The organism is Gallaecimonas zhanjiangensis (assembly GCF_057624825.1).
Map to the genome: position 1 here is coordinate 1,530,223 of NZ_CM172603.1, position 55,830 is coordinate 1,586,052.

A 55,830-nucleotide genomic window follows, 5' to 3' on the forward strand; every position below is an offset into this window, starting at 1 on the left:
TTACCGGCCAGTTTTTCCTCATAGGAAAGGCCGGTCCACTCCAGGCCAAAGCCCGGCGGCAGCTTGGCTACCAGAGACTGCATGGTGGCCATGGCGCTACCGGAGCTAAAGCCCGGCGCTGCGGCACCTTGGATCTCCACCGCCGGCAGGCCGTTATAGCGCTGCAGCTGAGGTGAGCCATAAGCCCAGTGGCCACTGGCAAAGGCGGAGAAGGGCACCATGTCGCCGCTGCTGTTACGCACATACCAACGTTTTACGTCTTCAGGCTGCATGCGGTAAGGGGCTTCACCCTGCACATACACCTTTTTGACGCGGCCACGGTCGATAAAGTCATTGACGTAGGTACCACCCCAAGCGGTGGTGATCACCGAGTTGATATCCGCCACGCTAACGCCCAGGGCGCCGGCTTTACGGTGGTCGATATCCAGTTGGTACTCGGCTTTGTCGCCTTGGCCGTTGGGCCGTACAGCGATCAAAGTGTGGTCTTGCGAGGCCATACCCAACAGCTGGTTACGAGCAGCCATCAGCTTCTCATGGCCTTGGGCATTACGGTCTTGCAGGTACATGTCAAAGCCGTTAGCGGTACCCAGTTCCAATACCGCGGGCGGTACGAAAGCGAACACCATAGCGCCTTTGATTTGGCTAAAGGCGCCCATGGCCCGGCCGGCAATGGACTGTACGTCGCTGCCTGGCGCGGTACGCTCACTCCAGTCTTTGAGCTTGACGAAGGCGATACCCATGTTCTGCCCTTGGCCGGCAAAGCTGAAGCCGCCGATGGAGAACACCGAGTAGACGTTGTCTTTCTCTTTGGTGTGGAAGTAGTTCTCAACCTGCTTGAACACCTTGAGGGTCTGTTCCTGGGTTGAGCCTTCCGGCAACTGCACCTGGACGAACAACACGCCCTGATCTTCGTCAGGCAGGAAGGAGCTTGGGGTGCGGCTAAAGAGCCAGCCCACCACGCCTACGATCACCAGATAGATGATCATCATCCTGCCGCCACGCTTGAGGATACCGGCAACGGTGCTCTGATAGCCGTGGGTGCGCTTGTCAAACCAGCGGTTAAACCAGCCAAAGAAGCCGCGTTCGGAACCGTGATGGCCTTTTTCCACCGGCTTGAGCATGGTGGCACAAAGCGCAGGGGTCAAAATCAACGCCACCATTACCGACAGCGCCATGGCCGAGACGATGGTCACTGAGAACTGGCGGTAAATAACCCCGGTAGAACCGGTCATAAAGGCCATGGGCAGGAACACCGCCGACAGCACCAGGCCGATGGCCACCAGCGCGCCGGTGATCTGGTCCATGGATTTCTTGGTGGCTTCCTTGGGCGACAGGCCTTCTTCGCTCATCACCCGCTCGACGTTCTCCACCACCACGATGGCGTCATCTACCAACAGGCCGATGGCCAGTACCATGGCGAACATGGTCAGGGTGTTGATGGAGTAACCGAACAGCGACAGCACCCCGAAGGTCCCCAACAGCACCACAGGTACGGCAATAGTGGGAATAAGGGTGGCCCGGAAGTTCTGCAAGAACAGGTACATGATGAGGAACACCAGTACCACGGCTTCAATCAGGGTGTGCACCACGCCTTCGATAGAGAGTTTTACAAAGGGGGTAGTGTCAAAGGGCACTACCGCCTTCAGCCCTTCAGGGAAGAACTGGGACAGCTCATCAATCTTGGCTTCTACCGCTTTGGCGGTGTCCAGGGCGTTGGCGCCGGTGGCCAGGCGAATACCCACACCGGTGGCTGCTTGGCCGTTGAAGTTACTGGTGAAGTTGTAGTTTTCGGAACCCATCTCCACTTTAGCTACGTCTTTTAGGTAGACGTTGGCGCCGTCGGTGCCAGTGCGCAGCAGGATGTTGCGAAACTGCTCCGGGGTCTGCAAACGGCTTTGGGCAGTAACAGTGGCGTTCAGCTCCTGGCCGGCCACAGACGGGGTGCCGCCCAATTGGCCGGCTGCCACCTGAGCGTTTTGGGCCTGGATGGCGGCCGTTACGTCAGAGGCGGTGAGGCTGTACTTGTTCAGCAGGTAAGGGTCCAGCCAGATGCGCATGGCGTACTGAGCGCCAAACACCTGCAGCTCACCCACACCCTGGACCCGGCTCAGCGCGTCTTTAACGTTGGAGTTGATGTAGTCGGCGATGTCCGCTTTATCCATGGAGCCGTCTTCGGACACGAAGGCGTACACCATCAGGAAGTTACGTACCGACTTGGTCACCGTTACCCCTTGGCGCTGTACGCTTTCCGGCAGCAGCGGGGTAGCCAGTTGCAGTTTATTCTGCACCTGAACCTGAGCGATATCCGGGTTGGTACCCTGGGTAAAGGTCAGGGTAATGGTGGCCTGGCCGTTGGAGTTACTGGAAGACGACATGTAGTTCAGGCCATCGATGCCGTTCATTTGCTGCTCGATGACCTGGGTAACGGCATCTTCCACCGTTTTTGCCGATGCACCGGGATAGTTGGCGGTAATGGTTACCGTCGGCGGTGCAATGCTGGGGTATTGGGCGATGGGCAGACGAACAATCGCCATCACCCCAACCAGCATGATGAGAATCGCGATCACCCACGCAAAAATGGGGCGATCAATAAAAAAACGTGGCATGAAAGCTCCCCTTACTGCTGCTTGGAGGCGTCAACAGCGGTGACCGGCGCGCCCGGGCGGACTTTTTGCAGGCCATCAAGGATCACCTTGTCACCCACCTTCAGGCCGCTGGTAATACGCCATTGGTTGCCTACCGCCTCGCCGGTGGTGACCGGGCGCATCTCAACTTTATTGTCGCTGGACACCACCATTACCGAGGCGTTGCCCTTGGCATCGCGGCTCACGCCCTTTTGCGGTACCAAAATGGCGTTGCTGTCTTCACCGGTGCTGACTTCGGCGCGTACATACATGCCGGGCAGCAAGGTGCCATCGGGGTTAGGAATGACGGCGCGAAGGGTGACCGAGCCGGTAGACTCGTTAACGTAAACCTCGGAGTACTCAATCTTGCCCTTGAGGGGGTAGGTGCTGCCGTCTTCGAGGGTCAGGGTGACCTGGGCCCCTTCAGACTGCTTGAGGTTACCCTGGGCCATCTTGGCGCGAAGGGCCTGGATGGCGGCGCTTGATTGGGTCAGGTCAACATAGATGGGGTCAAGCTGCTGCACCCGTACCAGCTCTTGGGTCTGGTTGGCAGTTACCAGGGCGCCAGCTGTCACCGCCGAAATGCCAATGCGGCCGCTGATGGGCGATTTCACATCGGTATAGTTGAGGTTGATCTTGGCGGTTTTTACCTGAGCCTCGGCTTCCTTGATGCTGGCCAGGGCCTGCTTGTAGGTGGCTTCGGCTTGGTCAAGATCTTGCTGGCTGACATAGTTGGTTTTCACCAGCTTCTGGTAGCGCTTGTAGGTTAGCTCGGCGGAGCGGGCATCGGCGTTGGCTTTGGCCAAGGAGGCTTCAGCACTGGCCTGGGCCGCTTCATAAGGGGCCGGGTCAATTTGATAGAGAGACTGGCCGGCGTCGACGTTACCGCCCTCGGTAAAGAGGCGCTTTAGCAGCACACCGGAAACCTGTGGGCGGATTTGCGCTTCCAAGAAGGCTTGCACCCGGCCTGGCAGCTCGGTGGTGAGGGTCAGCGGTTGAGACTGGACCGTCATAATGCCGACTTCCTGTGGGGGGCGCTGTTGACCTTGACCTGCCTGCTGGGCAGGGCTACATCCTGCCAGGGCGGCGGTGATCACCAGGGCCAAAATGGCACTTTTATGTTGTCGCATGACAAAAACCTCTGTGTTCAAAATGACGGTTCATAAACAGCAACGCAGTATTTTTAGAAGTGGCATGATATCAGGAAGGAATGAACGTTCATTCCCAAAAGCTGTTACAGAGCGTTTCGTGCCCAGGAACAAAAGCGACTTGTGTCGATTTTCCATTCAAAACAACACGCTAAATCCTGATCATGGCGTGTCATTCTTACTGGCGACTGACCGGTCTCGAAGTTCCCCGTCTAACCACAGTGCGGCCTGGGTCAAATAAGACTGGGACTGCAAACAAGCCTCTGGTGAGGTCAGCACCGGAATGGATTGCGCTTCACGGGTAAAAAGGCCACTGGGACTACGATAGACCACGTACTGCTTGTTGCCATCCATGCTGGCGTAAACTGACGAGCCGTAATCGGTATCGATAAGAAAGTGAAGCTTATCCAGCCAGCCGGGTTTTACCCAGGTGCGGGGGGATAAGGCGTAGGCGTGGTGCGGCGTGCTGTTGGCTTGGTCGATATCGCGAAAGCGCCCTTCAACCCGGTCGAGGCGGTATTGCGGCTCAAGGCCAAGTACCGTCAGCCAGTTAGGCCATTTGATAAAGCGGGCATCGATGCGCCAGTCGTCACCTTGAATGGGAAAGCTGCGCTCTTTGCAGCTGCCGGGAGTGGCCAGAAACAACTGGTAATGCTGGGGGCTCAGTTCTTTAAAGCGAACCGTGGCGATGGCGGTTTCAGCGCCAAGGCGGTCATAAGTGCGATAAAGGGCGAAAAACAGCAGGCTGCTGACCAGCAATCCGCTTAAGAGGCTCAACAGTAACAGCCGCCACAGCCACTTTATCATCCGTTTCGCTATCCCTTTGGCTTATCGCGTTTTTAGCCTATCCCAAGGCCAAGTTACCGTCACCTCTAAAAATAAACCCGGCCTGAGCCGGGTTTGAAAAAGCGTGCATCAAGCCGTTAGTTGACCACGAATTTGCCGTTCATCAAGGCAAAGTGCCCTGGGAAGGAGCAGAAGAAGGTGTAATCGCCTCCTTTTTGCAGCTTGCTCATATCAACGCTTACTTTGGCCTGCTCGCCACTGCCGATAATGGCGGTGTGGGCCAGTACCCGGGCATCCCCTTGGGGCAGGTAGTCGTTATCAAGGCCGGCCTGGGCACCGGCCATGGCCAGGGCTTGGTAATCGGCGGTTTTACTCAGCACCCAGTTATGGCCCATGGTTTGTTTGGGCATGCTACCCGAATGGGTGAGGGTAACAGTGAAGGTCTTGCAGCTGGCCGGAACGCTGATGGTTTTCTTGTCAAACTGCATGGCGTCATTGCCGTCAATGGTGGTGGCGCAGTCATCGGCAAGGGCCGGCAAGGCACTGACCGACAGCAACGCGGCCAACAGGGCTTTTCTCATTTTCAGACCTCCAAAGGTGTTGTCGTACCCAGCTTAGGCTATTTGGGCTGAGTTGTTAATGCCACAGGGCGCCCGCGCTTGGCAATGGCAAAAATCTTTGGTGATCAATGCATTATTGAAAAATGTGCGGGACGTCTACGGCAACCTAAAACACCGGGAATAAAAAAAGCCCCGCGACTGCAGGGCTTTTTTCGGTTCAGGCTCAGGCGGCTTTGCCGGCGGCCTTTTTCTCTTTTTTGACCAGTTCTTTGTCGGCTGCCAGGTACAGCGGGTCGAAGTCATCAACGTTGATGGCGCGCAGGCGGCCTTTCTCGGCGCGGCGCAGCAGCTCGGCTTCGTCTTCGCTGATGATACCCAGGGCCAGGCCTTCTTCGGCCACTTTATCAAGGCGCCAGAACAGGCGCTTGCGGTCGGTGGCCTTGGCAACCTTATCGAACACTGGCTCTACGGCCAGGATGTCTTCCAGGGTTTGCTCCAGCATACCCACGGCGTTGTTTTCAACGCGGCTCAGGTGCTGGCTGCTACCCAGTCGGCTGCGGGTTTCAGAGGGGGTTTGCAAGAAGGTGGCTACTTTGTAGTCCAACTTGTCGCCAGGACGGCTCACCGGGCGGCCCCAAGGCAGGATAACCAGGCGCAGTACCCGGCCAACCCACTTATTGGGGAAGTTGCGCAGCAGCTCGTCGAGGCTGTCTTGCAGCTTGGCTAGGGCATCTTCCACGCCCCATTGCAGCAGCGGCAGCTCTTCGCGGCGACGGCCTTCGTCGTTGAAGTGCTTGAGGGCGGCAGAAGCCAGATACAGCTGGCTCAGCAGGTCACCGAGGCGTGCTGAAACCCGCTCACGGCGCTTGAGTTCACCGCCTAGTACGCCCATGGCCACGTCAGACAGCAGCGCCAGGTTGGCAGAGAAACGGTTCATCTGCTGGTAGTAACGCTTGGTTTGGTCCTTGAACGGCGCGGCGCTAAAGCGAGCACCGGTCAGGCCCAGCCAGAAGGAGCGGAAGAAGTTGGACATGGCAAAACCGATGTGGCCGAACACGGCTTTATCGAAGGCCACCAGGGCTTGCTTCTTGTCTTCAATGGCAGCGGCTTCCAGCTCGGCCAGCACGTAAGGATGGCAGCGAATGGCGCCTTGGCCGTAGATCATCATGGAACGGGTCAGGATGTTGGCCCCTTCCACGGTGATGGCCACAGGGGCGCCCTGGTAGCCGCGGGCCAGGTAGTTTTCCGGACCCATGCAGATGCCTTTGCCGCCGTGGATGTCCATGGCGTCGATGATGCCTTTTTGCATCCGGTCGGTCAGGTGGTACTTGACGATGGCGGTGATAACAGAGGGCTTTTCACCCAGGTCCAGACCGGTGGTGGTCAGCTCACAGGTGGCACCCATCAGATAGGCGTTGCCACCCAGGCGCGCCAGCGGCTCCTGGATACCTTCCATCTTGCCGATGGGCAGGCGGAACTGGCGACGCACCCGGGCGTAGGCGCCGGAGGCCAGGGCCAGGGTTTTCAGGCCACCGGTGGCGTTGGAGGGCAGGGTGATGCCACGGCCAACGGACAGGCACTCAACCAGCATGCGCCAGCCTTGGCCAGCCATTTTCGGGCCACCGATGATGTAATCGAGAGGCACGAATACCTCGTTGCCGCGGGTCGGGCCATTCTGGAACGGCACGTTCAGCGGGAAGTGGCGACGGCCAATTTCCACGCCAGGGGTATGGGTAGGAATAAGGGCGCAGGTGATGCCAAGGTCTTCTTCGCCGCCCAAGAGGCCATCAGGGTCACGGAGTTTGAAGGCCAGGCCCAGCACTGTGGCCACCGGGGCCAGGGTGATGTAGCGCTTGTTCCAGGTGATTTTCATCCCCAGCACTTCTTGGCCTTCCCACTGGCCTTTGCACACCACGCCAAAGTCGGGAATGGCGCCTGCGTCGGAGCCCGCTTCCGGGCTGGTCAGGGCAAAGCAGGGAATTTCCAGGCCCTTGGCTAGGCGCGGCAGGTAGTAGTCTTTCTGCTCTTTGGTGCCGTAATGTTGCAACAATTCACCCGGGCCCAGGGAGTTGGGCACGCCGACGGTGGAAGACAGCACCATGGACACGCCGGTCAGGCGCTGCAGTACCAGAGACTGGCAGTAGGCAGAGAATTCGAGGCCGCCGTACTCCTTCTTGATGATCATCGAGAAGAAGCCTTTTTCCTTCATGAAATCCCACACTTCGGGGGCCAGATCGGCGCGCTCGTGGGTGGTTTCCCAGTCGGAGACCATGCGGCACAGTTCTTCAACCGGGCCGTCTAGGAAGGCTTGTTCTTCGGCGCTCAGCTGCGGCTTGGGAAAGCTGTGCAGTTTGTTCCAGTCCGGGTTACCGCGAAACAGCTCGCCGTCCCACCAGGTGGTGCCAGCTTCAATGGCTTCGCGCTCGGTGCTGGACATCTCCGGCATGATCTTGCGGTACAGCTTGAGGAAGGGACCGGAGATATAAGTGTGACGAAAGCTGGTGATATTAAGAGGTACCAGGATCAGCAGAGCCAGCAGCCACAGCCAGATGGACGCCGCTCCCAGCAGGCTGCCCACCACCAGGGCGCCGAACACGGCGACCGTGAAGGTCATCAGAGAGGCCCGGTGGTAGGCCAGGGCCCAGGCACCACCGAGGACCACCAGAGTCCAAATTAGAGTCAACACGATTCCCTCCTTACGGGTTCATTTCTCTTGAGAGGTCAGACCTCTGTGTTGTTGCCACTTTTTACTGGATACGACTCAGTGAATCAAGAAGGATTTGTTGATTATGGCTGGTTATAATCGTCAGCCACTCGGTCCACCCAGGAAGCGTTCCATGGAGTTACAAGACATCGTAAAAGCGCAGCTCAGCGAAGCTGCCGAAGTACTGGCCCGGTTCAGTCAGGACCAAACCCAGCTGGCAGCGGTATCCCAGGCCGCACAACTGTTAGCTGAGCAGTTCAAGGCCGGTGGCAAAGTGCTTGCCTGCGGGAATGGTGGCTCCCATTGTGACGCCATGCATTTTGCCGAGGAGCTGACCGGGCGTTTTCGGGATAATCGCGCCGGCTTGCCGGCCATCGCCATCTCTGACCCCAGCCATTTGTCCTGCGTCGGCAATGACTACGGTTTTGATTATGTCTTTTCCCGCTACGTCGAAGCGGTGGGCCAAAAAGGCGATGTCTTGTTTGGCCTGTCCACCTCTGGCAACTCGGCCAACATCATCAAGGCGGTAGAGGCGGCCAAGGCCAAGGGTATGAAGGTTATCCTGCTGACCGGAAAAGACGGCGGTAAGCTGGCCGGTATGGCCGACGTGGAAGTGCGGGTGCCGCATTTTGGTTACGCCGACCGCATCCAGGAAATTCACATCAAGGTGATCCACTCCATCATCCTGATGGTGGAAAAGCTGATGGCCTGAGACGCCTGAGGTAAGCGAAAGAACCGGTCGTACCCAAGACCGGTTTTTTAATAAATTGGCCTTGGCATTTTTGTTTTGTTGTTTATTGTTCTTGCCTTTTTTTGTACCATCACTGTCTCTTTTACATGGACTTTTATACAGGACGTAACAACTTATGCGTTTTATTACTTTTGTCGCCAGTCTCATCATGCTCGGAGGCTGCGCGCAGTCTTCCCAAGTTAGCTCCTTCAATCAATTCAAGGATGAAGGGGAAATCAACAAAATCATGGTAGTAAGTGCCGAAGGGGATGGCCTTAACCCCCCGGTAAATGAACAGTTCGTTCGGTCTTTGGTTGGGCGCAATGTTGAGATTGTGAGCAGCAATTCCTCGCTTATTGAAATGGCCGGTGCCAGCGATATCGTTGGCATGGTGCGTTTGTTAAAGAGGGAGCATGTCAGTCATGTGCTGCTGATCGAACCGCTTAAAAATAACAAGGCTTATCCAGAAGGTAGTTATGCGCCGCTTTGGGTGGCCTTCCCTGGTGCCATCAATACCCTTTCCAAGAAAAAGGTTGGCAATGCCTGGCTGGTTCGTATGTTCAGAGTTGACTCAGAGCGCATGGTTTGGATGGGCGTGACCCAGGACCCTCATTCGCTATTAAACCAATGGCATGAAACATACGCTGCCAACGGGTTAATGGTCGGTTCTATTTGACGCTGTCGCCCTTTATTCGGTAAACAATCTGGCGGATTGTCAGTATTGGAATAAAGGGCGATGTGTGAATTACTGGGCATGAGCGCCAACGTGCCGACCGATATCTGTTTTAGCTTTACCGGCCTTATCCGTCGTGGTGGCGATACCGGCCCGCACAAGGATGGCTGGGGCATCACCTTTTATGAGGGCAAGGGGTGCCGTACTTTTAAAGATCCCGAGCCGTCGCACCAATCCCCCATCGCCGGCTTTTTGCGCGACTACCCCATTAAAAGCTGCGCCGTGGTGTCGCATATCCGCCAGGCCAACCGTGGCCGGGTGGGACTGGAAAACACCCACCCCTTCACCCGCGAGCTGTGGGGCCGTAACTGGACCTACGCCCACAACGGCCAGCTAAGCGGCTACCAAAGCCTTGCCACCGGCCCACTGTCGCCAGTAGGTAACACCGACTCCGAGCGGGCCTTTTGCCACCTGCTGCACCGCATTCAAACGCGCTTTCCCAAAGGGCCGCCGGCCAAGGCCCAGACCCTGTGGCGTTTTATTGCCAGGGTTGCCGAGGAGCTTCGCGCCCTTGGGGTATTTAACATGCTGCTAAGCGACGGGCGCTACCTGATGGCCTATTGCAGCACCCAGCTTCATTGGCTCACTCGCCGCGCTCCGTTCGGGCCGGCCAAGCTGATTGATGAAGACATGGAAGTGGATTTTAGCGCCGTGACCACCCCTGATGATGTGGTCACGGTCATCGCTACCCGGCCGCTGACTCAAGGGGAGCATTGGACTGCCCTGGCGCCAGGGCAATTCGCGGTGTTCAGGCTGGGGGAGCTCTTTCTTACTGGGGGCTAGCGGCCTCGGCGGGGGCGGCGGTTTCTTTGTAGTCGGACAGCACCAGCTCCATCTGCTCAACCCCGTCCTTGGATTGCCACAACCTTACCAGGGTGTAGTGCAGCTTAGGGGCCAGCCAGAACAGGGTTTCCCGGCTGGAGTTGTCCCGCACCCGCTCTACCCGCAGGGTGTCGAGGTCGCCATAGGGGGTGGACAGACGTTCCTCACCCACCACCCGGAACCGGTACACCTTTTCTTTCAGTTCCTTGACGATGTGGTAGGTCACGTCCTTTTTACCGGCGGCCAAGTCCAGTGCCAGCTGCTGCTGGTAGGAGAGGGGATCGTACACCACCCCTTTGACATTGATGCCAGCGCCGCCGCTTCGCACCGTGTCCCCTTCGAAGCTTTCGCTTTCTTTGTCGTCAGGGCCGGTGCCGGTGCGTTTGTATTGGTATTGGTTGGCCTGTACCTGCTGGCCATCGCTTCCCAGGGTAAAGGTGGCGGTCTCTTCTCTTTGGTCGGAAAAGATAAGCCAGCTCAGATCTGAGGCGTTGTGCAGAATATAGGTGTTGCCGTCCTGTTTGAGGCTGCGCGTGCCCATACCCAGGGCTTTGCCTTTACGCAGGACCTTATAGGTGGCGTCGTAGGAAACAAGGGGGGATGCCATGGCAGGCAGCGACAGCGTCGCTGCCACCATGAACGATATCAGTGCGTTACGTACCCGCATGGCGGTAAAACCTGTCCGTCAAGCCAGGCCTTACCTTCGCCCATTTGCAATCTGCCGTCAACGAACCAAGCGCAGACCATGGGGTAAATAACATGTTCTTGCCGATGAACTTTCTCGGCCAGGCTGTCGGCGTTGTCAGCAGCCTCAATGGCCACCTTGGCCTGGGCGATGACAGGGCCACCGTCCAGCTCGGCAGTCACAAAATGTACCGACACGCCGTGCTCGCTGTCACCGGCGTCAAGAGCCCGCTGGTGGGTATCCAGCCCCTTGTACTTGGGCAGCAACGAGGGGTGGATATTCAGCAGCTTGCCTTCGAAGGCGCCCACAAATACCGGGGTAAGGATGCGCATAAAGCCGGCCAACACCACCAGATCGGCACCGAAATCGTTAACCGCCGCCACCAGGGCGGCGTCGTAACTTTCGCGGTCGCCAAAGTCTTTGTGACTCAGCACTCGGGTGGCAATACCGGCGTTTTCGGCGCGGATCAGGCCATAGGCCGAGGCCTTGTTGGCGATGACGCCCACCACCTGGCCGTTCACGGTGCCGGCCTGGCAGGCGTCGATGATCGCCTGCAGGTTGGAGCCGCTACCGGATATCAGGACAACCAGGCGTTTCAACGAATTTCTACCGCTTTGTCGCTGTCGCCGCGTTTGGCGATGGTACCGATGTGCCAGGGGCTTTCACCTTGCTCGGTCAGCACCGCCAGGGCCTCTTCCAGTTGGGAGTGAGGCACCACCAGCACTAGGCCGACGCCGCAGTTAAAGGTGCGGTACATCTCTTCGCGGGTGACGTTACCTTCGGCTTGCAGCCAGTTGAAGATGGCCGGCCATTGCCAGGAGGCTTCGTTAACCACGGCCTTGGCATCGGCGGGCAGGACTCTTGGAATGTTTTCCCAGAAGCCGCCACCGGTGATGTGAGACAGCGCCTTGACGCGCACCTTGCGAAACAGCTCCAGCACCGGCTTGACGTAGATGCGGGTGGGTTCGAGCAGCAGGTCGGCCAGGGGCTTGCCGTCAACGATGGTGTCGGCCTTGGCACCGGCCACTTCCACAATCTTGCGTACCAGGGAGTAGCCGTTGGAGTGCGGGCCGGAGGAGGGCAGGGCAATCAGGGCATCGCCTTCGCTAACGCCGCTGCCGTCGATGATTTTGGACTTTTCAACCACGCCAACGCAAAAGCCGGCCAGGTCGTAATCGTCGCCTTCGTACATGCCGGGCATTTCGGCGGTCTCGCCACCAATCAGGGCGCAGCCTGATTGCTCGCAGCCGTTGCCGATACCGGCAACCACTTGGGCGGCCACATCTACGTCCAGCTTGCCGGTGGCGTAGTAGTCGAGGAAGAACAGCGGCTCGGCGCCTTGCACGATAAGGTCGTTAACGCACATGGCCACCAAGTCGATGCCCACGCCGTCGTGGCGGTTCCAGTCCAGGGCCAGGCGCAGCTTGGTGCCGACGCCGTCGGTGCCGGCAACCAGCACCGGCTCCTGGTAGCCGCTGGGGATCTGACACAGGGCGCCAAAACCACCCAGGCCCCCCATTACTTCAGGGCGGCTGGTGCGGCGGGCCACACCTTTGATCCGTTCTACCAGGGCGTTACCTGCATCAATGTCTACACCGGCGTCTTTATAGGACAGGGACGTGCGTTTTTCGCTCATCGTCTTCCTCGAGGGCAAATTGGGGGTTTTTGGGCGGGGCGTATTGTAGCCGGGCCGGGCTTAAGTTGAAACGTTTTCCTCGCGGCTTTTTCCGTTGTTCCCCATGGCCGCAAAAGGTAAAATTGGCCGGTTTTGTGCCGGTAAAAAGAAATGGGAGCGCCCGAATGAAGATCTGCGAAGTCAAACACCCCCTGGTCCAACATAAACTGGGCCTGATGCGTGAAGCTGACATCAGCACCAAGCGCTTTCGTGAACTGGCCGCCGAAGTGGGCAGCCTGCTCACCTATGAGGCCACCAAGGATTTCGAGCTGGAAACCGTCACCATCGAAGGCTGGAACGGCCCGGTGGAGATTGAGCAGCTCAAGGGCAAAAAAGTCACGGTAGTGCCTATTCTGCGCGCCGGTCTTGGCATGATGGACGGGGTGCTGGAGCACATTCCTTCTGCCCGGGTCTCGGTGGTGGGCATGTACCGCAACGAAGAAACCCTCGAGCCGGTGCCGTATTTCGAGAAGCTGTGCGGTGACCTTGAAGAGCGGGTGGCCCTGGTGGTTGACCCCATGCTTGCCACCGGCGGCTCCATGGTTGCCACCATTGATCTGCTTAAAAAGCGCGGCTGCCAGCACATCAAGGTGCTGGTACTGGTGGCGGCACCGGAAGGCATCAAGGCCCTGGAAGCGGCCCATAATGATGTGGAGCTTTACACCGCATCGGTAGATAAGTGCCTGAATGAAGACGGTTATATCATCCCCGGCCTCGGTGACGCCGGCGACAAGATCTTCGGCACCAAATGAACCCGACCCGGCGCAGGCCGGGTTTTTAATATTGCTCAGAGAACACTGTGAATGTCCGTGACTGCCGATCCGTTCCATATCGACAATCCCCTTAAGCGCGCCCTTATCGGTGGCCAAATGCTGTTTGTGGCTTTTGGCGCCCTGGTGCTGATGCCGCTGCTAACCGGCCTTGACCCCAACGTGGCCTTTTTTACCGCAGGCGTCGGCACCTTGCTGTTCCAACTGGTTACCAAGCGCCAGGTGCCGGTATTTTTGGCCTCAAGCTTTGCCTTTATCTCGCCGGTGGTGATGGGCACCCAGCAGTTTGGCCTGCCGGCCACCCTGGGCGGGTTGGCCGCCTGTGGCGGCGTTTACATGCTGCTGTCGCTGGTTATCAAAATTCGCGGCGTTGGCATTATCGAGCGGGTGCTGCCGCCGGTGGTGGTGGGGCCCATTATCATCGTGATTGGCCTTTCCCTGGCCCACCTTGGCGTCAACATGGCCATGGGCAAAACCGGTAACGGCGCCGAGCAACTGGTAGAGCCTACCAAGGCGCTGGCTATTTCCATGGCGGCCCTGGCCACGACCCTTGCGGTAGCCATTTTTGCCCGCGGCATCTTTAAGCTCATCCCTATTATCTCGGGCATCATCGTTGGCTATCTGTTGTCCCTGGCCATGGGTATTGTCTCCTTTGACAAAGTGGCAGCAGCGGCCTGGTTTGCCATTCCGCACTTCACCACCCCCGAGTTTCGCTGGGACGCCATTTTGTGGATGCTGCCGGTGGCCATTGCCCCGGCCATCGAGCACGTCGGTGACGTGCTCACCATTGGCACCGTTACCGGCAAGGATTACGTCAAAAAGCCCGGCTTGCACCGCACCATGCTGGGGGACGGCTTGGCCACTACCCTTGCGGCCTGCTTTGGCGGCCCGCCCAATACCACCTATTCCGAGGTAACCGGCGCCGTAACCCTCACCAAAAGTTTTGACCCGCGCATCATGACCTGGGCCGCCGGCTTTGCGGTGGTACTGGCCTTTGTGGGGAAACTGGGGGCGGCGCTGCAATCTATTCCCTCGGTGGTGATGGGCGGCATCATGGTGCTGCTGTTTGGCTCCATTGCGGCGGTGGGCATCAACACCCTGGTGCGGGCCCAGGTGGATTTGGCCCAGCCTCGAAACCTCGTTATCTGCTCGGTGGTGCTGGTGTTTGGCATCGGCGGCATGGTGATTGGCCTCGGTTCCTTTACCCTCCAAGGCATCAGTTTGTGCGCCCTGGTGGCGGTATTACTGAACCTGGTATTACCCAGGGAACAGCATCCGTCTTGAGTCAGGGGGGCGCTGCCCCTATGATCGGGGCTTCCCGGCATGGAGAACGCCATGAAATCCTTTGTTTTTGTTTGCCTTACGCTGTTTTGCGGCCAGGTTTTTGCAGTGCCGGTGGGCGAGTTGTATCGCAGCCAGGTGGCTATCAAGAGCCAGACCGATACCGCCCGTGAAGCGGCCCTCAAAGCGGCCATGGCCCAGACCCTGGTGCGGGTGACCGGCAGCAGCGAGGCGGCCAGCGCCCCTGAGCTGGCCGAGCTGCTTAACGACCCATCCCCCTACGTGCTCTCCTATCGCTATGAGCAAGGGGACGATGGCCTGGAGCTTTATGCCGCCTTTGACCAGCACCTGCTGGACCAGGCCATTTGGCAGCACGGCTATGGCGTTTGGGGAGCCGAGCGCCCCACCACCTTGCTGTGGGTTGCCATCCAGGACGCCAGCGGCCAGCGCGACATGGTGAGCGATGCCTCAAGGCCGGTGCTGGCCAAGGCCGCCGTGGACGAAGGCAAGCAGCGTGGCCTGCCGATAGTGCTGCCGCTTTGGGATCTGGACGACAAAGTTAAGCTTGATGTGCTGGATGTGTGGGGCCGCTTTGACGAGCCGGTCAGCGACGCTTCCAGCCGCTACAAAGCCGCCCAGTTTGTGATGGCGCGCCTGACCCCGAACGGCCAGGGCTACGCCGCCGACTGGCAGCTGGACGGCGCCATTAGCCTGAGCGGTCAGGTCACCGGCGACACCCCCGAGGCCGCCATTCGCGCTTTGGTTGACGACCTCACCGACAAGCTCGCCGCCAACCTGGCGGTTAAAGGCCAGCTGTCCGAGCAGCGCAGCGAAATCACCCTGCTGGGTGTGGGCCGCGCCGAGGATTACCTCAAAGCCCTGGACGAGCTGAAAAAGCTGCCGGTGGTGGCCGATGCCGAGGTCACCGATGTCAAAGCCGGAGCCGTCACTTTCAGCCTGCAACTGCGGGGCGACCAGACCCAGCTCAGCCAGGCCTTGACCCTCAGCCGCCATTTCGAGGCCGGCCCTGATGGTCAGTACCATTTTGTGAATCGATGAGGACACCCAGTGCAGTTACCACTGGCCGTACAGCTGCCTGACGACGAAACCTTCGTCAGTTTCTACCCCAGTGACAACGCCCAGGTGGTGGCGGCAGTCAAAGGGGCCGCCCGGGCCGAAGGAAAAAGGGTGCTTTATCTGTGGGGCAAGGGCATGAGCGGGCGCAGCCACCTGCTGCACGCCGCCTGCGCCCTGGCTGCCGAGCGCGGCGCCCCGGCCGCTTACCTGCCGCTCAAGGCCCGCGACCAAATGGCGCCGGCCATGCTCGAAGGCATGGAAAAGCTGGCACTGGTTTGTATCGATGATGTGGGGGCTATCGCCGGCGACGCCGCCTGGGAGCGCCAGATCTTCGATTTATATAACCGCGCCCTGGAAACCCGCGACGGCGCCCACCTCATCATCACCGCCCAGGCGCCGCCCCAGCAGCTGGGTATTGTGCTGCCCGATCTTATTTCCCGGCTCGACTGGGGGGTGACCTACCAGCTGCACCCGCTGGATGACGAAGGTAAATTGGCGGCGCTGCAACTGCGCGCCGGCTTGCGCGGCTTTACCCTGCCGGACGATGTGGGGCGCTTTTTGCTCAATCGCCTGTCAAGGGAGATGCGGGCGCTGTTCGACGCCCTCGATTTGCTGGACAAGGCCTCTATCGCCGCCCAGCGAAAGCTCACCATTCCTTTCGTCAAACAGACTCTGGACCTGTAAAAAAAGCCCGCATGATGCGGGCTTTTTTGTCACTGCTTGGGAAGGGGCAGCACTCGGTCGTGGGCGCGCTGCAACAAGCGGTAGGGCACTGGGGTGTCGCTCACCCGCGCCCGCTCGCTCAACACCCCAAGGCTGGTGGCACAGGCCGGGGTGAGGTTATCCAGCCAGCCCTCGTTGCTGCAAAGCTCGGTGGGGGTGAGGCCGGTTAGCAGGGCTGCGGCATCGTCATAGACCTGGGGCAGAATGTTTTGCACCGCAAACAGCGCCCGGGGGCGGATATTGGCGGCGCCGATGCGGTTACGTTGGCCGCGATAAACCACGTAATCATTGCTGCTGGTGGGTGAGGCAGGGTTGTTGGTGACCGCCACATCCCGGTCTATGCCGTAGCGCAGCTTCATCATGGTTTCTTCAAAGAGCATGGCCAAGTCTTCGCGGGTGCTGGCGTAGTTGTAAAAATCGTTGGCCCGGTCTGGGAAGAAGAACCCGGCCACATCGCTTGGCAGGTAGCCTTGCTGGGTAACATCGGCGCTGTCGCCAAAAAAGCGTACCTGGCCCAGGCCGTACATCTCATTGGATTGCAGCGGATAGCCGTTGGTGAGCTGATCTGAGAGCAGCGGCGGGTTGGAGGCGGCGGTCAGGAAGGTATCGCTGCCGCTAAGGCCGGCTTGGCGCTTGGCCTGAGACATAAAATCGTTGGCGTGGCTGAGCTCATGATAGAGCAGCGAGCCTAAATCCAGGCCCATGGCTTCGATGGTGCGGGTCTGGCGGGCCTGGGGATCGGTGCTGGAGAAGGCGTAGGCGTCATCTTTCACATAGCGCCAGGGCATCACAAACTGCAAGTTGTCGCCAAAACCGGCCCGGTAGTCGGGCTGCTCGTTGATGAGATCCCGCTCGGCCGGGGTCAGCCACAGGCTGTCCGGGTCAAGGTAGATGGTGCCGGTCAGGGCCCAGTAGAAGGACGGGCGCACGTCGCTGGAAATCACGATGGCGGTAGTGGCCCCCAGCAAGGTTTTAAAGTCGTCGTTCGGGTCGAGGTTTTCCAAGAAGTAGGCAAAGCGCTCGCCCATCCAGGCATTGGACACCAATACCCTATCGAGAATGGCGTCCACGCTGGGGGTGTCGGTATTGAGCCCCAAAGGCGGCAGGGTATTGATGGTGCAAAGGTTATTGGCGGTCAGCTGGTTTGAATAAACGCAATTTGCCAGTACGCTGGCGTAGGGGCTGTCGCTGTGATACGGCCTGACGTAGGCCAGGGGGCTGGTGGTGGCGCAGTTATCGCCGCTGCCATTGCAAAAATAGGGGCTGGTTACCTCGGCGCGGTTACGCACCACCACATACGCGGTGTCGGTCAGCGTACCAGCGTCGGTTTGTGCCGTGCCTTCAAAGGTCATTACCGCATCGCCGCTCACCTGGGGAGCGGTTACAAACAATACCGGCTCGCTGCTGCTGGTTTCCAGGGTGGCACTGGGCCCGGAGAGCTGGCGAAACGACCAGCCGCTGACACTGCTAATGCCGGTGGCGTTTAGGCGCAGGGAAAATTCGGCCCCTTCGCTTACCGCCCGGTCAACCCGCAGCTGCGCCTGGGGGACGCTGGTGTCGGTAACGGTCAGGCTGGCGTCTTTACTCAAGGTGCTGCCGTCACTGCGGGTAGCGGTAAAGCGAAACTGGTAGCTGCCGGCCTCGCTGGCGTCAAAGCCGATACCGGCAGTCCCTGCTGACAGCAACTCGACGGTGGGGCCGCTTAGCTGGGTCCAGCTGTATTGGCTGTAACTGCCCTGAGGCAAGGTGGCGACTAAGCCTACCGCATCGCCGGTCAGGGCCTGGCTGTCGCCGCTGATAGTAAGTTCGGTCACCGGCTGGGTAACCACGTCGCTCACGTCACTGGAGCCACCACCGCCGCAGCCGCTCAGCATCAGCAGGCAGGCACCAAGAGGCCCAATCGTCCTTGTCAATAACCGCATCGCCACACTCTCTGGTTGTCATGATGTAAAGAGGTTGTGGTGTTTTTAGCTGCAAATCAAGTGCTTTGCCAGGGCAGGGGAAGTGGCGCCTTGTAAAGAAAAGCAGGCCGCCAGGTGATGGCGGCCGAAGATCAGGCGCAAAGTGCCTTGGCGGTTTTGGCCAGGCGCCGGCCCATGGCCAGGCACAGGGCCTTTTCATCATTGCTGATGGCGCCGTGCTCGGCCCAGTGGCTGGGGCCATAAGGGGTGCCACCGGTGTGGGTGTGATGCAGGGCAGGCTCGGTGTAGGGCAGGCCCAGCACCATCATGCCGTGGTGCAAGAGCGGCACCATCATCGCCAGCAAGGTGCTCTCATGGCCGCCGTGCAGGCTGCCGGCACTGGTGAAGACGCAGGCCGGTTTATCCACTAGGCTGCCGGCCAGCCAGTCGCTGGCGGTGCTGTCCCAAAACGCCTTCATGGGAGCTGCCATGCCGCCAAAGCGGGTGGGGCTGCCAAGGGCCAGGGCGCTGGCGTTTTTCAGCTCATCGGCGGCAATTTGCGGGTCTTCACCGTCTTCTTCGACGGTGCGCAGCCAAGTTTCTACCCCTTCTTCTTCGATACCGCGGGCAATGAGCCGCGCCATCTGGCGGGTGGCGCCGGTTTTACTGTAATAGAGCACCAGCACCGGGCTCATAGGATCTCCAGCACCTGCTCGGGCGGGCGGCCGATGCGCGCCTTGTCGCCATTTACCAAAATCGGCCGTTCAATCAGCTTGGGGTGCTCGCTCATGGCGTTAAGAAGCGCCGCTTCGTCGTTCACATTGGCCAGCCCCAGTTCCTTGTAAAGCTCTTCTTTGGTACGCATCAGTTGGCGGGCCGAACTAAAGCCAAGCTTGGCAAGCAGCGCCTTGAGGGTGGCCACATCCGGGCTTTGTTCCAGGTAGAGCACCAACTCTGGGGCCTGGCCTTGTTGCTCCAAAAGGGCCAGGGTTTCGCGGGACTTGGAACAACGGGGGTTATGGTAAAGCTGCATCTGTGTCTCCTTTGGGCTAGGGCCTATTGTAACGGCCCTAGCCCATGGGTGCTAACGGCGCTGCAAGGCCTCGAAGCGGGCTTTTTTGGCCCTAAGCTGGGCGATGCGGCCTTCGATGCGGCGCTGCTCGATAACGTTGTCGCCCAGCGCCTTGTAGGCGTTGTTGAAATGGCCGATGGCGCGGTCAAAGGCGCCAAGATAGGCCAGCTTTTCGGCCTGCCAGGCTTCGCGCTCACCCACATCCTTCACCTGGGCCTGAGCCTGGATCATAAGATCCATCGCCAAAGAGTCTTCAGGGTGAATATAAAGATAAGGCTCCAGTACCTTGATGGCCTCGCTGCCTTTGTTGGCCCGTACCCAGGCGTTGGCAAGGTTAAGCGCTACCACCGGGCTGTTGGGGCGGATCTCGGCCTCGGGAGCCAGGAAGCGGGCTGCTTCTTCACCGCGGTCAAGGCCGATAAGGGCGTCGACCTTGAGCGATTTGTAATAAAGGCTATGGGGCGAGGCCTTGAGCAGCTTGTTGGCGATATCCAGGGCGCCTTGGTAATCGTCAGACATCAGGGCCACCTGGCCAAGGCCATAATGAACTGCCTCTTCAAAGACGTATTCGTGGTTTTTTAGCTCGTTTTCCAGCCGCGGTTTGACCTTGTCCGGCGGGTCGCCGTACTGGGTGCGCAGCAGCATCTTAACCAGCTCGAAATCCAGGGAGGGTTTGCGGATAACCTTGGGCAGCTGCATGGCGCGGGTGCGGGCTTGGGCTACCCGGGTTTCGGACAAGGGGTGGTCGAGCAGGAATTCCGGCGGCTTTGACACAAAGCGGTATTGGTCCACCAGCTTTTGGAAGAAGTCCGCCATGGCCATGGGGTCGAAACCCGAATGGTAGAGGGTATTAAATCCCACCCGGTCGGCCTCGGCCTCGTTGGAGCGGGTGTAGTTGATGCTGAACTGCTGGTTGGCGGCTATGGAGGCCTGCAAGCCAGCCATGCCCAGCTCCGGGTTGGCAATACCCACCAGGATGGAGCCGACGATGCTGGCGATGGTCAGCGGCATGCTCTTTTGGCTTTCTTCCATCTTGCGGGCTAGGTGGCGCTGGGTCACGTGGGAGATCTCGTGCGCCATGACCGAGGCCAGCTCGTCTTCGTCGTCGGCTTCGGTGATGATCTTGGTAAAGATGGCCACATGGCCGCCAAAATAGGCGAAGGCGTTCAACTCGTTGACGTTGAGCACCATGAAATCAAAAGGGTAATTGACGTTATCGGCGTGAGACACCAACCGGTGCCCCAAGGCCTGGATATATTCGGTTACCAGCGGGTCACGCACCATGGGCGCCTGGGCGCGCAGTTGGTAGGTGTAGAGTTCGCCGAGCAATTCTTCCTTTTCGAGGCTCAGCACAGACAGGCCTGCGGTACCTATCTGGGGTAGATCGCTATTGGCCGCCACCGGTAGGGGGCTGACCATGGCCACGCTCAGCAGGGCCGCTATGATTCCTTTATGCTTCATTCACTTGACTCGCTTTGGCGGGCCTATACAACATACCAACTGGACCACAAAAAGTCCTGTTTGTTTCCGACAGGTTCTCCCCGCATAATGAGGTCGCCCAGGGGCGCCCTGGCTAAAACGGCCAAGGCCCTATCACAACACATAACGCCCTGCGGGCTTTGCACGGTGTTTCAGGTTGGCCTCAACCTGGCTGTGCCATCCTCGACACGCCCCACAACATTCCGGGAGATGCTTTGAAATCCTTGGTGCTCGATTGGTTCCGTCGCCGCTTTTCAGACCCTAATGCCATCACCCTGTTTTTGCTGTTGGTGTTCGGCTTTTTGGCCATCTACCTGCTGGGCAATGTCATGGCGCCGCTACTGGTGGCACTGGTACTGGCCTACCTGCTGGAATGGCCGGTGCAAAAGCTGGTCAACCTGAAGATGAGCCGCACCTTGGCCACGGTGCTGGTGATGCTGCTTTTTATCGGGCTGTGCCTGATGATCATGGTGTTCTTGCTGCCCACCCTCTGGACCCAGACCTCCAACCTTGTCAAAGAGCTACCCAACATGCTCGACCATGTGCGCAGCTTTGTGCTGGAGCTGCCCGACCGCTACCCGAGCCTGGTGCAGCCCGAGCAGGTAAAAACCCTGGTGGACGAGTCGCAAAAAACCCTCATTAACTGGGCCCAGACCGCCCTTGGCTTTACCGTTGGCTCCCTTGGCAACGTGGTGGCCATCCTGATTTACCTCATCCTGGTGCCGCTGCTGATGTTCTTTTTGCTAAAAGACAAGCAAAGCCTGATTGGCGGCCTGCAGCGCTTTATGCCCCGTAACCGCAAGCTGGCCCAACAGGTGTGGCACGAGATGAACGTGCAAATCGTCAACTACATCCGCGGCAAGGTGCTGGAGATCATCGTGGTGGGGGTGGCCAGTTACATCACCTTTGCCATCTTTGGCCTGCGCTACTCGGTGCTGCTGGGATTGGCGGTGGGGCTGTCGGTGCTTATCCCTTACATCGGCGCGGTGGTGGTTACCATTCCAGTGGCGCTGGTGGCAGCGGTGCAGTGGGGGCTCGACAGCACCTTTATCTACCTGATGGTGGCCTACGGGGTGATCCAGGCCCTGGATGGCAACGTGCTGGTGCCCATCCTCTTCTCCGAGGCAGTTAACCTGCACCCCATCTTTATCATTCTGGCGGTGCTGTTTTTCGGCGGGATTTGGGGCTTTTGGGGGGTGTTTTTCGCCATCCCCCTGGCCACCCTGGTCAAGGCGGTACTCAACGCCTGGCCCATCCCCGAGCCCGAAGAAAGCGGCGCGGGCGAAGCGGCATGAAAAAGGCTCCCTCGGGAGCCTTTTTCAGCTGCTAAGCCGGGGGAGATAAAGCATTCCCAACTGGCGAGTCATGTTCTGCTCCTGCTCGCTTATCTGCCGAGTCAGGGCATCAAGGGCCTGGATGGCGGTATCTATCTGCTGCTGGCGGCTGCGCATCTCACTGGCGCCACCGGCCATGCCCTGGGCCAGCTGATGCTGCTGGTGGGTGGCTGATGCCACCTGGGTGATTTGGTTGCTGCCAAGCTCCAGGGTTTGCTGGCTGGCATTGATGCGTTCGGCCACATTGAGCGCGGCTTCCTCGCTGAGCCCGGCTTTTTTCTCACACTCGCGCATGGCATTGACCGACGATGCCACCTTTTGCTGCAAGGTGCTGATGAAGTTGGCAATTTCCCCAGTAGAGCTTTGGGTTTGGGCGGCCAGCGCCCGCACTTCGTCGGCCACCACCGCAAAGCCGCGGCCAAGATCCCCGGCTCGGGCCGCTTCAATGGCGGCGTTCAAGGCCAGCAGATTGGTTTTGTCGGCTATCTCGGTTATCACGTCCAGCACCTTGCTGATGGCGCTGCTGGCTTGGTTAACGTCTCCCAGCAACGCGGCGGTCTGGCCAATTTGCTGGCGCATCTCGACACTGGCCGAGGCGGCGGTGTCGGTGGCGGCTCTGGCCTGCTGCTGCTGGGTCACCGCTTCACTTACAAAGCGCTGGGCCTGCTCGGCGCTATCGGCAATGTGGTTTGCCGAGGCCGACATCTCCTCCACGGCGCCAGCCAACTCGTGAAGCGCCTGGCTGCTGGCCTGGCTTTGCTGGCCGATAAGCTGGCTTTGGCGCACTAAGTCTTGGTTGAGCTGGCCAAGGGCTTCTTTTTCTCGCACCAAAGAGCGGCCAAGGCCCACCAGGGCACCGATCAGGTCGCGAAAGCGCTTTAGCACCCCGGTGAGCGGCGGCACTTCCACGTCGAGGTTAATCACCCCTTGCTGGCCGGTCATGGCCTGGCTGGTTTCTGTCAGCAGGTCGCCTTGCAGGTGCTCCTGGCGCGATTGCAGAGCCACCGTTACCAGCACGATGGTTTCCACCACCACATAGGCGGCGTGCAGGGTAACGATAAACCAGTGATTGCCCATATGGTTGAACAGCCACACCGGGTAGCCCTCGGCTTGGAGCAGGCAAAACAGCAGGTGGTGAAGGGCGATGGTGACGGCGCCGCTCAGCAGGGTCTCTATCTGGCGGTAGACCGCCAGGATGGCCAGCATCACAAAGACCCCGAAGTGGATCTCGATAAGGCCGTGGGCCAGGTGGATTTGCAGGGCCACCATGGCCATCTGCAATATCGCCATCAAAGGGCCGCTGGCGCGGTGGCGGCCCAGGGTAAAGCGCAGCAAAGCCGCCAGGGCCACCAACACCAGCCCAAAGCCCAGTGCCTGGCCCCACATGCCATACCAACTGGCAAGGTAGAGGCTGAACAGGAAACTTAGCCCCATCACCCATAGCATCAGGGCGTTGGCCTTTTCCAGCCGGGCTCTCATCAAAGAATGCTTGTCGGACATCATTAAACCCTCGCTGTTGCCGATACAGGCCCCCGAAACGGAGGCGGAGTTTAATGCAAAAAATAGGAGTTCGTTGGCGGTTTTGCTGGGGGAAGGCTCAGTTTTCCAAGGATTTTTCCATGGTCCAGTTCACCAGCACCTTGCCCTGGCGCTGTACCTGGTTTTCGCTGGTGACTTTAAAGCCTTGTTTTAAAAAGAAGGGTTTGGCCAATTTCGAGGCATCCACGGTCAGTAGATGAATGCCCTGGCGGCGAGCTTTGGCTTCAAGAGCGTCAAAGAGTGCCTGGGCCACCCCCTGGCGTTGTTGGCCTGGGCTGGTAAAGGCTAGGCCAATCAGGCCAGAGGGCTCCATGGTCATAAAGCCCACTGGGGCGCCGCCTTGTTCGGCCACCAGTGGCCGCAATAAATCCAGCCGGCGCTGCCACAGCACATGGTCAATGGGGTAGGGGGCCCAGGCGTCGAGCTGCGCCTGGGTATAGGGGCCAAGGGCCGAACGGTGCACGCTGTCGTAAAAGAGCTCGGCCAGGGCCTTGGCGTCGGCGGGGTGATAATCGCGAAGGGTCAGTGACACCGGTAGAAATCCGCGATGGCGGCGGCCAGGGTTTCCACGTCCTGGCTGGTAACCCCCAGATGGGTAACAAAGCGGATGGGGGCGCCAGCGTTGATGAGAATGCCGCGGTTTTGCAAGAAGGCTTTTAACTCCAGGGCCCGGTCGCGGCGGCAGCGGGCATAGAGGATGTTGGTGGGGGTGGTGGTGACCTCAAGAGCCGGGATGGCCCTTAGCCGCTCGGCCAGCAGCTGGGCGTTGTCGTGGTCAAAATGCAGGCGCTCGGGCATTTTATCCAGCGCTATATGGGCTGCGGCGGCAATGATGCCGGCCTGGCGCATGCCGCCGCCCAGCATCTTGCGAAGGCGCCGGGCCTTGGCGATAAAGGCGCTGTCGCCCATCAGCAGTGAACCGATAGGTGCCCCCAGGCCTTTGGACAGGCACACACTCATGGAGTCGTAGTGTTTGGCGATGAGCTTGATATCCACCCCAAGGGCGACGGCGGCGTTAAAGACCCGGGCGCCATCGAGGTGCAGTTTCAGGCCGCGAGCCTGGCAAAGGGCGGCTACCTGGGCCTGGTAATCAAGGCTCAGCACCTTGCCGCCGATGGTGTTTTCCAGCGACACCAGCCGGGTACGGGCGAAGTGGAAGTCGTCGGCCTTGATGGCCGCTTCAATGGCCTCAAGGGGCAGGGAGCCGTCGGCGGCGTTGTCGATGGGCTGGGGCTGAATACTGCCCAGCACCGCCGCGCCGCCGGCTTCGTATTTGTAGTTGTGGGCCTGCTGGCCGCAGATGTATTCCTCGCCGCGCTCGCAATGGCTCATCAGCGCCAGCAGGTTGGCCTGGGTGCCGGAGCTGGTAAAGAGCGCCGCCTCAAAGCCCAACTTGTCGCAGGCAAAGGCTTCCAGGGCGTTGACGGTGGGGTCGTCGCCGTACACATCGTCTCCCACCAAGGCCTGGGCCATGGCATGGCGCATCTCGGGGCTGGGCTGGGTTACGGTGTCACTGCGAAAATCGATCATCGTCTGCTCCTGGGCAAGATTAGTGGCTTGGTTATATCGCAAGGCCGGGGCAGATGCACTGCCATTAGGCCATTTTACTCATAAGTGCATTTCACCGGCAGCCATCGCCCCAGGCACCATGAGGGTGTATCCTTGCGCCACTTTTGTAAGAGGTTCGAGATTTTATGTTCGGCTGGTTTGAGCGACGCCTGGATCCTTTGCCCAAGGACGAGCCCACCATTCCGCCCCGCACCCTGGTGGCGTTTTGTCTGCATTACACCAAGGGCGCCTGGCCCTACCTGGGCCTGGCGGCGCTGATGATGGCGCTGGTGGCGGTCACCGAAGTGTGGCTGTTTGGCTTTATGGGCAACATTGTTGACTGGTTGTCCGGCCTTAACCGCGAGACTTTCCTAAAAGACGAAGGCCTCAAGCTGACGTTGATGGCGCTGGTGGTGCTGGTGGCACTGCCGGCCTTTGTCGGCCTGCACTCGCTGGTGAATTTCCAGACCCTGATTGGCAACTTCCCGATGCGCATCCGCTGGATGGTGCACCGCTATCTTCTGAAGCAGTCCCTGGCCTTTTATCAAGACGAGTTCGCCGGCCGGGTTGCCACCAAGATGATGCAAACGGCGCTGGCGGTGCGCGAATGCGTAATGAAGCTTTTGGACGTGCTCAATTACGTGGCGGTGTATTTTATTGGCACCCTGGTGATTGTTGGCAGCGCCGACTGGCGGCTGGTGCTGCCGCTGGCCATGTGGCTGCTCTGTTACCTCGGAATGCTGCGCTATTTCGTGCCCAAGCTCTCCAAAGTGTCGGCAGTACAGGCCGATGCCCGCTCCTTGATGACCGGGCGCATTGTCGACAGCTACACCAATATCCAGACCGTTAAACTCTTCTCTCACGGCAAGTGCGAGGCCGACTACGCCGAAGAGGGCATGCGCGGCTTTATGGGCACCGTTTACGCCCAGATGCGGCTGGTAACCAAGCTCAACATCGCGCTTTATATCCTCAACGCGCTGCTGCTGTTCTCGGTAGCAGCTCTGGCGCTGTGGCTGTGGCTGCATCAGGCGGTATCCATCGGTGCAGTGGCAGTGGCCCTTGGCCTGGTGCTGCGGCTGTGGGGCATGTCCCAGTGGATCATGTGGGAAGTGTCGGCGCTGTTTGAAAACATCGGCACGGTGCAAGACGGCATTGGCTCGATTTCGGTGCCAAGGCTGGTGGAAGACAAACCCGACGCCGAGCCGCTGGCAGTAAGCCAGGGCGGCATTCGCTTTGAAGACATCCGCTTTCATTACGGCAAGGAAAGCGGCGTTATTGAGCAGCTCAACCTCGATATCAAGCCTGGCGAAAAGGTGGGGCTGATTGGCCGCTCCGGGGCCGGCAAGTCAACGCTGGTGAACCTGCTGCTGCGCTTTTATGACCTCGAAGGCGGGCGCATCCTTATCGACGGCCAGGACATCAGCGCCGTGACCCAAGACAGCCTGCGCGCACAAATCGGCATGGTCACCCAGGACACCTCATTGCTGCACCGCTCGGTGCGGGACAACATCCTTTACGGGCGCCCCGATGCCAGCGACGAGATGATGCATCAAGCCGCCAAGCGAGCCGAGGCCGAAGCCTTTATCGCCGGCCTGACCGACGCCGCCGGGCGCACCGGTTTTGAGGCTCATGTGGGGGAGCGGGGCGTGAAGCTCTCCGGCGGCCAGCGCCAGCGTATCGCCATCGCCAGGGTGATGCTCAAGGACGCGCCCATTCTTATTCTGGACGAGGCCACCTCGGCCCTGGACTCGGAAGTAGAAGCGGCCATCCAAGAGAACCTCTACCGGCTGATGGCGGGTAAAACCGTGATTGCCATCGCCCATCGCCTGTCTACCATCGCCGCGATGGATAAATTAGTGGTGATGGACAAAGGCCAGATAGTGGAAGTGGGCAGCCATGAACAGCTCCTGGCCCAAGGCGGCATTTATGCCCAGCTCTGGCAGCGCCAGTCAGGCGGCTTTTTGGATGCCGGCGACGGCGCCGGTGAAAAGCGGGCTTAATCACGAAAAAAGAAGGGGGCTCGCAGCCCCCTTCTTTCTTAACCCCCCAGCAGCGCCGTTTTCAGGCTCTGCATCAGGGCAGTGCCGCCTTTTGACTGCACGTAATCGAGGATGGTGGGCAGGAACTGGCGCACCATGCCCGAGTCCATACCGAGTGATTCAAAGGCGCCGTTGAGATCTTCCAGGCCATAGTTGTCCCCCAGCATGGAGGTGGCCTTGCCCAGCAGGCTGGAGGTGCCGCCATCTTGCTGGTCAGAATCCACAGAGGCGGCATCGGGGGCGGCTTTAAGGAGATCGCCCATGTTGGGGATGATGTCGCTGAGCTTGCCAAAGTCGGCGCTGCTCATTTTGTCTTTGGCCATGGCCATGATGGCGCCGGTGCCACCTTCGGCCTGGCCTTGGGTGACCCCAAGGGAAGACACCAGGGTGCTAATCAGGTCGCCCTGCTGCTGGGTCTGGCTGGTGGTGCTGCTTTTCAAGAGACCGCCCAGCTTGCCAAGGTCGGTGGCGTGGGCAGGTAGGGTAGAGGCGGCCAACAGGGCCACGGCGGCGAGCACTTTCATCTTTCCTCCAAAGGGCCTAACAAGATGCCCTTGTTGTTGTCGCTCCATGGTGATGAATATCGCCTTAATGCGCTGTCATACCAAGGGTTTGGGTGTAAAAAAAGGTGCCCAAGGCACCTTTTTGTCAGCCGTGCTGTGCCAGCCAGTCCAGCACCACCTGGTGGTGATCGCTGGTTTTGAATTTATCAAAGCGGTGGCGAACGGTGCCGTCTGGGCCAATCAAAAAGCTCAGGCGGTGGATACCGTCAAACTCGCGGCCCATGAATTTTTTCAGCCCCCACACCCCGAAGGCCTCGGCCACCTGGTGGTCTTCGTCGGCCAGTAGTGGGAAGTTAAGGGACTGCTTTTGTTCAAAGTTTTTAAGGCGCTTAACCGGATCTGGGCTGATGCCCAGCACCGCGACGCCTTTGGCCTTTAGCTCGCCCAAGGTGTCGCGAAGACCGCATGCCTGCACGGTGCAGCCGGGGGTGCTGGCCTTGGGGTAGAAGTACACCAGCACTTGCTGGCCGGCAAAGTCGCCAAGGCTAACGGTGTTGCCGTCTTGGTCGGCAAGGGAAAAGGCCGGGGCTTTGTCGCCGGCGCCAAGGGGATTAATGGACATCATCACTCCTTATGACGAATTTCAGTCAGGGGGGTCAGATGGGACAGTTGGATATCGAGGCTGGCCGCCTGTGCCAAAGGCGCGAGGCTGGCTTCAAATTCCCCCAGATCGGCCCCATCGGGCAGGTTGATACGCACCGCCATGTGCAATTGTTCACCCTCGGTGCTGGCTGAGAGCGCCGAGATGTCCAGCTGCTTTTCGGCCAGGAACTGGGTGACCTGGGAAATAACCCCTGGGCGGTCGGGAGTGACGGCGGCCAGTTCCAGTCGATGGGCGTAGTTGGCGGCCTGATGCTGGCCGGTGCGTTTCATCATGGTCAGCAGGTTGTGGTCACGGGCCATCACCGGCAGCTGGCTTTCCAGGCGGGCTACCGCATTCCAGTCTCCGCTGATGAGCATAATCAGGGTAAACTCGTTGCCCAGAATGGCCATGCGGCTATCGTCGATGTTGCAGTTGCACTGACTGGCCATCTTGACCAGTTCATTGACGATACCGGGCCTGTCTTCACCGACGGCGGTCACCACCAAAAATTGGCTCATTCACTGTCCTTTCAAAGCGTTAACAGCTGGCTTGTGTTGCGTAATCGGCAAAAGTACCATACCAAGCCAATGATAAAACAGGAGCATATCATGTTCAGCGGTAGCATCGTCGCTCTGGTCACCCCTATGACCGTTGATGGCGCAGTAGATTTTGACGCCCTCAAGGCATTGGTGCAGTGGCACATTGAGCAGGGTACCCAAGGCATTTGCGCCGTGGGCACCACGGGAGAATCGGCGACGCTGGAAACCGACGAACATATTGCCGTAGTGAAAACCGTCTGTGACCTGGCCCAAGGCCGCATCAAGGTCATTGCCGGTAACGGCGGTAGCGCTACCCACAAGGTGGTGGCGCTGACCAAAGCGCTGGACGCGCTGCCTATCGACGGCTTTCTTACCGCCACCCCGGCTTACAACAAGCCGACGCAGCAGGGCCTCATCGCCCATTTTAAAGCCGTGGCCGCTGCCACCGACAAACCGGTGGTGCTGTATAACGTGCCGGGGCGTACCGCCGTTGATATGAAACCGCAAACTGTTGCGGTTTTGAGTGAACTTCCCAACATTGTGGCTATCAAAGAGGCCACCGGCGACCTGGCAAGGCTGGCCGACCTGCAAGCGCAGGTGGCCCCCGGTTTTGCCCTGTTGTCCGGCGACGATGCCACCTGCCGCGCCTTTATGCTGGCCGGCGGCCACGGCATTATCAGTGTGACCGCCAACGTGGCACCCAAGGCCATGCGCCAGATGTGCGACAAAGCCCTGGCCAGTGACGGCCAAGGCGCATTGGCCATCGACAGCCTGGTGCAGGGGTTGCACCGGTCCTTGTTTGTAGAAGCGAACCCGACACCTGCCAAGTGGGCCCTTAAACGCCTGGGCCTCCTGGCAACCGACACATTGCGTTTGCCGCTTGTTCCGCTTACCGAAGCGGGCCAGGCGAGCGTTGAGGCCGACCTCATTAACGCCGGCCTTATTTGAGGTATCTGGATGATCATAAGAAAAACTACCCTGGCGCTGGCCGTTATCGCCCTGGCGGGCTGTAGCTCCACTGCCGAGCGCCGTGCCCCGGATGGCGGCTTTGCTTATACCAAGGTGGCCGACCAGCCGCCGCTGACCATTCCTGCCGGCCTGCACGCCCCCAAGGGCGACGGCAAGTACGTAATTCCCCCGGCGGCCGATAAAGGCCCGGTGGGCAAGGCCATCGATATCCGGGCGCCGCGCCTGGTGTTGACCGTGGTTGACGGCTCTCGTATCGCCGAAGACGAAGCCGGCTCCAAGGTGGAAATCGACGCCCGCGAAGGCGAAGACAACGTGGTTACCGTTATCAACCAGCGCCTGGATGAGTGGCTCAAGGCCCGCAACATCCCGGTGGCCAGCCACAACGGCAATACCATCGAAACCGACTGGTTCGTGCCCAACGACATGGAAGGCATGATCAAAAACGCCGACGACTTCCCGGTCAAACGCCGCTTTGAGATTCGTGTCGATGCGCCCCAGCATGCCCGCACCGCCGAGGTGTATGTCACCAGTAAAGGTGCCGAGCGGGTCGCCGGTGACGACAACGACGCCACCATCGGCAGCGGCGAGCGAGCCTCGGTTGCGGTACTGAACGATTGGCTGGGCTTTTATGCCAGCCGCGACACCGCCCACGCCAAGGAGATTGCCCTGGCCAAGTTCCGGCCTATCGCCGTTACCCTGGGCAAGAACAACAGCGACTTGACCGCGCTGGTGCTGGGCGCCGATTTCGAGCGCGCCTGGAGCCGGGTACCCATGGTGCTTGAGCACATGGGCTTTGAGATCAAAGACATCGACAAGAGTCTCGGGACTTACTTTGTCAGCTACAAAGGCGACCCGGACAGCTCCTTCTGGAGCGGCATCTTCGGTGGTGATGACAAGGAGCTGTCCATCAAGCACGGCAAGTATCAGATACAGCTGGGCGAAATGGGCGACAACACCTCCATGACCATCACCAACGATGACGGCCAGCCGATCCCCGACGACAAGTACGCCGAGATCTACAAGCCCTTCTCCGAGCTGATGCGCGATAGCGATCTCAAAGAGATGAAGAATTAGCGCTGACAAGCCCGATGCAGGGGATTACAATACGCAGGCCGCCGAGAGCGGCCTTCTTTTTTCGCCCTAGCGCAAACGTTTTCAGCAATCGGAGTCCCCTTAGGATGGAAAAACGCCAAGAGCTTTACCGTGGCAAAGCCAAATCTGTTTACACCACAGACAATCCTGACTACTTGGTCCTGCATTTTCGCAATGACACCTCCGCGTTCGACGGTGAGCGGGTAGAGCAGCTGGCGCGCAAGGGCATGGTGAACAACAAGTTCAACCATTTCATCATGGAAAAGCTGGAAGCGGCCGGCATCCCCACCCAGATGGAAAAACTGCTGGGCGATGACGAAGTCCTGGTCAAAAAACTGACCATGATCCCGGTGGAATGCGTTATTCGCAACTACGCCGCTGGCTCGCTGGTGCGCCGCCTGGGTGTGGAAGAGGGCAAGAAGCTCGAGCCCCAGACCTTTGAATTGTTCCTCAAAAACGACGCCCTGCACGACCCCATGGTCAACGACAGCCTGTGCGTCGCCTTTGGCTGGGCTACCGAAGCCCAACTGGCCAAGATGAAGGCCCTGACCTATCAGGTCAACGAGGTGCTGTCCAAGCTGTTTGATGACGCCGGCATGCTGCTGGTGGACTTCAAACTGGAGTTCGGCCTGTTCAAGGGCGAGATTGTGCTGGGTGACGAGTTCAGCCCCGACGGCTGCCGTATCTGGGACAAAGAAACCAAGAAGAAGCTCGACAAAGACCGTTTCCGCCAAGGCCTTGGCGGCGTGGTGGAAGCCTACGAAGAAGTGGCAGGCCGCCTCGGCGTCAAGCTCGACTAATTCGCCTTGATTTTTAACATAAACCCCGGCTTTGGCTGGGGTTTTTGTTTTCTGGCGCCCCGGCTTTTCTTGGGCCAGACTGGCTATGCTGAGGTCCCGAAAAAGGAGTACAACATGGGCAGCACAAGGCACGGCATGTCTATCGGCCTGGAGCGCCGGGGCAGCGAATGTTATCTGGTATTAAAAGCCATCGGCACCCTGACCCACGACGATTACCAAATCCTCACCCCCATGCTCGAAGGCGCTCTCGAGGGCGTTAGCCAACCCCACATCAAGGCTCTGGTGGATGTCACCGAACTCAAGGGCTGGGAGCTGCACGCCGCCTGGGACGACTGGCAGCTGGGGCTTAAACACGGCCGCGAGTTCGACAAGATAGCGCTTTTAGGCAACAAGGTCTGGCAGCGCCTGGCCGCCAAGGTGGGCGACTGGTTTGTCAGCGGCGAGGTGCAGTATTTCGAGGACGAAGCCCAGGCGCTGGCCTGGCTGGCCGAGTAGGGCTTTTCTGTCAATGGCTGCTGGGGTCTAATAGGCCCTCTTTGAAGACTGCCGAGAACCTCTATGAAGCGCATTGGCTGGATGGGTGGCTCCATCGCCGTGGCCGTGGTGGCTGCTTATTACCTGGTGCTGTACGTATCGCCCAGCATCGACATTCAAAACCAGGCAAGTGAGGACATTGCCTCGGCCATCGTCACCTTGCCAAGTAGCCGCCTCGATTTTGGAGACATCAAAGCTGGCGATAAAAACGGCATCTTCTATAGCCTTGAGCAAGACCCCGGGCACTACCAGTATCAATTGACCCTGGCTGGCGGCAAGGTCGTCAAAGGCGAGTGCGGCACCGTCAGTGACGGGGAATTTGGTAAGCGGGTGCACCTAGTGCTAAACCCCGACCTGACCGTCCAGTGCCGCTTTTAAGCAAGGCCAGTACCGGCACTTTATGTTAAGGTGCCGCCGTTTTAAGACAGAGATAGGCGACAGAGATAAACCATGCAGGTGTTCAAGTATTTCTTGGTGTTGTTGATGCTGATGGTGCTGGCGGTGATGACCGTTGGCGTGCTCAAGGTCTTTGGCTTGCCGGCCTTTGTGGGCTGGATAGTGTTTGGGGCCGTGCTGGTTGTCGCCCTTAGGGTGCTGTGGCAAAGGCGCCGCCAGCACCCCTGAATGCTCAGGCGCTGATTGGCACCAGGGCCTTTTCGCGATAGCGCCGGGCAAGGTAGGCGCAAACCATGATTTGCACCTGGTGAAACAGCATCAGCGGCAGGATAAGCAGCCCCACGCTTGCTGCCGGAAACAGGATGTTGGCCATGGGGATGCCGTTGGCCAGGCTCTTTTTGGAGCCGCAAAACACCAGGGTTATCTCGTCGGCCCGGCTAAAGCCAAGGCGCCTTGCCACCTGGGTATTAACCACCAGCACCACGGCCAGCAGCGCTAGGCACAGCACCAGAATTTCCAGTAAAGCCACCACCCCCACCTTATGCCAAAGCCCCTGCAATACCGCCTCGCTAAAGGCCGAGTAGACCACCAGCAAAATGGATGACTGATCGGTCTTGCCTATCCATTTGCGGTGTTTTTCAATCCAAGACGCGGTCCAGGGCCGGCTCAAATGGCCAAGCACAAAAGGCAGCAGCAGCTGCTCCATCACTTTAAGCACCTGCTCAACATGCCCGGCATCTGCCGAGCCTTGCACTTTCATCAAGGTACCGGCCAGCAGTGGCGAGATGAAAATACCTATCAAGCTCGACGCCGAGGCGCTGCACACCGCCGCCGCCACGTTGCCCCCAGCGATGGAGGTAAAGGCGATGGCCGACTGCACCGTGGCAGGCAGAATGCACAGATACACAAAACCGCTGTAGAGGGTGTCAGGGAGCGGCAGTGGCGCCCAGGCGCGAAGGGCAAGACCCAGCACTGGAAAGAGCGCAAAGGTGCTCAGCATCACCACCAGGTGCAGCCGCCACTGGCTGGAGCCCTCTACGATGGCCTGGCGTGACAGCTTGGCACCGTGCATGAAAAACAGCAGGGCAATGGCCGCTTGGGTGATATAGCCCACGGCCACGGCATATTGGCCCTTGGCCGGCAGTATCGAGGCCAGCAGCACCGTGGTGAGCAGGCAAAGGGTAAAGGCGTCGGGTAAAAAGCGTTTCATGGCGGCGCTCTAGAGTCGATGTTGGCAGCCAGTTTGCGCTTATCGCCTTCAATGATTAAATTGAATTATTTTCTGTATATATGAATTTATTTAATGAACTACAGCCTGCGCCAACTTCGCACCTTTGTAGCCGTTGCCCGCCTTGGCAGTTTTAGCCGGGCCGGGGAGAGTATCGGCCTTAGCCAGTCGGCGGTGAGCCACAGTATCCGCGGCTTAGAACAGGAAGTGGGCCTCAAGTTGCTGGATAGAACCACCCGCGAGGTGGTGCTCACCGAGGCCGGCACTCGCCTGGCGGCCCAGCTTGAAAAATTGCTGGACGACCTGCACGCCACCTTACTGGACGCCCGCACCTTTGGCCGCAGTATCAGCGGCACGGTGCGCATAGCGTCGAGCCAGACCATCTCTGCCAACCTGATGCCGCTGTGCCTGGCAAGCGCTGCCAAAGACTTGCCCGATATCGCCATCAAGCTCAGCGACCGGCCCCAGCAGTGGGTGCTGTCAGGGGTGCGTAACGCCGAGGTGGATTTCGGCATTGTTATCGACCCGCTGCAAAGCCCGGATTTAGAGTGCCAGCCCATTTTAACCGAGCCTTTCCTGGCCCTTTGCCACCCCCAAGACCCCTTGGCAGCAGCAAGCACGGTTTCCTGGCAGGCGCTGGCTGAGCGGCCTTTGGTGCTGCAAGACTACGCGTCGGGCAGCCGGCTGCTTATCGACAAGGTATTTGAGGAGCTGGGGCTGAGCCCAGTGGTGGCCCAGGAGATTGGCCACCCGGTCACCCTGTATCCCATGGTGGCGGCGGGTATTGGCACCGGCATCTTGCCGGCCCTGGCGCTGCCGGTGCCAGAAGGTTGCCAGGTGGTGGTTAAACCCTTGGCGCCGAAAGTGGACAGAACCTTGATGCTGGTACGGCGCAAAAACCGCTCGCTGTCGCCAGCGGCGGCCCTTATCTGGCAGTTGGTAAAAGAAAGGGCCAGCGAGCTGACCCTTTCACGGCGCGGCGATCCGCTTTTTAACTGAGCCTTATTGGCCCAGTTGGTCGGGGATGGGCGGAGCGGTTTTAAAGCGCACCGGCTTGAAGGTTTTCAGCTCGTCCATTACTTCGCTGATGGCCCGGTCAAGCTGGGCGTCCTGACCCTGGTTAACGGCCTTTGGCAGCAGCTTAACCTCGATGTCCGGCACAATGCCGACGTTTTCGGCCAGCCATTTGCCGTTGGCATCAAAGATGCGGATAAAGGGCACGGTCAGCGTGCCGCCATCCACCAGCGGCGGGTTATGGGCAATACCAATCAGCCCGCCCCAGGTGCGGGTACCAATCAGCTTGCCGATGCCCAGGTGGCGAAAGGCGTAGGGCAGGAAGTCGCCGCCGGAGCCGGCGTCTTGGTCAATCAGCATCACCTTGGGGCCGTCCAGGGCGCCAGCAGGGGAGCCCCACACCTTGCCGTCCCGGTCACGAAAACCGGCCAGGTAGCGGCGCGACAATACGTCGGTAATGTAGTTGGCTATCTGGCCACCGCCGTTGGAGCGCTCGTCGATTACCACCCCTTCTTTATCCAACTGGGCAAAGAACATGCGGTTAAAGAAGGTAAAGCCGGCTTCGGCGGTGTTGGGCAGGTACACATAGCCCACCTTGCCGCCGCTCACCTTATCCACGTAGCGGCGGTTGCCGTCTATCCAGTCCCAAAGCCGCAACTCGCGCTCACTGGCGGTGGGCACCACGGTTTGTTGCCAGCTGTTTTTGCCATCGCTGCGGCTTGCAAGGGTCAGGCTTACCTGCTGGCCGGCGGTGTTCTCAAAGGGCGCAAAAAAGTTGTCGGTGGCGGCCAGCGGCTGGCCGTTAACCGCCAGAATGTAATCCCCTTGATGGACCTTCACCCCGGGCACCGCCAGGGGCGCTTCAAGGTAGGGGTTCCACTTGCCGCCGCTGTAAATTTTTTGAATGCGGTAGTGGCCGTTTTCAAGGGCGATATCGGCGCCCAGCAAACCCACTTTGACCGGCGATGAAGCCGGGCTGTCGCCGCCGTAGGCGCGGTTATGGCCCACTTGCAACTCACCTATCATGCTGACGATAAGGGCGGTGAGGTCGCTGCGGGTACCGACGCTGTCCACCAGCGGCCGGTAGCGCTTGAACACCCCTTGCCAGTCAAGGCCGTGCATGTTGGCGGCGTAGAAGTAGTCCTGCTCCATGCGCCAGGCATCGGTGAAGATTTGCAGCCATTCCTTAGCCGGGTCGATGCGCAGCCTGAGGTTGGCCAAATCCAGCGCCTTGGGCTCGGGTTTGTCGCTGGCTTTGGCGGTAGATAACGCGTTGTGGGGGCCGGTTATCAGCATCAATTTGCCATCACGACTGAGGCTAAAGGAGGCCACCTTGTCGGCCACTTGGCTGGCTTCTTTTTTCTCCACATCAAAGCGCATGATGCGGCTTGGAGCGTCGCTGGCGTCAGGGTCAACGCTGGCGCCAGGTTGGGGGCTGTCTAAATAAAAGAGTGCGCCATCATCTGCCACGGCAAGCTCAGAATAGGCCCGCTCAGGCACTGGCAATGCCACCAAGCGGTCGCTGATGCCGTCCAGGTCGATTTTCACCACCGGCTTTTTATCGCCCTTGTCGCTGTCTTTTTCCTTGCTGGCGGCTTTTTCCTCATCGGATTTGGGCAGCAGCGGCGAGCTGCCGTCCTTTTGCAGCACCAGGGCATACAAGGCGGCGCGATAGGGGCGCTCCTGGGTAGACATGTCGATACCGGCCGCGCTGGTGCCGCTGTTGGTGGACGCCATGAAGTACAGGTATTTGCCGTCTGGCGAGAAGGTGGGGCTGGCAGCATCGCTCATGCCGCGGGTCAGTTGGGTGCTTTTGCCGCTGGCAAAGCTGTACAGGTACAACAGGCGGTTGAAGCTTGGGCCCACCTGGGAATAGGCCAGCCAGGCGCCGTCCGGTGACAGTGCTTCGCTGTCGCCACCGTTTAAAAAGGTGGTGCGAATGGGGTCGGTGGCAATGGTGGCTATTTTGCCCGAGCCAAGGTCAATCACCTTCAAATGCAGGTGGCTGTCGCGAAAGAGGATTTTGCGGTCCTCGTCGGCAAAGCCCACCAGGTGAAAGTAATTGGTGGCGGTGTCAGACAAAGCCCAGCTTTTACTGTTGCCACCTTGCTGATCGGTCACCACCAGTTGGTACTGGCCGGATTGGTCGGACAAAAAGGCCAGCTTGTCGCCCTTGGCCGACCAAACGCCGGTCATCTCCCGCGCACCGTCGGTATTGGAGATATTGCGAATGGCGCCATGCTCAAGAGGCACGGTAAAAATCTCGCCCCTGGCAGTCACCACTACCCGCTTGCCGGTGGGGGAGAGCGCGGCGGTCTCGATATTGCCCTGCACCGATTTCCAGGCTGGCTGGCGTTCGGGGAGGTAGGGGCGCAGCTCAAGGCTTAAGGTTTGGTCTTTGCCGGTGGCGATATCCCAAAGGTGCAGCTGGCCGCCGGCGTCATAAATAATGCGCTTGCCGTCGCTGTTGGCGCTTTGGATATCCCAAGGCTGCTGGCTTACCACCGGCCAAACGCCCCGCGCCGCGTTGTAGCCATAAAGGCCGACGCTTTGGCCACGGTCAGAGAGAAAATACAGGTCGCTGCCGGCCCACATGGGCTGAAAATCGCTGGCATGGGGGTGGGGTACTTCGGTGAAATCGCCGCTTTTGGTGTCCATTATCCAGATGGGCGGAGTGTCGCCACCGCGGTGCTGGCGCCAGCCGCTGGCACCACGGTTGGCCATGATAATGGGCCGGTAGGCGAGCTTGGCGCCGTCCGGTGAGAGCGCCGCATCTTCGGCCCTCGCTTGCATCCATTTGACCGGGGTGCCGCCGCTTTTGGCGATACTAAACAGTTGGTTAGCTCTGTTGTTGCCGATATCGCGGTCGCTGGCAAAGAGCACCTTGCTGCCGTCTGGCGTCCAGCCTTCTACATAGTCGCGGCCGGGGTGGTAGGTCAGCCGGGTGGGCAGGCCGCCGCTACTTGGCATCAGGTAGACATCGGTATTGCCGTTATGGGTGGCGCTAAAGGCCAGGGTTTTGCCGTCAGGTGAAAATTGCGGGCGGCTATTGGCATCACTACCGGTGGTCAGCTGCCTTGGTTTGCTGCCGTCGCTGGCAGCAACCCAGATATTGCCCGCGTAAACGAAGGCAATGCGGTTACCGGCAATATCCGGCTCCTTTAACAGCCGGGTGTCAGCCAGGGCCGGCATGGCCAGTAGGCCAGCCAACAGGCCCAACCAGGGCTGGCGGCGCGATAGGGTGATTGGCATCGGTACTCCCTGTTTTTTGTGGTTGTAAAAACAGCAGTCTAGACCTGCCCTTGTGTACGGGTGTTACAAATTTGTACGCCGATGTTTCCAGGGGATGGCGGTTGGACTCTTGAGTCCCTGGACGGGCTGTGCTGAGCTAACGGCCCTTTCTTTTAGAGGAGTTGTTATGTCTGTTGAGATAATCGAAGCCGACTACCGCAATAGCCGTCATGGCGCCGACTTGGTGTTTTTGCTCAATGCCTACGCCCAAGATCCCATGGGCGGCGGCGAAGCCATCGCCGATGAGGTGTTGGCCGCCTTGCCAGCAACCCTTGCGGCGCGTACCGATGCCTTGACTTTATTGGCCTATGTGGACGGCCAGCCGGCGGCGCTTTTAAATGCCTTTGAAGGCTTTTCCACCTTCAAGGGCAAACCCCTTCTTAATGTGCATGACATGGCGGTGCTGCCGGCCTATCGCGGCCGGGGTCTTAGCCAAGCGCTGATGGCGGCGCTGGAGGAGCGGGCCCGCGCCCGAGGCTGCTGCAAGTTGACCCTTGAGGTACTGGAAGGCAATCGGGTGGCCCGCCAGGCCTATATCAAGGCCGGGTTCGCCGGTTACGAGCTGGACCCGCAAATGGGTAAGGCGCTGTTCTGGCAGAAAAATTTGGATTAACGCGCAAAAGGCGGTATCAAGGAAGAATGATGAAATTAAGGACAGCGAATGCGCATTTTATCCTTGGTGCTGGCGTTTATGGTCAGCCAGGCGGTGGCTGGCCCCGGCAGTAAGCCGGTAAAGGTAGGGCCTGTCAGCCTGCAAGTGCCGGTTGAGTGGCAGCGCCAAGGCCTGCATTTTGTGGACGCCAAGGGCCACGCCGTGGCCAGCATTGGCCTTCGCTACCCCAAGGGTGAGCTTAACGGGCCCAGTTTTGTGTCCACTTACCAAAATGGCCTGTACGGCGAGCCGCCGGTCAATCACTTTATCAAATCCGGCGAGCTGAGCCGCGCCGGCCAACCGGTGTACTGGGTGTGTCGCGAGGTGGTGGATCCTGCCTCCAGCGGCCTTCGTTTTGAGCGCACCTTTCAGGTGCCCCAGGGCGCCTCGGTGCAGGAGCTGAGCTTTTATTCGCTCCATTCGTGCGACGACAACTTCCCGGCCATCTCCGCTGTCGCCTTGTCGGCGGCCCCCGCTTCCTGATCCCCCATCAGCGCCCAAAGCTGGCGGCGCTGCGCCTCGGTGCAAGGGTGCCAGCGAGCGCCATCGGTTGCCTTGGGGCTGGTGTTGGCGCCATGGACGGTGGCGATATAGCCAAACGCATAATCGCTTAACGCCAGTTTGCAGCCCGGCTCCCAGACAAAGGCATTGTCCTCGCCGATTTGCCGGTCGCTAAAGGGGTGGGCCAGCCAATAGCGGCGCCAGTAACACAAGGTGCCCCCCGCCGCCCAGGGCGGCTCGCCGTCATAGCGGTATTGCCAGCAGCGGCCGGTGGCGGGCTCGGCAAAATACAGCGCCGCCAGGCCGCACAGGTCGGCGCCGCTTTTTTCTAAAAGCGCCACCTGGCGGCTCAGCCAATCCGGCGCCCGCCAATCGTCGTCATCCCAATGGGCAATAATATGCCCCGAGGCCAGCTCGCAGCAGCGGTTACGCTTGGCGCCAAGGCTCAGCCCTGGCGCTATCCGGTGATAGCGAATGGCCGGGTGCGCCGGCACAAGGTGGCGGATGTCGTCATGGCCATCGTCCACGATCACCAGCTCCTTGTGGGGGTAGTCCTGGGCCAAAAAGGCGTTGATGGCCTCTTTGGCAAAGCCTGCTCTGTTGGCGGTGGGCATGATGCAAGACAGCAGCGGCCTTTGCTTCATTGCTTTGTAAAAGGCCTTGTCGGCGGCAAAACGCCGGGGCAGGGGGCGAAGGGACCAAGCCTTGGCATCAAGGTAACCGGGAGCGAAGCGCCAGCTATTAAGGCCGTGGCGCAGGTAGAGAAAATCCTCACCGGCACCGATGGCTAAAAGCCGGGCGCCGCGCTGCTCAAGGTGCTTTAAAAACCGCGCGTCTTCGCCAAGGGAGGCGGGGGGATAACCCGGCGCCTGCTGCCAGAGGCGGCGCCAATAGGCCAGGGTGCCGCCGGCCACGGCGCCGTGAAAAAGCTGGCGATAAAGGTAAGGCGTAACTTGCCAGCATTGGCCGGCGTTCACATCAAAAAAGCCGGTTTGGGTAAGGGCCGTCACATCGGCAAGGCCCAGGCGCAGCGGCCACAGCTGGCGGCTTAGGCGGCGCGAGCTGTACCAGTCATCGTCGTCCCACTGCACGATAAAATCGCCCCTGGCATGTTGGTTACCAAGCTGGCGTTTGGCGCCGATGCTGGTGTCATCCTTGCTAGCCACCAGCCGCACCGACGGGTGGCAGGCAAGGGCGCCCAGATCCGCGGGTTGGTCAAAGACAATCACCAGTTCCTTGTTGGGATAATCCTGGGCCAGAAAATAGCGCACCGATTGCGCCAGCCACGCTGGACGGCCCTTGGTGGGCATGACGCAAGTCACCAGCGGCGCCGCCATGGCCTTGGCGGCTAAAAAAGCGGGCGCTGAGGTGTTAAGGGTTGGCCCCGGCAGCGGCTGGTGGGCAAAGTGCGGGCAGTTATCCCCCAGGCAATGGGCGCAGCTAAGGCGCTCTTCCTCCATGTTCCACTGGCCGCAAAAGCGCTTTTGGTAACGGCGCTTCCCGGTCAAAAGGGCGGCGTCGGTATCGCTGCTGGCCGCCCTTGTGGCCAGCGCTTCTTTTACCCACAGCCCTTGCCAGCCGAGGCGCGCGGCGCGGATGTTGGTGTCCATCTCCCAACCCGGCGCGGCGCCGTAGGCTTCGTCCACGCCGCCAAGGTGAGTCAGCACCTCGGCTTTTATCAGCAGGCAAAAGCCCCCCAGGCTGTAAAGGGGTTTGAGGTATTGGCTGGCCTGGCCTTCCCCGGCCAGGCTGTGGGCCTGCTCGGCAAGACTAAGGCGCTGGTCCAGCAACTGGGCCTGCTCGTTCCAGCCACGGTTGCTGCTGGGCCCGGCAAGGCCATTGGCAGGGGCGGCCCAAAGCGCCGCCAATAGCGCGTCAATGCAGCCCGGCGCCACCTCTACGCCGGCCTCGATGAACCCGTACACCTTGGCCGGCAGGGCCGTCTTCATGGCGTTGATAAAAGCGCCCTGGCCCAACACCTCAAGGCTGGAAAGGCGCGCCAATGCCTCCCATGCGCTTGGCAGCGGCGGCTGGGGGCCATCTAGCAGCAAGAGCGGCGTAAAGTCGGCGTCGGTGCCCGCCCAAAGGGCCTGCAAACTTGCTGCCAGGGCCGCGTCCTGGCCCCGGCAATAAATACCGATAACCAGCTCAGGCAAAGCTGCTCTCCTTCCAGGCGGTGATGGGCGCCGGGGCGTCGCCGCGAAGCGTGCTGCAAAAGACCATGGCGATACCGCTGAATGTAAAGTGCGGCAGGCTCAAGAAGCCGTTGATGGCCAAGTCCTGGAGGCCGTTGCAGGACAGTTGGCGCAGCTTAAGGACCACCGGCTGGCCTTGGCTGTCGCGGGTACAAAGGTTAAGGGGCAATCGATAGGGGCGCTCTGGCAGGTTAACCCCGGGTAGGGCCGCCTGGCACTGGGCACAGAGGAACTGGCCGTCCTGGTCGTAAAAGAGCGTTAAATCGAGCTTGGCCTGCTCCGCCACTGGCCAGCTAAAGGTCTGCACCTGACCCGGTGCTGAGGCGGCCGGGGGCAGCGGCTGGGGCTTAAAAGCCAGCAATTTACCGGCCCCTTTGGGGTAAAGGCTGCTGACCGGTAGCATTGCTAGCGGCGAGCCGAGCTCCAAGGGCGCGTCGCTCACCGGCTCTGGCGCTTGGCCGGTGAGGGCGCTGGCAGCGCCGTTTTCAAGGCGCCAAAGGCCGCTGCCAAAACCGGCGCCGTCGCAGTGGCAAACCAGGCCCCCCTCCAGTACCGCCAGGGGCTGGGGGCGAAAATCAAGGCCGCAGGAGAGCGCCACTTGCAGCTGCACCCCAGGTTGCCCGGGCAGGGCGGGGGGGAGCGGGGCGCGGCGTTTGCCGCCGTCATCGGCAAGCTCAACCCCCCATTGGATCTCTGCCAGGTTAAAGGTGGCGCCGGTGGCCGGGTTCAAACCTTTACCGGCGCATTTGGCCAGCAAGTAGCCCTGGCCAAGCCGCTGGCCAGCGGTTAGGTCCATGCCGCCTTGCCAGGCGGAGAGATATTGGGCGATTTGCTCCTGCCCGGTCGCCACCGCCGCGCCCAATTGCACCAGGCACAGGGTCATCGGCGCGGCACTCTCGCTTTGGGCCTGCAAACTGATGACCAAAGCCCAGTGCTGCCAGCAAGGGGCGGCCAGCAACTGCTGCACGCCATGAAGAGCGTAGGCGGCGTCGGCAAGGCTATAGCAGCCCAGGAACTGCTGGGGCGTCACCAAGACCTTGAGGCTTTCATCGGGCGGTGAGCCGGTGTTGGTGGCAGCTTGGTTTAAGGCCCGGCTTAGCAGCGCCAGGCGAGCATCGATATCCTGGCGCGCCTCGCCAAGGGCGGCTGGCGCCGCGCTGGTGTCCAGGTTGTAGGTAATGAACTGCACCTTGTCATAGGCCATGGTGAACTCCTTGTCGTGGTTGGCCACCAGCCCCGGCGCTGGTGAATTTAATGAGGTAGTAAACGCTGACGTTGCAGGGCCGGGTTTCAAAATCAGATTGCTGGGCGAGCTCGCCGCAGCTGGCGCTTTTGAGGGCATCGGTGCATTGGCCAGGCAGCATGGAGGCAACCGCGGTGCCGCCTACCGGGCCAGCGCTAGTTTCACCCTCGGGCTTGGTGTAGCTGTGGTTGTGGTTGATCACCGCATCGCCCTGGCGCGAGCCTACTTCGCTGGCGGCGCCGTCTCCCGGCGCTTGGCGGTGGGAGAGGTCGGGGTCGTTGCCGCTGCCCCCATCTACCCCGCGCAAGAAAAGGCCACGGTAGTCGGGCAGGGCAAATTGGGCGCCGCTGCCCCCGTAGTGGTAGCCGAGCATGGCAAAAAGTTCGGGGTAGTCCTGGCAGGCCAATTGCCGGCCATCGCACAGCAGCCAGCCCCAGGGCTCGGTGCTGGCAAGGCCATGGCGGGGCAGGGCGCTGTCGCGGCCCAAAGGGCCGGCAAAGGCGATCACCGCTCCGACGGGGATACCGGCGGCCATAACTGGCCAGGGGCTAATCATGGCGTACCTGCCAGGGCAGGGCGGTGCTGGTGTCCAGTACCTGCTGGTGAGTGGGCACCAGCTCGGTCCAGGGCTCACCCACCAGGCGCTGCGCCGCATTGGCAGGCAGAGCTTGCAGCTGGTGCACCAAGGGGGCGTCGGCGATATGCACCGGGCACAGGCTGTTATCGAGGGGCCAAGGCGCGCCGCTTTGCAGGTAATAAAGCAGCGCTTTTTCCCGGTCGGGACGCACCGGCAGCAGTAGCCTGGCGCTGGCTGCCTGCAAAAAGGCGCTAAAAAGAGGGTCGGCCTGGCTGTCAAGGCAGGGCAGCTCGGTGTCGTCTTCGCTGAAAAAGCGGTAACTCATCTCCTGCCACTCGATGGCATCGTCAAAAAACTGCTCCAGCCTTGGCCGGCTCAGCCAGGCCGGGGCGTCTTGCTGTTGGCGGGCCAGCAGCAGCTGCTTGGCACCGGCCTTAAGGTAGTGTCGCTCCACTTGGCGAAGGCTTTCTCTTGGCTGGGCGTCCATGGCTGGGGCCTGCTGGCGGTAGTAACGCTCGGCCTGGCGCTGGTAGGCCGCCTGCAACCGCTGGTAACAATCTTGCTGCCACTGCTCAAGCAAGGTGGCGCTTGGCTCGCAGCTGACCTTCACCGCCGCTAAAAAGTCGGTGCCTGTTGCCTCGGCGCAGATCGCCAGGCTCTGCTCTTCGCCAAAAAGGGTGGTGCCCTTGAGTTGCTGCTGGCCACTTAGCTGCTGGTCCCCTGCCAGCAGCCGCCCCTCACCGCCCAGGGTATTCAGGGCGACCGCACTGACCTGATAGCTAGGGGGTATGGCAAGAGCCCGCTGCTCGCCGGCCCTAAGGCTCAGGCTTTGCACCCGGGGTGCGGGGCAAGGAGCGATATCCAGCGCCTGATAACGCACCGCCAGGGTGCGGGCGAGTTGGCTATCAAGCCCGCTCCAATCGCTGATGCCAAGGCTTGCCAAGGGTTTGGGCTCGGCCAGCTCCTGGCCGCACAGGCGGCGCTGCTGGCGGATATAGGCCGCAGCCGGCTTAGGCAGCAGGCACTCGAACATCAACCGATTGCCGTAATGCACCACAAAGGCCTCGAAGCGGCGGTTTAACCAGCGGTAGACGCCGATGCGCGGCTCATTTGAGGCGCTGTTGTCAAAGCGGCTTTTTGCCAGACGCTGGTGCTGACTGAGCTGCTGCTGGCCACTTTGCTGCTGTTGGCTATTGGCCAGCAGGCTCTGGCTTTTATCCAGAAGGTGGCGGGCCAGCTGGGTTCTGTCCTTGCTGGCGGGGTTATCGCCGGCCTGGGTTTTGTGGCTGACGGTGCCGCTCAGGGTGGCCTCGGTGGGCGGGCCGTAATGGGTGTTGAGATTCTGGTAATCGTCGGTGCAGAGCTTTTCCATCACGGTGCGCTGCTGGTGCAGCTGGCTGTTGAGCCAGTCTTCATCGGCGCTGTTTTGGGTTTCGCTGTGGCTTTGCTGCTGGCTGTGGGCAAAGCGCAGCTGGCTGTCGCCCTGGCTTTGCGCCAGGTGCTGGCGCTCGCCCGGCATCAGGCTTTGCACCCGGGCGATGTCGCCAAGCTCGTAGCCAATCAGGCGCTGGCGCAGCATCTGCAGCTCGCCAATGGCGTAGGGCGCCAGCTGCCCTGGGGCGTTGGGGGGCGAAGCCGTCTGTTGCGGCAAAGGGAAAAGCGCCGCTGGCAGCAATATCGGCGCCTTGGGGCGGCCTTCCGTTAGCTCTAGGGTCAATGGCGCCAGGGTTTGGGCGGCAAAGCCGGGCACTAACAGCAGCGCCAGATAGCGCTCCCAGGCCAGTTGCAACGGGGCTGTGGGTGGGCTGGCGCTTTGGTCTGTTTGTAAATAGCGCTCAGCCAGGCGAGCCATGGCGGCGCGCTGGCCCTGGCTTTTACACCTTGCCAGCTCGCCGATAAAAGGGCTTTGGCTGATAAGAGCGCTTGGCATGGCGATAAAATCTTTGGCCAAGGCGGCGCTATCCAGGGCTGGCCAGTGGCGAAGGTACACATAGGGAAAGAGGTTTTGGCCCGGCGGTAGCACCTCGGCTGACGCCTCTTCAGGCCCTTGATAGGATTCATCCGGTAGATACGGCGGCAAAGGCGGCTCGGCCGGTTCAACCGGCTCTGGCACCTCGCCAAGAAAGCATTCCAGCAGCGCCCCTTCAAAACGCCTGGGGTGCAGGCGGGTTGGCGCATTGGTGGAGTAGATATCGGCCCAAACGCAACCCTTGCCGAGGTTGCCGGACAGGGCCTTGAACCAGAGGGTGCCTTTGAGTTCGATGTCGGGTTTGAGCTGGCAGTGCACCGGGCAGGGCAGGCCATTTAGCGGCAGGTAGAATGCCGGGCTTTCATGGCCGCTGCGGGCGGCGATGGCAAACACACTGAGGTTGGCCGCGTCTTGCTGCCAATCGATGCGCAGCATCAACTGGCCGTCGGCGCTGGTCCAGATGCCAAGGGTGCGGGTCATGCTGCTCTCCTTGAAAAAAGAGGGCCGCTTTCGCGGCCGCTCCGTCAGGCCATGACCACGTTTTCAAGGCTGAAAACAAAGGGGGTGGAGTTGGCGCCCGGGCCGCCGCCAGTCACCACCAGATCGGCGCTGGCAATGCCCAGCAAGGAGATCTCGGTGTTGATGTCGGAGATGATGGCCGAGTTCATCACTTCCCCTTCAACGATCTGCGATGCCGCACCGATCCAGATGGTGGGTTTGAACTGGAACACCGCTTTTTGGCCAGGGGCGACACCGGTTTTGGTGGCCAGCAAGCGCCCGGCTTTCATGATGTTGCAGTTGATGGCCCCTTTGGTGAGGTCGTTACGCAGCTGCACTTCCTTGCTGGAGGTGCCAGGGCCGGTGAACTGCAGGCGGTGGCCGGAGGTGGTTTGCTGCACGCTGTACATCTGGCCGTTCTCGGCGACGATCTCCGGCATGTAGTTACCGTCGCTGTCGCTGGCGCCCACGCTCATGGTCATGGGAAAGGCGAAGGGGTGGTAATCGCCCTGGCCGCAGTTCTTAATGACCTTCCAGGCCACGTTCAGCTCATCAAAATCGCTGGACACGTTCTTCTGGAAGACAACGAACTCGGAATTGTTGGCGTCATTGCTGTGGTTAACGAAACGCAGTTTGATATCCATGTCTTGCTCCTTGCGGTGAATGAAGCCGGCAACATTTACCGGCCTTGGCTCCGGCATTTCTCGCCCCTGTCAGCATCGGATGATGTTTTCCAGGTGGAAGCGAAAAGGCCCTGAGTCTCTGCCAGCGCCGCCGCCAACCAACAAAATGTCGGCCGAGGCGATGCCGGTAAGTGAAAAGTACGTGGGCTGGGCGCCGGGGTCGGGAAAGTCCCAGGGGCGCCAGCTAAGGGCAGTGGTTAAACAAAGGCGGCTTTGGGGCCTTAGCAGCAATTGCTGGCGCGGCCCAAGGGCCCGGTAGCCAGAGGCTTGGCTGGCCCGGTAGAGCCAGGCGCCAAAGCCGGTGTCGCTGCAGTTATGTACCGCTATCTCGCCGCAGTTAGCGGGCGATTTTTGCCACTGGCGCCGGCCGCTAAGGGTGAGCTTTTCCCCCAGGCCAAGCTCACGGCCCGGGTTGAAGTTACCGTCACCGTCGCTCAAGCAGAGCCTTGGCTCGGCGCTGAATTCAAAAGGGTGATAGCCCCAGTGCGGCAGGCGCTTTACCACCTTCCACGGCAGCGGCGTCATGGCACCGCCGTCAAAGTCTTCGCTTAGCACCACCACCGGTGGCCGGTGATGGTCGCAGTAATTGAACAGGCGAAGGCGGGTCATGGCGCACCTCAATGGGAAGGGCTGTGGCAGCCCTGGCGGTAGCGGCGGCGAATGTTGCCTATCTGGCGGTTGGTCAACCCAAATTGCGCCACCAGTTCGGCCCGGGATGCGCCGCTGCGGCTTTGCTCGACAATGTTCAGGTCGCGCTGAATGCGTAACAGGCTGTCGAGCTTGGGCAGCTCCAGGGTCTCGCCGCAGTAGAGGGCACACAGCTTGCTAAAGGCTTCGTCGCTGATGGCGTCCCAGCGCCGGCCTTTTGGGGCGCCGCGCTTGGGGATATAGCGCTTGGCCCCGCCGTAGTGGGATAACAGCTGGCGGGTCTGGGAGAACCCAATCAGCCGTATCAGCTCCTGCAACGATTCCGGGAAATAGTCGATGTATTCTTCGATTAATGCGTCGTCAAAATTCATCGTCTTGCATCCTTGATTAAATTGCCGTCCTGAATGCCGATGTGTTACCGCTGCCACCGAACTTGGGTTTTAAATTACGGGGTGGGGAAAATGAGATAAGGGGGAAACGATTCCCCGCAGCAAAAAGAATGGGAATGTCGGTTGTGGTGAGAATTAAAAAACGGTGGTGTTGCGGCAAAGCCGGGAGTAACAGGTAACAGCCTTGGCTTTGCCAGGTAAGGCTTGGCGCGGGAGGAGGGCGGCAATGATGTTTTTTCGACGCTTCTGGACTGATGGTGGGATATTTATTGGTGAAACATAAATATCATCATTACCTGAAAATGATGATTCCAGTACGAAAACGGCAATTGCCCTGTTGTAAATGACAGCTGTCTTTTTTGCGGTGGCGAGAATATTAAAACTGGTCTAGCGATGGTGGGAATAAAAAAGCCCGCTAAGCGGGCTTTTTTATTTTCAGGAGGCTTTTTTCAGGCTCGCCATATCGATAACAAACCGGTATTTCACGTCGCCTTTTTTCATGCGCTGGTAGGCTTCGTTAATATCCTGCATGGCCAGCATTTCCACATCGCAGCTGATGCCGTGCTCGGCGCAGAAATCCAGCACTTCCTGGGTTTCGGGAATGCCCCCGATAAGAGAGCCGGCTATTACCCGGCGTTTCATCACCAGGTTGGCAGCATGGATGGCAGGCTCCATGGGCTCGATAAGGCCGACCAGGATATGCACCCCGTCATACTTGAGGCAGCCAAGGTAGGGGTTCAGATCGTGCTGCACCGGAATGGTGTCCAGCAGGTAATTGAAGGTACCGGCAACGGCAGCCATCTGCTCGGGGTCAGTGCTGATCACCACATGGTCAGCGCCTTGTTTCTTGGCTTCGGCCACTTTGCTCTCGGAGCGGGTGAAGATGGTCACCTCAGCGCCCATGGCCTTGGCAAATTTCACGCCCATGTGGCCCAGGCCGCCCATGCCCAGCACCCCGACTTTGTCACCGGCTTTAACGCCAAAGTGTTTCAGCGGGGAGTAGGTGGTGATACCGGCGCACAGGATAGGCGCGGCGGCGGAAGGGTCCAGCGCTTCGGGGATGGTCAGCACAAAACGCTCGTGTACCACGATGCTGTCGGAGTAGCCGCCCAGGGTGATGGTGCCGTCGACTTTGTCTACGCCGTTATAGGTGCCGACAAAACCGTTCAGGCAGTACTGCTCCAGGCCATCGTTGCAGGCTTGGCAATGCTTGCACGAGTCCACCATGCAGCCAACGCCGACAATATCGCCCACTTTAAAGCGGCTGACGCCACTGCCAACAGCAGTTACATGGCCGATTATTTCATGGCCCGGCACTACCGGGTAACGGGAGCCGCCCCAGTCGTTCTCGGCGGTATGGATGTCGGAGTGGCAAACGCCGCAGTAATCAATCTCGATGGCCACGTCGTCGGCGCGAAGGGCGCGACGCTCAAAGTTGAAAGGCGCCAGGGATGCGGTGGCGGACTGGGCCGCGTAACCTTTAGCTTGTGCCATAAACAAGGATTCCTTTTAAGCGGAGGAAGGGAAGTGACGGTGCTATTTTGCTGGCGCCAGGCCGCTTGGGCCATTCTCATTCCTGCGAGTTTTTTGCCAATTTCTCCAAAAGGCGAAACCTGCCCTTAATGGCTGGCGGTATCAAAGGCATAATGGCGGGGCCCAATCTTGCCACGTATCAAGGAACCCAGCTATGGCGGCCTCCCTTATACCGCTTATTACGCCCTTGCTGCAATCTGACCGATCCTCCAAGACGGTACTGGAGGATGTCACCATCATGCAGTGCCGGCGAGCCATTCCCCGCTCGCCGCTCATCTACAGTCCGCCGTGTCTGGTGATCATCGCCCAGGGCCGCAAGATAGGTTACCTGGGGGATAAGGAAATTCACTACAACCCCGGCCAATACCTGGTTAAAACCCTGCCGCTGCCCTTTGAGTGTGAGACTTTTGCCAGCAGCGAGGCGCCGCTGCTGGGATTGTCGGTACGCATTACCCCGGCGCTGCTGGCCGAGCTGGTGAACGAAACCGGGCCTATGGCGGTGACCGAAGGCGACCCAAGCCCGTTGGCCTCGGTACCCATGACCCCGGCCATGCTGGCCGCCGCCGAGCGGCTGGTGCAATGTTTGCATTCGCCGCAGGACGCCCGGGTGCTTGGGCAAAGTAGGGTGCGCGAGTTGGTGTATGAGGCGCTCAAAGGCGCTCAAGGCCCGGCGCTTAGGGCCTTGGTGCAGGGCCAGGGCCACTATGCCCGCATTGCCCAGGTGTTGGCGCAGATGTGCGATAACCTGGACGAGGAGATGTCGGTGGAGCAGCTGGCGCGCCTTGCCAACATGAGCCAGTCGAGCTTTCACCAGCACTTTAAGGATGTGGCCCAGTGCTCGCCGCTCCAGTACCTGAAAAAGCTGCGCCTGCTTAAAGCGCAGATGCTGCTCACCCAGGACCTGTTAAACGTTGGCCAGACGGCAAGCGCCGTGGGTTACAAGAGCGTCAACCAGTTCAGCCGCGACTACAAACGCTACTTCGGTACCAACCCCAATACCGAGCGGCGCAGCGCCTGAAAAAAGACCCGCTCAAGGTGGGTCTTTTTTGTCATTGCCAGGGGGCTTTCTTGGCCACAGCAGCGCCAGGTTACCGACAATCACCAGCAGCACGATAAGGGCTATCCACCAGCCGATCATGGCTTGGCCACGTTGGTAACGAAGCGCGCCATCAGCGCATCGAGGCGCGGCACGATGTCTTCATACCCGGCAACCCGGCCATAGCTCAGGGCGTCGGCCACCTTATCGGCGCTAAGCCTTGATAGCAGCGGCCCGGCTTGGGGCGCAAAGCTCAAATGCCAGGGCTCGGCCGCCACGCCGCCACGGTCAATATCGTAGGGCAGGAAAAAATCGGCGTCGCGAGCATGCTCTGCCAGCCACAGGGCCAGGGCATGTTGGGCGCCGCCCGGCCCGTATTCTTGGGGAGTGAGCCCCAAGGTGTCGCTGCCAAGGGCTTTGGCGCAGTAGACATCAAGGTCGGTGCCCCAGTGATGGCGGCTGGCGCCGGGCAGGGCCGAGAAGCGCAAGATGGCGTCCAGCTTTTGCCCGGCGTCCATGGCGCTAACATCCAGGGGCACGCCGCTGTCGTCATGGACGGGGCGCACGCCCCGCCATTTGCCGGAAAAGATTTGTTCCTGGCGCTCAAAGTCCCGGTAGCTTGAGGCAATGCTCAGCATGAAGCCGTCCTTGGCGGCGGCGGCTTTAAGGGCGTCAAAGGCCTTGGCCGCCGAGGCTGACAACCGCTGGCCACCCAAGTCTTCAAGGTGGCCGACGTAGCGCCCGGTCAGGACCAGATCAGGCCAGGAGTCGCTCGAGAAGGTTTTCATAAATCAGGGCCAGTTTGTCCAGTTCTTCCACGTTGGTGCACTCGTTCACCTTATGGATGGTGGCATTAACAGGACCCAACTCAACCACCTGTGCGCCGGTCGGGGCGATAAAGCGGCCGTCCGAGGTGCCGCCGGAAGTCTCCAGGCGGGTGGGGTGGCCGGTGACCGATTCGATGGCCAACTGCACGGCGCCAAGGAGCGGGCCGGTGTCGGTCAGGAAGGGGGCGCCGTTGAGCTTCCAGGTGAGGTCGTAATCCAGGCCATGGGCGTCGAGGATGCCGGTGACCCGGGCCTTGAGGCTGTCGCTGCTGGACTCGGTGGAAAAACGGAAGTTGAATTTTGCCTCCAGCTCGCCGGGCACCACGTTCTCGGCGCCGGTGCCGCTTTGGAGGTTGGAAATCTGAAAACTGGTGGGGGGGAAGAATTCGTTGCCCTTGTCCCACTCGATACCGGCAAGCTCCGCCAAAGCCGGGGCCGCCAGGTGCACCGGGTTTTTAGCCAGATGCGGGTAGGCCACATGGCCTTGCACCCCTTTAACGGTGAGGTAGCCCGACAGGCTGCCACGGCGACCGTTTTTCACCACGTCCCCTACCGTCTTGGTGGAAGACGGCTCGCCGACGATGCACCAGGTGATTTTCTCGTTGCGGGCTTCGAGGGTGTCAATCACCCGCACCGTGCCGTTGATAAAGGGGCCTTCTTCGTCAGAAGTGATGAGGTAGGCGATAGAGCCCTTGTGGTTGGGGTGCTTTTTCACGAACCGTTCGGTGGCCACCACCATGGCCGCCAGGCTGCCTTTCATGTCGGCGGCGCCCCGGCCGTGCAGGTAGCCGTCCATCACCGTGGGCTCAAAAGGCGGGGTATGCCACTGCTCAAGAGGGCCGGTGGGCACCACGTCGGTATGGCCGGCAAAACAAAACAGCGGGCCGTCGCTGCCGCGGCGGGCCCAGAGGTTGGTGGTGTCTTCAAAGACCATGGACTCAAGGTTAAAGCCCACGGCGGCTAGGCGCTCACCCATCAGCTGCTGGCAGCCTTCGTCTTCGGGGGTGACCGAGGGGCGGCTGATAAGGTCGGCGGCCAGTTGCAGTACGTCGCTCATGGCGCCACCTCGAACAGTTTGGCGTAGCTGTCGGCCTTAAAGCCCAGTTCCAGGCTGCCGTTGGCGGCCAGCAGCGGCCTTTTGATAAGGGCCGGGTGGCTTAGCATCAGCTCCAGGGCCTTGTCTTCGGTCAGCCCTTCTTTATCTGCCTCGGGCAGCTGGCGAAAAGTGGTGCCGCGTTTGTTGAGCATGGCTTCCCAGCCCAATGCCTTGGCCCAGTCTTTGAGCTGGTCCTTGCGCAGGCCGTCAACGCGGTAGTCATGAAACTGGTAGGCGATGCTGTTGTCATCGAGCCATTTGCGGGCTTTTTTGATGGTGTCGCAGTTTTTTATGCCGTAGAGGGTGGTCATCTGTGGTTGGGGTCCGATGTGACTTTTGCCCCATGGTAACAGCTGGGCCAGCGTATCGGTACAGGCAGAAAAAAAGCCCCTGGCGGGGCTTTTTTCAGCGGTAGAGGGTCAGGATAACGTCTTCGCCGCCTTTGACCTTGCCGGCCTTTTTGCGGATATGGCGAAAGTCGTCCATGTTGGACACCACCACCGGGGTCAGGGTCGAGCGGGCGTGTTCTTGCAAGAAGGCAAGGTCGCACTCCAGCACCGGATCGCCTCGTTTCACCTGCTGGCCTTCCTGGGCTACCCGCACAAAACCTTCGCCTTTGAGCTCGACGGTGTCGATGCCGATATGGACAAAGATCTCCACCCCGTCTTCCGACTCGATGGAAAAGGCATGGTTGGTCTCGAAGATCTTGCCGATGGTGCCGTTAACCGGCGCCACCACTTGATGGGAGCTGGGTTTGATGGCGATGCCATCGCCGACGATCTTATCGGCAAAGACCACATCGGGTACTGCTTCGATATCCACCAGCTCACCGCTAACCGGTGCCGTGATGTCGATGCCGTCCCCTTGCGGGCCGTCGCCCAGTAACTGTTTGAGCTTGTCCAGTAGCCCCATAGTTGCCTACGTCGTCAAAGTTTTTTCCAAGCTTATCATGCTTTTTGTAAAAGCGTGCTCAGTTCACTGACGGAACGGGCGGCCAGCAGGGCCTGGCGCTCGGGCACCGCTATTGGGTCCATCAACCGCTGGCGAATTTGCGCCAGGGCGCCGGCCTGCATAGACAGCCCACCAAGGCCGAGGCTAAGCCACAGCGGCAGGTAATCGGGGTTGGCGGCCAGTTCCCCGCAAAGGGTCACGGCAAGGCCTTTGGGGCGGGCGGCATCCACCACCAGCGCCATGAGCCTGACCAGCGCCGGCGACACCGCATTGAGGCGGTCGGCCACCCGGGGGTTGTCCCGGTCCACCGCCAGGGTGTATTGGGCCAGATCGTTCGAGCCGATGGAGAAAAAATCCAGCTCTTCGGCCAGCACATCGGCCAGCATCGCCGCCGAGGGCGTCTCGACCATGGTGCCAAGCTCTGGCGCCGCCACCTCAAGCTCGGCCGCCAGGGCGTGGAGCCGGGCCTTGACCGCCAACACTTCGTCCAGCTCGGTGACCATGGGCACCATGATGCGGGTGGGATACTGGCGAGAAACCTCCAGCAGCGCTTTTAGCTGGGTGTCCAATAGCTCGGGGTGGTCCAGCAGCACCCGGATGCCGTGCCAGCCTAGGGCCGGGTTGGGCTCGGAGCCTTTGTTGAGCCAGGGCAGGGGCTTGTCGCCGCCGGCGTCCAGCAACCGGAAGGTAACCGGTGCCGGGGCGCATTCGCGGGCGATGTGGCTGTAAATCTGAATTTGCCGCTCCAGGCTCGGCGCCTGCTGGCGGCTGGGAAAGAGCAGCTCGGTGCGGCAAAGCCCCACTTCTCTTGCGCCGCAGCGGCTCACCTGGCGCGCTTCTACTAGGGTCGAGATATTGGCTGCCAAGCGAATGGGCGAAGCGGTGGGAATGACCTCGGCGCAGCCGTCCTGGCTTTCGATATGGGCGGTGGGAAAGTCCGGCAGCGGGTCGTCCAGGTACAAAAGCCCCTGGTCACCGTCAATGGCCACCCAGTCGCCATCACTGACCTTATCCAGCACATTGCAACCGGCCAGGGCCGGAATGCCGTAAGCCCGGGCCAAAATGGCGGCATGGGCGTGGCGGCCACCTTTACGGGTGACAATACCCAGCAACTTGTCGTTATCCAGCAAGGTGAGCTGGGCCGGGTAAAGCTCATCGGCCAGCAAAATAACCGGGTGCTCAAGGAGGATATGGTCGGGGGGCACCCGGCCTTGCAGCAGGTGCACCAGGCGGCCAGCCAGTTCCCGAAGGTCGGCGGCCCGCTCGGCCAGGTAGTCGTCGCCGATATTGACCAGGGTGCGGGCCTGTTCGTTCAGCACGTGATAAACGGCGGCCTCGGCTCGGGCGCGTTTTTTAAAGATTTGGGTTTTAACTTCGTCGATAAGCTCAGGATCGGTCACCAAAAGGTGCAGGCCCACAAAGAGGGCGGCGATGTCGTCACCGAGCTTTTCCTGGGCTTGTTGGTGCAGCTTTTCAAGCTGGGTTTCGGCAAGGGCCAGGGCCTCTTCGAACCGCTGCCACTCGCTATCGTGCTGGCCAGCCTTGGCCGGGGTGAAATCCAGGCGAAGGTCCTGGCCGGGTAAGGTCAGCACCGGGCCTTTGATTTTGCCATTGCTGACACTGATGCCCTTAATGCTGGCCGTCATTGAATTGTTCCAGCCACTGTTGCAGGTCTTTTATGGCGCTACAGGCATCATCGCCCTCGGCGCAAAGCTCGATGGTGGCGCCGCTGACCAGCGGCAGCTTTTGCAGGGCAAACAAGCTTTTGGCACTGGCTTGCAGACCGCCACACTTAACGGTGATGTCGGCGCCATAACGCCGCGCCATCGCTACCAGCAAGGCCGCCGGGCGGGTATGGAGGCCATGGGGGGCCAGGATAGTAATGCAACAGCTTTCCATCGGTGTCCTACAACGGCTTTGACCCTGGCAGATTACCATCAAGGCAAATGGTCGCCAACTGCCGCGAAACCCGGTGCATCTGCACCTTTCTTCTTAAAAAAGAAAAGGGGCCAAAGGCCCCTTTTTTCAGTGGGTTAGCATTAGAAGTGGTAGCTGCCGCGCAGGTACCAGCGCATGCCGTCACTGTTAACCGGGGAGCCGCCAGGGTACTTCTGGCCGGTTCCTGTGCCGTAGAGAGTCTTGTCCGGGTAGGTATCGAACAGGTTCTCGACCCCGGCGGTCAGGCTGAAGTCGGAGGTGGCCATCCAGGTTGCAGAGGCGTCCACCACCACTTCAGAGCCAAAGGTCTGATATTGCTGGTCGGTGGCGTTCTTCCACTTGCTGTAGTAGCGGGCACCCACATCGAAACGGTAGACGTCGATGCTGTGGCTGACGTTGAGGTTGACCCGGGTTTTGGGCAACTGGTTCTCAAGGTCGGACTTACGGTCGGCGTCCACTACCCGGTCATCCTTGATCTTGGTGACTTCGGTTTTGTTGTAGTTACCGCCCAGGCTGATGGTGGTATCACCCCAGTCGCTGGTGAGGTTGTAGGTCATGACCAAATCCACGCCCTGGGTTTTGGTGTCAAAGGCGTTGGTAAAGAAGCGGATCTGCCCGTAGTCGGCGGCGCTGGCGATACCGGAGGCAACCAGTTGGGCGCGGGTAGCATCGTCGATATCAATAGAAGAAGAGATACCGATGCGGTCACGCACGTCAATACGGTACACGTCGATGGTGGCGGTCAAATCCGGGGTGATGGTCCAGCCAGCGCCCAAGGTGTAGTTGGTGGATTTTTCCGGTTTCAGGGCCCGGCCACCGAAGAACTCGGAGATCGGGTTGGTGGGCGGAATGGTA

The 55,830-nt window shown here is 60.0% G+C and carries 54 protein-coding genes (2 of these 54 cut by a window edge); 19 read left to right on the plus strand and 35 right to left on the minus strand.

Annotation, left to right across the window (positions count from 1 at the left end):
* From AC22G1_RS07250 to fadE, 5 genes are all read right to left on the minus strand, one after another.
* Positions 1–2,606, minus strand: the 5' portion of a protein-coding gene (locus AC22G1_RS07250; RefSeq protein ID WP_487316160.1) for an efflux RND transporter permease subunit. It extends 517 nt beyond the left edge of the window; only the first 2,606 of its 3,123 coding nucleotides appear in the window; the start codon lies at positions 2,604–2,606; its stop codon lies off the left edge, out of view.
* Between the two features lie 11 nt (positions 2,607–2,617).
* Entirely contained in the window at positions 2,618–3,754 is a 1,137-nt protein-coding gene (locus AC22G1_RS07255; RefSeq protein ID WP_487316161.1) for an efflux RND transporter periplasmic adaptor subunit, read from the minus strand.
* A 180-nt stretch (positions 3,755–3,934) separates the two neighbouring features.
* Positions 3,935–4,579, minus strand: coding sequence for a hypothetical protein (locus tag AC22G1_RS07260; protein WP_487316162.1), 645 nt, complete (start codon positions 4,577–4,579; stop codon positions 3,935–3,937).
* A gap of 116 nt (positions 4,580–4,695) precedes the next feature.
* Positions 4,696–5,139: an azurin gene (gene azu, locus AC22G1_RS07265; RefSeq protein WP_487316163.1), complete on the minus strand. Its 444-nt coding sequence runs from the start codon at positions 5,137–5,139 to the stop codon at positions 4,696–4,698.
* 202 nt (positions 5,140–5,341) lie between these two features.
* The gene (gene fadE, locus AC22G1_RS07270) at positions 5,342–7,807 is read right to left on the minus strand and encodes an acyl-CoA dehydrogenase FadE (RefSeq protein ID WP_487316701.1); all 2,466 of its coding nucleotides are present in this window, start codon (positions 7,805–7,807) and stop codon (positions 5,342–5,344) included.
* Positions 7,808–7,955: 148 nt separating this feature from the next.
* On the opposite strand from fadE, the gene lpcA reads away from it, so the two are divergent.
* The 3 genes from lpcA (at position 7,956) to AC22G1_RS07285 (ending at position 10,068) form a co-directional block, all read left to right on the plus strand.
* Positions 7,956–8,534 (plus strand): D-sedoheptulose 7-phosphate isomerase, encoded by a 579-nt coding sequence (gene lpcA, locus AC22G1_RS07275; RefSeq protein WP_487316164.1) that lies wholly within the window; start codon positions 7,956–7,958, stop codon positions 8,532–8,534.
* Between the two features lie 154 nt (positions 8,535–8,688).
* Positions 8,689–9,228: a hypothetical protein gene (locus AC22G1_RS07280; RefSeq protein WP_487316165.1), complete on the plus strand. Its 540-nt coding sequence runs from the start codon at positions 8,689–8,691 to the stop codon at positions 9,226–9,228.
* Between the two features lie 60 nt (positions 9,229–9,288).
* Positions 9,289–10,068, plus strand: a complete 780-nt coding sequence (locus tag AC22G1_RS07285; protein ID WP_487316166.1) for a class II glutamine amidotransferase — start codon at positions 9,289–9,291, stop codon at positions 10,066–10,068.
* On the opposite strand, the gene AC22G1_RS07290 is transcribed toward AC22G1_RS07285, so the two are convergent.
* From AC22G1_RS07290 to purM, 3 genes are read right to left on the minus strand one after another with little or no spacing between them, the layout of a single operon-like run.
* Positions 10,055–10,774, minus strand: coding sequence for a DUF3108 domain-containing protein (locus AC22G1_RS07290; RefSeq protein WP_487316167.1), 720 nt, complete (start codon positions 10,772–10,774; stop codon positions 10,055–10,057). The two genes, AC22G1_RS07285 and AC22G1_RS07290, sit on opposite strands and share 14 nt — an antisense overlap.
* Positions 10,753–11,391, minus strand: coding sequence for a phosphoribosylglycinamide formyltransferase (gene purN / locus AC22G1_RS07295; protein ID WP_487316168.1), 639 nt, complete (start codon positions 11,389–11,391; stop codon positions 10,753–10,755). The genes AC22G1_RS07290 and purN overlap by 22 nt, the downstream gene beginning before the upstream one ends.
* Positions 11,388–12,428: a phosphoribosylformylglycinamidine cyclo-ligase gene (purM, locus tag AC22G1_RS07300; RefSeq protein WP_050658758.1), complete on the minus strand. Its 1,041-nt coding sequence runs from the start codon at positions 12,426–12,428 to the stop codon at positions 11,388–11,390. The genes purN and purM overlap by 4 nt, the downstream gene beginning before the upstream one ends.
* Before the next feature lie 164 nt (positions 12,429–12,592).
* Between purM and upp the strand changes: the two genes are divergently transcribed.
* The 4 genes from upp to hda are packed head-to-tail and all read left to right on the plus strand — an operon-like array spanning position 12,593 to position 16,279.
* Entirely contained in the window at positions 12,593–13,219 is a 627-nt protein-coding gene (gene upp, locus AC22G1_RS07305) for a uracil phosphoribosyltransferase (protein ID WP_123420800.1), read from the plus strand.
* Between the two features lie 51 nt (positions 13,220–13,270).
* Complete coding sequence (locus AC22G1_RS07310) at positions 13,271–14,521, plus strand: uracil-xanthine permease family protein (RefSeq protein ID WP_487316169.1); 1,251 nt, start codon at positions 13,271–13,273, stop codon at positions 14,519–14,521.
* A gap of 51 nt (positions 14,522–14,572) precedes the next feature.
* Positions 14,573–15,577, plus strand: a complete 1,005-nt coding sequence (locus AC22G1_RS07315; RefSeq protein ID WP_487316170.1) for a DUF2066 domain-containing protein — start codon at positions 14,573–14,575, stop codon at positions 15,575–15,577.
* A 9-nt stretch (positions 15,578–15,586) separates the two neighbouring features.
* Positions 15,587–16,279 carry a DnaA inactivator Hda gene (gene hda / locus AC22G1_RS07320; protein ID WP_050658754.1) on the plus strand — a complete coding sequence of 231 codons (693 nt, stop codon included), beginning with the start codon at positions 15,587–15,589 and terminating at the stop codon, positions 16,277–16,279.
* Positions 16,280–16,308: 29 nt separating this feature from the next.
* Here hda and AC22G1_RS07325 read toward each other — a convergent pair whose 3' ends face one another.
* The 4 genes from AC22G1_RS07325 to AC22G1_RS07340 all read right to left on the minus strand — a co-directional run bounded on the left by AC22G1_RS07325 (position 16,309) and on the right by AC22G1_RS07340 (position 20,752).
* Positions 16,309–18,231 (minus strand): PKD domain-containing protein, encoded by a 1,923-nt coding sequence (locus AC22G1_RS07325; RefSeq protein WP_487316171.1) that lies wholly within the window; start codon positions 18,229–18,231, stop codon positions 16,309–16,311.
* 140 nt (positions 18,232–18,371) lie between these two features.
* Positions 18,372–18,914, minus strand: a complete 543-nt coding sequence (locus AC22G1_RS07330) for a flavodoxin family protein (RefSeq protein ID WP_487316172.1) — start codon at positions 18,912–18,914, stop codon at positions 18,372–18,374.
* A complete protein-coding gene (gene arsC / locus AC22G1_RS07335; protein WP_487316173.1) occupies positions 18,911–19,252 on the minus strand; it encodes an arsenate reductase (glutaredoxin) in 342 nt (113 codons plus the stop codon). The genes AC22G1_RS07330 and arsC overlap by 4 nt, the downstream gene beginning before the upstream one ends.
* 51 nt (positions 19,253–19,303) lie before the next feature.
* A complete protein-coding gene (locus AC22G1_RS07340) occupies positions 19,304–20,752 on the minus strand; it encodes a M48 family metalloprotease (RefSeq protein ID WP_487316174.1) in 1,449 nt (482 codons plus the stop codon).
* A 233-nt stretch (positions 20,753–20,985) separates the two neighbouring features.
* On the opposite strand from AC22G1_RS07340, the gene AC22G1_RS07345 reads away from it, so the two are divergent.
* Complete coding sequence (locus AC22G1_RS07345; protein ID WP_487316175.1) at positions 20,986–22,065, plus strand: AI-2E family transporter; 1,080 nt, start codon at positions 20,986–20,988, stop codon at positions 22,063–22,065.
* A gap of 24 nt (positions 22,066–22,089) precedes the next feature.
* On the opposite strand, the gene AC22G1_RS07350 is transcribed toward AC22G1_RS07345, so the two are convergent.
* From AC22G1_RS07350 to ltaE, 3 genes are all read right to left on the minus strand, one after another.
* Complete coding sequence (locus tag AC22G1_RS07350) at positions 22,090–23,583, minus strand: methyl-accepting chemotaxis protein (protein ID WP_487316176.1); 1,494 nt, start codon at positions 23,581–23,583, stop codon at positions 22,090–22,092.
* 118 nt (positions 23,584–23,701) lie between these two features.
* Complete coding sequence (locus AC22G1_RS07355; protein ID WP_487316177.1) at positions 23,702–24,175, minus strand: GNAT family N-acetyltransferase; 474 nt, start codon at positions 24,173–24,175, stop codon at positions 23,702–23,704.
* The gene (gene ltaE, locus AC22G1_RS07360; RefSeq protein WP_487316178.1) at positions 24,166–25,173 is read right to left on the minus strand and encodes a low-specificity L-threonine aldolase; all 1,008 of its coding nucleotides are present in this window, start codon (positions 25,171–25,173) and stop codon (positions 24,166–24,168) included. The genes AC22G1_RS07355 and ltaE overlap by 10 nt, the downstream gene beginning before the upstream one ends.
* A gap of 164 nt (positions 25,174–25,337) precedes the next feature.
* Between ltaE and AC22G1_RS07365 the strand changes: the two genes are divergently transcribed.
* Positions 25,338–27,191 carry an ABC transporter ATP-binding protein gene (locus AC22G1_RS07365; protein ID WP_487316179.1) on the plus strand — a complete coding sequence of 618 codons (1,854 nt, stop codon included), beginning with the start codon at positions 25,338–25,340 and terminating at the stop codon, positions 27,189–27,191.
* A 38-nt stretch (positions 27,192–27,229) separates the two neighbouring features.
* On the opposite strand, the gene AC22G1_RS07370 is transcribed toward AC22G1_RS07365, so the two are convergent.
* The 3 genes from AC22G1_RS07370 to AC22G1_RS07380 all read right to left on the minus strand — a co-directional run bounded on the left by AC22G1_RS07370 (position 27,230) and on the right by AC22G1_RS07380 (position 28,894).
* Entirely contained in the window at positions 27,230–27,754 is a 525-nt protein-coding gene (locus AC22G1_RS07370; RefSeq protein ID WP_487316180.1) for a DUF2780 domain-containing protein, read from the minus strand.
* A 124-nt stretch (positions 27,755–27,878) separates the two neighbouring features.
* Positions 27,879–28,349, minus strand: a complete 471-nt coding sequence (gene bcp / locus AC22G1_RS07375) for a thioredoxin-dependent thiol peroxidase (RefSeq protein ID WP_487316702.1) — start codon at positions 28,347–28,349, stop codon at positions 27,879–27,881.
* Positions 28,350–28,357: 8 nt separating this feature from the next.
* A complete protein-coding gene (locus AC22G1_RS07380) occupies positions 28,358–28,894 on the minus strand; it encodes a glycine cleavage system transcriptional repressor (protein ID WP_487316181.1) in 537 nt (178 codons plus the stop codon).
* A 90-nt stretch (positions 28,895–28,984) separates the two neighbouring features.
* On the opposite strand from AC22G1_RS07380, the gene dapA reads away from it, so the two are divergent.
* The 6 genes from dapA (at position 28,985) to AC22G1_RS07410 (ending at position 32,934) form a co-directional block, all read left to right on the plus strand.
* Positions 28,985–29,863: a 4-hydroxy-tetrahydrodipicolinate synthase gene (dapA, locus tag AC22G1_RS07385; protein ID WP_487316182.1), complete on the plus strand. Its 879-nt coding sequence runs from the start codon at positions 28,985–28,987 to the stop codon at positions 29,861–29,863.
* Between the two features lie 9 nt (positions 29,864–29,872).
* Entirely contained in the window at positions 29,873–30,958 is a 1,086-nt protein-coding gene (locus AC22G1_RS07390; RefSeq protein ID WP_487316183.1) for an outer membrane protein assembly factor BamC, read from the plus strand.
* A 104-nt stretch (positions 30,959–31,062) separates the two neighbouring features.
* Entirely contained in the window at positions 31,063–31,776 is a 714-nt protein-coding gene (purC, locus tag AC22G1_RS07395; protein WP_487316184.1) for a phosphoribosylaminoimidazolesuccinocarboxamide synthase, read from the plus strand.
* A 114-nt stretch (positions 31,777–31,890) separates the two neighbouring features.
* Positions 31,891–32,271, plus strand: a complete 381-nt coding sequence (locus AC22G1_RS07400) for a SpoIIAA family protein (RefSeq protein WP_487316185.1) — start codon at positions 31,891–31,893, stop codon at positions 32,269–32,271.
* Positions 32,272–32,334: 63 nt separating this feature from the next.
* Positions 32,335–32,688: a hypothetical protein gene (locus AC22G1_RS07405; protein ID WP_487316186.1), complete on the plus strand. Its 354-nt coding sequence runs from the start codon at positions 32,335–32,337 to the stop codon at positions 32,686–32,688.
* A 72-nt stretch (positions 32,689–32,760) separates the two neighbouring features.
* On the plus strand, positions 32,761–32,934 hold the full coding sequence (locus tag AC22G1_RS07410) for a hypothetical protein (protein WP_487316187.1): 174 nt from the start codon (positions 32,761–32,763) through the stop codon (positions 32,932–32,934).
* A 4-nt stretch (positions 32,935–32,938) separates the two neighbouring features.
* On the opposite strand, the gene AC22G1_RS07415 is transcribed toward AC22G1_RS07410, so the two are convergent.
* The gene (locus tag AC22G1_RS07415; protein WP_487316188.1) at positions 32,939–33,916 is read right to left on the minus strand and encodes a bile acid:sodium symporter family protein; all 978 of its coding nucleotides are present in this window, start codon (positions 33,914–33,916) and stop codon (positions 32,939–32,941) included.
* A 93-nt stretch (positions 33,917–34,009) separates the two neighbouring features.
* Between AC22G1_RS07415 and AC22G1_RS07420 the strand changes: the two genes are divergently transcribed.
* Positions 34,010–34,933: a LysR family transcriptional regulator gene (locus tag AC22G1_RS07420; protein ID WP_487316189.1), complete on the plus strand. Its 924-nt coding sequence runs from the start codon at positions 34,010–34,012 to the stop codon at positions 34,931–34,933.
* Positions 34,934–34,936: 3 nt separating this feature from the next.
* Here the strand turns inward: AC22G1_RS07420 and AC22G1_RS07425 are convergent, their stop codons facing one another.
* On the minus strand, positions 34,937–38,200 hold the full coding sequence (locus tag AC22G1_RS07425) for a S41 family peptidase (protein ID WP_487316190.1): 3,264 nt from the start codon (positions 38,198–38,200) through the stop codon (positions 34,937–34,939).
* 166 nt (positions 38,201–38,366) lie between these two features.
* Between AC22G1_RS07425 and AC22G1_RS07430 the strand changes: the two genes are divergently transcribed.
* Positions 38,367–38,852: a GNAT family N-acetyltransferase gene (locus tag AC22G1_RS07430; protein ID WP_487316191.1), complete on the plus strand. Its 486-nt coding sequence runs from the start codon at positions 38,367–38,369 to the stop codon at positions 38,850–38,852.
* Between the two features lie 48 nt (positions 38,853–38,900).
* The gene (locus AC22G1_RS07435; RefSeq protein ID WP_487316192.1) at positions 38,901–39,374 is read left to right on the plus strand and encodes a hypothetical protein; all 474 of its coding nucleotides are present in this window, start codon (positions 38,901–38,903) and stop codon (positions 39,372–39,374) included.
* On the opposite strand, the gene AC22G1_RS07440 is transcribed toward AC22G1_RS07435, so the two are convergent.
* The 8 genes from AC22G1_RS07440 to AC22G1_RS07475 all read right to left on the minus strand — a co-directional run bounded on the left by AC22G1_RS07440 (position 39,299) and on the right by AC22G1_RS07475 (position 49,088).
* Positions 39,299–41,548 carry a glycosyltransferase gene (locus tag AC22G1_RS07440; protein WP_487316193.1) on the minus strand — a complete coding sequence of 750 codons (2,250 nt, stop codon included), beginning with the start codon at positions 41,546–41,548 and terminating at the stop codon, positions 39,299–39,301. The two genes, AC22G1_RS07435 and AC22G1_RS07440, sit on opposite strands and share 76 nt — an antisense overlap.
* Complete coding sequence (locus AC22G1_RS07445) at positions 41,541–42,791, minus strand: hypothetical protein (protein ID WP_487316194.1); 1,251 nt, start codon at positions 42,789–42,791, stop codon at positions 41,541–41,543. The genes AC22G1_RS07440 and AC22G1_RS07445 overlap by 8 nt, the downstream gene beginning before the upstream one ends.
* Positions 42,781–43,386, minus strand: a complete 606-nt coding sequence (locus tag AC22G1_RS07450; protein ID WP_487316195.1) for a tail fiber protein — start codon at positions 43,384–43,386, stop codon at positions 42,781–42,783. Before AC22G1_RS07450 ends, AC22G1_RS07445 begins: the two co-directional genes overlap by 11 nt.
* Positions 43,379–45,856, minus strand: a complete 2,478-nt coding sequence (locus tag AC22G1_RS07455; protein ID WP_487316196.1) for a hypothetical protein — start codon at positions 45,854–45,856, stop codon at positions 43,379–43,381. Before AC22G1_RS07455 ends, AC22G1_RS07450 begins: the two co-directional genes overlap by 8 nt.
* Positions 45,857–45,900: 44 nt before the next feature.
* The gene (locus AC22G1_RS07460) at positions 45,901–46,518 is read right to left on the minus strand and encodes a hypothetical protein (protein ID WP_050658728.1); all 618 of its coding nucleotides are present in this window, start codon (positions 46,516–46,518) and stop codon (positions 45,901–45,903) included.
* 69 nt (positions 46,519–46,587) lie between these two features.
* Positions 46,588–47,166 carry a hypothetical protein gene (locus AC22G1_RS07465; protein ID WP_487316197.1) on the minus strand — a complete coding sequence of 193 codons (579 nt, stop codon included), beginning with the start codon at positions 47,164–47,166 and terminating at the stop codon, positions 46,588–46,590.
* An 8-nt stretch (positions 47,167–47,174) separates the two neighbouring features.
* Positions 47,175–47,576, minus strand: a complete 402-nt coding sequence (locus AC22G1_RS07470) for a Mor transcription activator family protein (RefSeq protein ID WP_487316198.1) — start codon at positions 47,574–47,576, stop codon at positions 47,175–47,177.
* Positions 47,577–48,029: 453 nt separating this feature from the next.
* The gene (locus AC22G1_RS07475) at positions 48,030–49,088 is read right to left on the minus strand and encodes an NAD(P)-dependent alcohol dehydrogenase (protein ID WP_487316199.1); all 1,059 of its coding nucleotides are present in this window, start codon (positions 49,086–49,088) and stop codon (positions 48,030–48,032) included.
* 193 nt (positions 49,089–49,281) lie between these two features.
* Here AC22G1_RS07475 and AC22G1_RS07480 point away from each other — a divergent pair, with 193 nt between their 5' ends.
* Complete coding sequence (locus tag AC22G1_RS07480; protein WP_487316200.1) at positions 49,282–50,145, plus strand: AraC family transcriptional regulator; 864 nt, start codon at positions 49,282–49,284, stop codon at positions 50,143–50,145.
* Between the two features lie 116 nt (positions 50,146–50,261).
* Here the strand turns inward: AC22G1_RS07480 and AC22G1_RS07485 are convergent, their stop codons facing one another.
* The 7 genes from AC22G1_RS07485 to AC22G1_RS07515 form a co-directional block, all read right to left on the minus strand.
* Positions 50,262–50,951, minus strand: coding sequence for a M15 family metallopeptidase (locus tag AC22G1_RS07485; protein ID WP_487316201.1), 690 nt, complete (start codon positions 50,949–50,951; stop codon positions 50,262–50,264).
* Complete coding sequence (gene dapE, locus AC22G1_RS07490) at positions 50,920–52,047, minus strand: succinyl-diaminopimelate desuccinylase (RefSeq protein ID WP_487316202.1); 1,128 nt, start codon at positions 52,045–52,047, stop codon at positions 50,920–50,922. Before dapE ends, AC22G1_RS07485 begins: the two co-directional genes overlap by 32 nt.
* Positions 52,044–52,397, minus strand: coding sequence for an ArsC family reductase (locus AC22G1_RS07495; RefSeq protein ID WP_487316203.1), 354 nt, complete (start codon positions 52,395–52,397; stop codon positions 52,044–52,046). The genes dapE and AC22G1_RS07495 overlap by 4 nt, the downstream gene beginning before the upstream one ends.
* A 94-nt stretch (positions 52,398–52,491) precedes the next feature.
* Positions 52,492–52,998, minus strand: a complete 507-nt coding sequence (gene crr / locus AC22G1_RS07500; RefSeq protein WP_487316204.1) for a PTS glucose transporter subunit IIA — start codon at positions 52,996–52,998, stop codon at positions 52,492–52,494.
* Positions 52,999–53,033: 35 nt separating this feature from the next.
* A complete protein-coding gene (gene ptsP / locus AC22G1_RS07505) occupies positions 53,034–54,683 on the minus strand; it encodes a phosphoenolpyruvate--protein phosphotransferase (protein WP_487316205.1) in 1,650 nt (549 codons plus the stop codon).
* The gene (locus AC22G1_RS07510; RefSeq protein WP_050658706.1) at positions 54,667–54,936 is read right to left on the minus strand and encodes an HPr family phosphocarrier protein; all 270 of its coding nucleotides are present in this window, start codon (positions 54,934–54,936) and stop codon (positions 54,667–54,669) included. The genes ptsP and AC22G1_RS07510 overlap by 17 nt, the downstream gene beginning before the upstream one ends.
* Positions 54,937–55,076: 140 nt before the next feature.
* Positions 55,077–55,830, minus strand: partial view of a TonB-dependent receptor plug domain-containing protein gene (locus tag AC22G1_RS07515; RefSeq protein WP_487316206.1) — the 3' end only. It continues 1,580 nt past the right edge of the window; only the last 754 of its 2,334 coding nucleotides appear in the window; the start codon falls outside the window, past its right edge — the gene reads right to left on this strand; its stop codon occupies positions 55,077–55,079.

Bases quoted from the DNA above. Each gene is read 5' to 3' on its own strand.
- AC22G1_RS07450 (WP_487316195.1), bottom strand. From the start codon at position 43,386: ATGATTAGCCCCTGGCCAGTTATGGCCGCCGGTATCCCCGTCGGAGCG.
- dapE (WP_487316202.1), bottom strand. From the start codon at position 52,047: ATGAGCGACGTACTGCAACTGGCCGCCGACCTTATCAGCCGCCCCTCG.
- AC22G1_RS07370 (WP_487316180.1), bottom strand. From the start codon at position 27,754: ATGAAAGTGCTCGCCGCCGTGGCCCTGTTGGCCGCCTCTACCCTACCT.
- AC22G1_RS07420 (WP_487316189.1), top strand. From the start codon at position 34,010: ATGAACTACAGCCTGCGCCAACTTCGCACCTTTGTAGCCGTTGCCCGC.
- AC22G1_RS07405 (WP_487316186.1), top strand. From the start codon at position 32,335: ATGAAGCGCATTGGCTGGATGGGTGGCTCCATCGCCGTGGCCGTGGTG.
- ptsP (WP_487316205.1), bottom strand. From the start codon at position 54,683: ATGACGGCCAGCATTAAGGGCATCAGTGTCAGCAATGGCAAAATCAAA.
- AC22G1_RS07445 (WP_487316194.1), bottom strand. From the start codon at position 42,791: ATGGCCTATGACAAGGTGCAGTTCATTACCTACAACCTGGACACCAGC.
- AC22G1_RS07400 (WP_487316185.1), top strand. From the start codon at position 31,891: ATGGGCAGCACAAGGCACGGCATGTCTATCGGCCTGGAGCGCCGGGGC.
- AC22G1_RS07465 (WP_487316197.1), bottom strand. From the start codon at position 47,166: ATGACCCGCCTTCGCCTGTTCAATTACTGCGACCATCACCGGCCACCG.
- AC22G1_RS07470 (WP_487316198.1), bottom strand. From the start codon at position 47,576: ATGAATTTTGACGACGCATTAATCGAAGAATACATCGACTATTTCCCG.
- AC22G1_RS07460 (WP_050658728.1), bottom strand. From the start codon at position 46,518: ATGGATATCAAACTGCGTTTCGTTAACCACAGCAATGACGCCAACAAT.
- crr (WP_487316204.1), bottom strand. From the start codon at position 52,998: ATGGGGCTACTGGACAAGCTCAAACAGTTACTGGGCGACGGCCCGCAA.
- azu (WP_487316163.1), bottom strand. From the start codon at position 5,139: ATGAGAAAAGCCCTGTTGGCCGCGTTGCTGTCGGTCAGTGCCTTGCCG.
- AC22G1_RS07280 (WP_487316165.1), top strand. From the start codon at position 8,689: ATGCGTTTTATTACTTTTGTCGCCAGTCTCATCATGCTCGGAGGCTGC.
- dapA (WP_487316182.1), top strand. From the start codon at position 28,985: ATGTTCAGCGGTAGCATCGTCGCTCTGGTCACCCCTATGACCGTTGAT.
- AC22G1_RS07425 (WP_487316190.1), bottom strand. From the start codon at position 38,200: ATGCCAATCACCCTATCGCGCCGCCAGCCCTGGTTGGGCCTGTTGGCT.
- AC22G1_RS07340 (WP_487316174.1), bottom strand. From the start codon at position 20,752: ATGAAGCATAAAGGAATCATAGCGGCCCTGCTGAGCGTGGCCATGGTC.
- AC22G1_RS07495 (WP_487316203.1), bottom strand. From the start codon at position 52,397: ATGACCACCCTCTACGGCATAAAAAACTGCGACACCATCAAAAAAGCC.
- AC22G1_RS07380 (WP_487316181.1), bottom strand. From the start codon at position 28,894: ATGAGCCAATTTTTGGTGGTGACCGCCGTCGGTGAAGACAGGCCCGGT.
- AC22G1_RS07310 (WP_487316169.1), top strand. From the start codon at position 13,271: ATGTCCGTGACTGCCGATCCGTTCCATATCGACAATCCCCTTAAGCGC.
- arsC (WP_487316173.1), bottom strand. From the start codon at position 19,252: ATGCAGCTTTACCATAACCCCCGTTGTTCCAAGTCCCGCGAAACCCTG.
- AC22G1_RS07260 (WP_487316162.1), bottom strand. From the start codon at position 4,579: ATGATAAAGTGGCTGTGGCGGCTGTTACTGTTGAGCCTCTTAAGCGGA.
- AC22G1_RS07350 (WP_487316176.1), bottom strand. From the start codon at position 23,583: ATGAGAGCCCGGCTGGAAAAGGCCAACGCCCTGATGCTATGGGTGATG.
- AC22G1_RS07455 (WP_487316196.1), bottom strand. From the start codon at position 45,856: ATGACCCGCACCCTTGGCATCTGGACCAGCGCCGACGGCCAGTTGATG.
- AC22G1_RS07410 (WP_487316187.1), top strand. From the start codon at position 32,761: ATGCAGGTGTTCAAGTATTTCTTGGTGTTGTTGATGCTGATGGTGCTG.
- upp (WP_123420800.1), top strand. From the start codon at position 12,593: ATGAAGATCTGCGAAGTCAAACACCCCCTGGTCCAACATAAACTGGGC.
- AC22G1_RS07330 (WP_487316172.1), bottom strand. From the start codon at position 18,914: ATGAGCCCGGTGCTGGTGCTCTATTACAGTAAAACCGGCGCCACCCGC.
- AC22G1_RS07475 (WP_487316199.1), bottom strand. From the start codon at position 49,088: ATGGCACAAGCTAAAGGTTACGCGGCCCAGTCCGCCACCGCATCCCTG.
- purC (WP_487316184.1), top strand. From the start codon at position 31,063: ATGGAAAAACGCCAAGAGCTTTACCGTGGCAAAGCCAAATCTGTTTAC.
- purM (WP_050658758.1), bottom strand. From the start codon at position 12,428: ATGAGCGAAAAACGCACGTCCCTGTCCTATAAAGACGCCGGTGTAGAC.
- AC22G1_RS07415 (WP_487316188.1), bottom strand. From the start codon at position 33,916: ATGAAACGCTTTTTACCCGACGCCTTTACCCTTTGCCTGCTCACCACG.
- lpcA (WP_487316164.1), top strand. From the start codon at position 7,956: ATGGAGTTACAAGACATCGTAAAAGCGCAGCTCAGCGAAGCTGCCGAA.
- AC22G1_RS07430 (WP_487316191.1), top strand. From the start codon at position 38,367: ATGTCTGTTGAGATAATCGAAGCCGACTACCGCAATAGCCGTCATGGC.
- AC22G1_RS07315 (WP_487316170.1), top strand. From the start codon at position 14,573: ATGAAATCCTTTGTTTTTGTTTGCCTTACGCTGTTTTGCGGCCAGGTT.
- AC22G1_RS07255 (WP_487316161.1), bottom strand. From the start codon at position 3,754: ATGCGACAACATAAAAGTGCCATTTTGGCCCTGGTGATCACCGCCGCC.
- AC22G1_RS07285 (WP_487316166.1), top strand. From the start codon at position 9,289: ATGTGTGAATTACTGGGCATGAGCGCCAACGTGCCGACCGATATCTGT.
- ltaE (WP_487316178.1), bottom strand. From the start codon at position 25,173: ATGATCGATTTTCGCAGTGACACCGTAACCCAGCCCAGCCCCGAGATG.
- AC22G1_RS07435 (WP_487316192.1), top strand. From the start codon at position 38,901: ATGCGCATTTTATCCTTGGTGCTGGCGTTTATGGTCAGCCAGGCGGTG.
- AC22G1_RS07480 (WP_487316200.1), top strand. From the start codon at position 49,282: ATGGCGGCCTCCCTTATACCGCTTATTACGCCCTTGCTGCAATCTGAC.
- AC22G1_RS07390 (WP_487316183.1), top strand. From the start codon at position 29,873: ATGATCATAAGAAAAACTACCCTGGCGCTGGCCGTTATCGCCCTGGCG.
- AC22G1_RS07365 (WP_487316179.1), top strand. From the start codon at position 25,338: ATGTTCGGCTGGTTTGAGCGACGCCTGGATCCTTTGCCCAAGGACGAG.
- AC22G1_RS07510 (WP_050658706.1), bottom strand. From the start codon at position 54,936: ATGGAAAGCTGTTGCATTACTATCCTGGCCCCCCATGGCCTCCATACC.
- AC22G1_RS07290 (WP_487316167.1), bottom strand. From the start codon at position 10,774: ATGCGGGTACGTAACGCACTGATATCGTTCATGGTGGCAGCGACGCTG.
- AC22G1_RS07485 (WP_487316201.1), bottom strand. From the start codon at position 50,951: ATGAAAACCTTCTCGAGCGACTCCTGGCCTGATCTGGTCCTGACCGGG.